This window comes from Neobacillus sp. DFD-2R, from assembly GCF_057747865.1.
Genome location: NZ_CM173228.1, coordinates 3,687,279 through 3,744,949 on the forward strand (window position 1 = coordinate 3,687,279; position 57,671 = coordinate 3,744,949).

The window sequence follows — 57,671 nt, forward strand, 5'->3', positions numbered from 1 at the left end:
ACTTGATTGATAACAGCAGAGCCGGCTACTGCAGCAATAAATAAAATGAGTTCTAAGCGATGATGTAATACTTTATAAAGGAAAACTAAAAGTAATACGCTAAGAATGATGACAAAAGGTGCAGAGCCAATAAAGGTAAAAAATTTCATCAAACTAGTTAGCATCGGAGATTCACGGCCTTGAATACTTGCTATTACGCTGCTATCAAAAGTGATAATTCTATGGTCACTGATTAACAGCGAAATAAAACTAAAACCTATTATGCATACAAGAGTTATCATGAATGCACTAAAAAGGTTCATTTTTAAATTCATAATCAAAATCCTTTCAAGCTGAAAACTTATCCACTATAAAACTTACCATAAAATCGAATCATATGACAAAAAAAACGAAAAATCATTTAGAAGACAAACTTTTTTTCAAAAAAAAGCGGTTGACTGTAAATAAAAGAGTCAGCCGCTTACTATTTATTCCATTCTATAGCTAGTTTGAATCGGTGTTTAATACGACAGATTCTTTTTTAGAAAAGACAAACCATTTTTGTCCTAAATAATTCAAAATAGTATAAAGCCCGGTTCCTACGAGTACAGAAAGATCAGTTTTCAGATTGGCATCGATAAAATTGCTACCTTTCAGCACCCCTATCACAATATTTTTTGCAAGATCATAGGAAATAAAGTAACAGCATAAGATGACTGTGATAAAGCGAACCGCACTTTTAGCCATCGAGCCTTGGCTTTTAAACGTGAAGCTTCGGTTTAAAAAGAAACTTACAATCGCACCAACGGAATTTCCCAGAAATGTGGACAGCCAATAGGAAAAGTGAACAGCATGCAAAAGAAGATACATCACCGACAACCCAACGATGGTATTGGCAATCCCGACAATAATAAAACGAACAAACGAATTTTTCATACCGACACCTACTGATGGACAGCATTCTTTTGAGGCTGTTCTTTGTATTGAAATGAATATAAATCTTTTTCAATTGCATATCTTGGACGTCTTTTTACTTCTTGATAGATTTTCCCTATATACTCTCCAATAATACCAATGCCCATTAGTTGTAGCCCGCCCACAAACCAAATGGAAATGATCAATGAGGTCCAGCCGGAGGCTGTATGCCCTAATATTTCCTCAGTAAGGGCGTATCCACCGGCAATGAGGCTGACTACTAAAGAAAGGAACCCTATCAAAGTAACCAAGCGAATCGGTGCAACACTAAAAGATGTAATTCCATCAAAAGCAAACTCAAGCATTTTCTTTAAAGGGTATTTAGATTCCCCTGCCAGCCTTTCTTTTCGGTTATAATACACTTCTGTTGAACGAAATCCTACTAAAGGAACAAGACCGCGCAAAAACAAATTTGTCTCTTTGTATTTAAATAATTCTTCAAGTGCCCGTTTACTCATTAAGCGGAAGTCAGCATGATTTGGTACTAATTTGATTCCTATTTTCCCCATAAAGCTATAAAAGCCTGAAGCAGTCGTCCTCTTAAAATATGTGTCTGTTTCCCTGCTGCCCCTTACGCCGTAGACAATATCGAAGCCTTCCCAGTATTTTTCTACAAAGGTTGGAATAACGCGGATATCATCCTGCAAATCAGCATCAATCGAGATCACACAATCGGATTGCTTTGCCGCAACTTCAAGACCTGCTATGAGAGCATTTTGATGTCCTACATTTTTAGCTAATTTTAGCCCTTTTACAAAAGAGCTTTTTTCACTTTCCATTTCGATTAAATCCCAGGTCCGATCTTTACTGCCATCGTCCACAAAAAGGATGGAACTTTCCTTCGAGATGAGTGCTTCATTCATTATATCTTTAAGTAAGTTGGATAATTGTGAAGTGGTCTCTTGTAGAACCTCTTCTTCATTAAAACATGGAACTACAATTGTTAACACAGGTCTATTCATATGGAACGACTCCTTTAACAGGTTTATTTTACTTGGTAAAGGTAAATTCTCCAGGCAGAATCTTTTTGGTCGAATGCCTTTTTAAATTCCAGACCATTTTCCTCGGCATTGATTATAGGAACTGCTGAGAAGATATATTGTCCTCCCATGCTTTTAAATACCTTTGTATTAAGTTGTAAATGGTGAATCTTTACCTTTGATGTCTTTTTAATCTCATAATTTTTACCAAGTTCTGCGACAAAAATGTAACATCGTCCGCCCCATTGATCAAAATACTTCTTCAATGTGGGACTTTTATCTAATTCTTTTGCAATGATTTTTCTAAATTCATGTTTATATGATAAGGGATAGAAATTATTATACGTATCCAATGTGTAAAACCCATTGTATTGGGCAATTGCCGGATGCAATCCAATACTTGCCACCCGATAGCTGTTTTTTGGTTTACCGATATAGTTTGCAATATCACTAAATTGCTTTGTTGCATAAAATTGTTTAAATGTGGGTGATTTTGCATCCCGATAATAAATCTCATTATTAGCAAAAACAAGTACAATAAGTTGAAGAATTAAGCAAACTTTAACGAAATTTTTCCAGCCCTTACCAATTCGCCATAGAATATAAGAGCCAACAGCAAACATCAAATAAATGATCATCGGCCTTAGAAAATGAAACCTGGCAAAATTGAATGTATTTAAAAAAGGAAATCGTTCTTTTATTGGCGCCCATCCTTTATAGAACCAAAAAGCATACCAAACAGATAGCACAAAATTCAGGATAAATAAAGAAAGATATCTTTTTTCTATCCACCCTTTCTTCCTATACTTTAATGCAAAAATGGCGATAAAGGATAGTGGGACAATGATCAGTGTATGAAGGGTCATTACATGTGTATGTCCAAAAAAGTAATTTTTAAACACTAATTTAACCGTTCCCCAAAGCCTAAGAGTAGATTCAAAAAATTCATTCCTATTTGTTGGTGCTTCAGGGAATACTAAAGAGTAAACTAATCGATACTCTATTAAAAGGAAAATGAAGGTCATTAAAGAAATGCTGCCAAAAAAAACCCAATTATATTTCTTTTTAACCAGTAAGTCTCTTAACCATAATAGTCCCATTGCGACTAAAAAGAAGAAAAATCCTAATACAAAGCTTGAATAAAGGGGAAGTAAAATGAGTGTTACCCACTCTTTCCATTTATATTTTCCTTCCCTAATATTCAAGAAAGCCCACAGTGCAAGTGGCATTCCCAAAGTACTTAACATCCCTGACGGCCAAAATGGAGTTAAGGCAAACGCTAATGAAACCCATACTCTGATTGGGTAAGCATCTTCAGATTTGACAAAGTGATTCTTTAGCAGCAAGTACATTCCTATAAAGGCAAATATTCTTGTTATTGTTTGACTTATTGAAAAGGCAAGCATGGATGGCAACAAGGTATGTAACCACTCTATCCCGCTGAATTCTGTTCCAAATGTATTTCGTGCCAGCTGGCCATTGATGATTTGCGGGATTACAGAATTTACGCTGCCAAATAATTGACCGCTATCCTTTAACACTTTATACCAAGCGATGTTTGAATCCAGATTATCGTGTACCCGAATATGAGCATTTTCCCCAAGGATAAAAAGTGGAGAAACAAAAATAACCAATAAAATGGAGGCTAACCATAAATGCCTTTTTTCATTATTCCAAGATTTCCAGATAATTTTCATTTGTACACCACTCGATATTCGTTAAATTAACTAAAAAAATTTTCCCCATAAAATTGAATGGTACCAATACATTATTGGTACCTTAAAACCTTTTTATAAGGGTGGATGATGGATTTTTTCAAAATCTGATGTAATTTTAAACCGACATTTCATCAATTCTTACACATGTATAGCTTTTCGCAGTCATTTCTTTTATTACATCATGCAGGGCGTTGATTGTATTCATTGGAGCATCTTTATCCGCTCCCAATGTATCTCCGCTATCATGCAAGAGAATGACATCACCATTTTTGATTTTATTGAGAAGTCTCTTCCTTACTTTTTCACTTCCGCCTTTACTTTTCCAGTCCTCTGCCATTACCGACCAAAGAATAATATTATAAGGTTTAATCACGAAAAAATCAAATAGATTTAATAATCCCCATGGCGGCCTGTAATAAATTGGTCTAACACCGGTAATTTCTTCTACGATAGAAGCGCTATGATCCAATTCACGTCGAATGGTCCAAGGAAACATCGTCCAATTGGATCGATGGATATAATTGTGAAGTCCGATTAAATGTCCTTCATTATGCATTCGAAGGATCAATTCAGGATTTTTTTCTGCCTTTGACCCCAAGACAAAAAAAGAAGCTTTAATATTGTGTTTCTTCAATAAATCTAAAAGTGGAGGGGTATACTTCGGATCCGGTCCATCATCAAAGGTAAAGGCAATTTTTGAAGGATCGTCACTGCGTCGAAATATCCTCTTCGTAAATACAAACGAAAGGAGATAAGGTATAATCGTATAAATTATATACAATAAAACAAGTCCTTCTATAATTTTAAACATTATTTATATCCACCTCAATAATATCCGTCCAACCTTAACAAAGGATTAACAAAACATTTACATTACTTACATACTTTGTTTCATTTTCATTGGTAAAAACTCATGGTTTTGTTCTTTCTTCGGGTCGAATGTACGAATAATTACATCAAGAGCATCAATTGATGACGTCTTGGCCTGATATTGCCTGGATCTTTGTTTCATGAAACCTAAAAGTTTTGAGTCTTTCATGACACTTTGAATTTTATTAATTAAATCACGATCATTTTCAGCCAAGACAGCTAAACCGGTTTCCAACAAATAATTTGCATTATCCTCTTCTTGTCCTGGAAGTGGATTGAAAATAAATATTGGCAGTTCCATAGCTAATGCTTCCGAAGTCGTTACCCCTCCCGGCTTTGAAATCATTAGATCGGAAATTGCCATTAATTCATGGACATTTTCGCAATATCCAAGAAGGAGAATTTCATGTTTCGAGCCCTTAAGCTCCTCCTCTAATTGTTTGTGTAATTTCTTATTCCGTCCGCAAATGATAATTAATTGCATGGATGTTGAAATGGATTCCAGGGCTCGAAAGGTCGATAATCCTTTCCCGAAAAAACCGTCTCCCCCACCCATAATTAATATCGTGAATTTTTTTGAATCAAGTCCATATTTTTTCGCTAACATCTCGCGAGAATGATGCTGCATGAATTTTCTGCGAATGGGAATTCCGGTATATTTAATTTTAAAACTCTCGATACCGAGCGCAATTAGTCGGTCGCGTACTTGTTTAGAACCCACAACGTATTGGTCAGTATATGGATGAATCCAATAAGAATGATCGGTATAATCGGTAATAATCGTAACAGCAGGGATATCAACTAACCCTTGCTCTTTCAATTGTGAGATAATTCCTGCTGCAAAGGGATAAGTACTAACAACAACCGATGGTTTCAACTCTTGTAAAATCTCAAGCAATGAGCGCATACCAAGTGAAAAAAGAGCATTTAATTTGATTGAAAAGGAGCTCTTTTCACGTGTTTTCTTATATATATAGCTATACAGCTGCGGAAACTTTTTAAGGCTTCGTTTATATACATAATTGCTAATCGGATATAGATATGGATGGATCCATTCCATAATATCTACAATAATGGGTTCTGCGTCTGGAAGAGTATAATCAACGGCTTCACTTATTGCTTTTGCCACTTGTTTATGTCCATCCCCATATGTGGCTGAAAGAATAAGAATTTTATCCTTTTCTTTAAAGTTCATACCTTCATTAACTCCTCATTTGTAGTTTTATGTTTTTGACCTTCACCTTCATTATTTGATCATAAGGCTCTGTAAAACTTGCTGTTGATTTCCGCTCCAGGCACTCGCTTTCCGCGGGCGGTCGGGAGCCTCCTCGGCGATTTGCGCCTGTGGGGTCTCCCTTGACCTGCTTTTCCCGCAGGACATTGAATAAGCTTCCGCGAATACTTACCGCACGAAGAAAATGCGATAGCATTTTCGAGGAGTCTCGCCTTCCGCTCCAATCAACATAGTGAGCAAAATCAACAATGAGCTTTAACATAGCCTATCATAAAAATGTAAATTATCCATTTCCCTTTTATTACATTGTATTCGTTTTATTCAATATTTTATTTTCTGCTATTTCATACTGTTCAATTAGATAATTTATTGGCCGATTGATAATGTTTAAACGCGGTAAAAATTTATGAGTAGCAAATGCGATCGTTACTCCAATTATCATCCCGCCAGTTACGTCTAATGGGTAATGGACCCCAGTCCATACACGTGAGAATGCAACCCCTGCGGCTAAAATTAACCAAAGCCAGCCATCACGCTTTCTCCAGATCCAAATTGTAGTTGCGATGACAAATGCTGCTGTTGCATGGTCACTTGGGAAGGATGCGTTCTTTGCATGTGAAATTAACAAATGGACATGATGGGCGACGAATGGACGGTCGCGATAAAATACCAGACCAATTACCATATTGATCAACATTGCGACACAAGCAGCTAAAACCGCTTCAACAACCATTTGTCGATTATTAGGCTTCTTATAAAACCAATAAAAAATGATGGCAGCAAAGAATAGATATTCTGCCCTTTGAGCAATTATTTCCATAAAAGAATTTAGAAAGCTGTCACTCACTGCCAAGTGATTGATTGTTTGAAATAGTGAATAATCAAAGTTAGACATCATTAACCTCCAAAAGTTTTTAGTGAATTATTTTTCGTTTTTTTCACTTTTTTTATTTTTCCATTTAAATATGAAATAGCCAATTAGTAAAATGATAGCAATAAAGATAGCAGGACTGACATATGGTTTGGCTGCTTGGTTTATTAGCTCCCACTTTGCTCCTAGGGACATTCCGAGGTATAGAAAGAGTATTGACCAAGGAATAATCGCCAGAATCGTGTATGTGGTAAATTTTAAAAATGACATTCTGGTAATTCCGGCAGGAATCGAAATTGCATGCCTGACAACAGGAATAAAACGAGCCGTAAAAATGACTCCTGTTCCATATTTATTAAACCATTGTTGGGCAACATCAATATGATGCGGACGAATCAGTATATATTTCCCGTATTTATTTAATAACGGTCTGCCGCCATAGCGACCCAACCAATAGAGAATCCATTGAGAAATAATTCCCCCGATAGTCCCAGCAATAATTGCTCCAACGAATGAAATCTTCCCTATTGAAATTAAATACCCGCCATAGGCTAACACAATTTCACTAGGGATAACCTCGACCATTAACCCTAGGGTTATCCCCAGGTAACCAAGACTTGAAAGAAATGTGAAAATCGACTGAACAAAATGTGACATCTACTATCCTACCTTAAGCGTATTTTAAAAATAGAATCTACCCTTTAAATCGGTAACCGGCACCCCAAACTGTCTCGATATATTGTGGATTGGATGGATCCATTTCAATCTTTTCTCTTATTTTTCGGATGTGGACGGTTACTGTTGAAATATCTCCTAGAGAATCTAAACCCCATAAGCGTTCAAACAACTGTTCTTTACTGAAAACATGGTTCGGATGAAGGGCAAAAAAGGTTAAAAGGTCAAACTCCTTTGCAGTAAAGGTTACTTCATGGTTGTTAACAAAAACCCGTCTTGAGCCTTTGTCTATTCGCAACCCCCGAACCATAATCCCGTCGCTTTGGGTTTCTTTCCCGATTAAACGCTGATAACGAGAAATGTGTGCTTTCACTCTTGCTACTAATTCGCTTGGGCTGAATGGTTTCACGATATAATCATCTGCACCCAGTCCCAAGCCGCGAATTTTGTCAATATCCTCTTTTTTGGCGGAGACCATTAGAATCGGGATATCTTTTTCGGTTCGAATTGCTTTGCATATTTGAAAACCATCTATTCCTGGAAGCATCAGATCAAGTAACACTAAATCTACTTCTTCCTTTAATGCTTTGTTTAAACCATCATTCCCTGATAAAGCAATTACCACCGAAAAACCTTCAATTTCTAAATAATCACGTTCAAGTTCGGCAATACTTTTATCATCTTCAATGATTAATATTCTTTTCATGATTCCTCACCTGCTTTTTTCGCAAATTAACGAGTTTTCTTTATCGTAAATAGGATGGTTGTTCCTTGACCTTTTTTGCTTTCTGCCCAAATCGTTCCATGGTGTCCTTCAATAATTCTTTTAGCAATAGACAACCCAAGTCCACTGCCGCCTTTTTCTGTTCCTCTTGCTAAATCAGCACGGTAAAAACGATCAAAAATTAACGGGAGATTTTCTTCATCAATGCCCGGGCCGTTATCCCTCATTTTAAAGAGAACATACGAATCTAATGATGATAAATGAAATGAGAGTTTTTTATTTTCTTTATCAATATATTTCAAGGAATTATCAACAATATTAGTAATAACTCGTTTCAGATGTTCACGGTCACCTGTTATCACATAATCCTCGTCATTTTCAATATTTAGGCTTATTTCAACCTTCATTTCCTCTAAATCAAAACGTAGTTCTTCGACAAAATCCTGGAGGTAATGTTCAAAATTAATCCGTTCAAAATAAAAAGGAAGACGTTGTAGATCTAATTTTGAATATAAAAAGAGTTCATCAATCATCCGGTCTAAATTGATTGATTTTGTATAAATGGTTTGAATATATCGATCCATTTTTTCAGGACTATTTGCTACACCATCGCGAATTCCTTCCACATAGCCTTTGATTGTCGTAATCGGTGTCTTTAAATCATGCGAAATATTCGCAATTAATTCCTTACGATTTTCTTCATAGGCTAATTGTGTTTCGATTGATTCTTTTAACCGTATTCGCATTTCATCAAACCCTTGAGCTAATTGACCCAATTCATCCTTGGACATTGCTTCAATAGGGATATTTAAGTTTCCTTCCTTCATTTGATTTGCAGCCTTTTGCAATTCTCTAATCGGACGGATAATACTCTTTGATACAAAATACGTCAGCAATCCATTTGTTACAATTAATATGAGAATCAAGCCAATAAATAAAATCGGGTAGGAAGAACGGACAAATTTTGCTAGGCTGCTTGCATCTGTAACAAAAAACAATGAACCCTTTGAATTATCAGGATAAAAGAAATCCAGTTTTTTTATCGAAATAAATTGATTGTGATCTCGTTCTAAAGGATCCACTTCACTGTAAAATCCAAAGGCAGGAAGGTCCTCAGCATCCAATCCTTTAACTGAGGATGAGCGATAAAGGATTTTTTTTCCTTTTCGAACTATAAGTGCAGTATTCGACTTTTTTAATTGACTGTCAAGATTTATTAAAAATGTCCGATTTGCAAACTGTCCTGGATTTTTAAGTGATTGCCTCTGCAAGTCAATAAATAATTGATCCTTCTCGGATAGATTTTGTTGGTGCTCCGAAGGCAAATAAATGTTTAGCAGTTCTTTTATATCTCCTCTATATAACAACGCCACTAAAAGGGCAGAAACAACAACGAAAACTATCGGTACTAAGACCATTGCTAGATACGATATTAAAAGTCTTAGACGAATTGACATCTTTTCACTACTTTCCATTTTCATATACTTTCCAGCTAAAACTATCGTAGCCTAAAGTAAATAACATTACACAAAAATCGACATGATTCTTCGTTCTTCCTTTAATTTCAGATCGTCTAGATCGGATACTAAATAAGAATAGACAACCAGCCTAAACATTCTCTTAATGAATTATTAATTATTTATTAAATTTTTTACGGCTCGGTTTTGGATACTTGGATTCATTATAAATAAAAAAAGGAAAAGGCATCGCCCTTCCCATAAGCAAGCTTATAGACCATATACCTCGGAATATTTTTTCTCCAGATATTCTACAAGGTATTCTGCATTTAATTCTTCACCGGTTACTTTAACAATTAATTCATTCGGTGTATAAAGCTTTCCATATTGATGAATATTTTCCTTTAACCAAGCTTGAATTAGATCAAACCTACCATTTTCGATGTGAGTAAAGAAATCAGGGATCTCCTTTTGGATGGTACGCAATATTTGAGCTGCATAAAGATTACCTAAAGAATAGGAAGGAAAATACCCAATACCGCCAAAGGACCAGTGCACATCCTGTAATACTCCTTCAGTATTAGTGTTTGGGGTTATTCCAAGATAATCTTGCATTTTCTGATTCCAAATAGCCGGAAGATCCTTCGCTTCAAAATCACCGGCAATTAACCCTTTTTCAATTTCATAACGAATCATGATGTGCAAATTATAGGTCAATTCATCCGCTTCCACGCGGATAAACGACGGTTTTACCGTATTAACAGCGCGGTAAAACTCCTCTACTGTTACATTTTCAAGCTGATTTGGAAAATATGTTTTCAAATGAGGATAAAAATAATGCCAAAATTCCTTGCTGCGGCCGACCATATTTTCTAAAAATCTTGATTGCGATTCATGAATCCCAAATGAAGCACCGCTTTGCAATACAGATTCCTCAAATTCAGGATTAACATGTTGTTCATAAATTCCATGACCTGCTTCATGAATAGTTCCAAACATCGCCGACCGGACATTATTTTCTATATATCGAGTGGTTAACCGAACATCCCCGGTATTTACCGATTGGGCAAAAGGATGTACCGTTTCATCCAATCGACCTGCTTCCATATCAAAGCCGATGATCGGTAGAATATAGCGATTAAATTCCTTTTGCTTCTCAATTTCAAATGTTTGGGTAAGAATCTCATCAGGGGTTCGTTTACCCGCTTGCTGAATTCTTTCTAAAAGATTCACACTTGCTTCTCTTAATTTTGCAAATAAGGGATCTAGTTTTTTGACCGTTAGACCCGGCTCAAATTCGTCCAACAAGGCATCATATGGATGGTCCTGATAGCCATAAATGTCAGCAAATTTCCGTTTGAAATCAACGATTTTTTCTAGATATGGAAGAAAACGCGCAAAGTCATTGTTTGCTCTTGCTTCTTCCCATGCATCATTTGCTTGTGCCGTTAAGATGGAATATTCCTGAAAAAGATCTGCAGGGATGCTTTTTGATTTTTGATAATATGCTTTATACTCCCGAACCTTCGCTTTCGTGGCAACATCCAATGCTAAATAATTTTCCGGTGATGTCAGTACTGCTAATAGGTCACCCATTTCCTGCGATACCGAAAGCTTAAACAATTCGGTACGTAATGTACCTGAAGCCTTGGCAAATACACTTCGCCCTTTTTTCGGTGCCATGACCTTTTGATCCCAATCGACTAAACCGATTACACTTGAATAATGAGTGATCTTTTTATCTAATTCTTTAAACTGTCCCAATGCCTTTTGAACGGTTGAATCCAATACTTTTTGCTCCATATTTATGTAGACCTCCTAATTCTTTTTCTATAAAGATAGTTGGTTATAAAACTACCCTATCCCATCACTTATTATAGAGTAAGAAATTCAATTATTGAAATAATTCAAAAATTTTTCGATTGACAAAATTCTCAGGAATAAAAAAAGATGTCGATATATACAGCTTTTTAAATGCTAGAACTTTTTAAGGTAAATATTTACATTTATGTAATTCCAAACGTAAAAATAAAAATAATAACTAAATTTCCAGTTTATTAAAGGGACATAATAAAAAAATAGCAATTGGTTTGGTGAAAAGGATGTGTAACGTTTGAAAAAGAAGAAAAATTCTCATTTCCCCATCCGCCTAAATTTACTTTTTTTTAGTATTTTTTTGTTATTTTCTCTGCTTATTTTAAGATTAGGCTTTGTACAGATTGTCTATGGTGAGAATTTCAAACGGGAATTAGAAAGAAAAGAAAATATTACCTTCAATAATCCTGTTCCAAGGGGGAAAATTCTCGACCGTGATTTAAAAATCATCGTGGACAATATACCGAAAAGTGCCATAACATATATGAATTCAGGGGCCAGTCAAAAAGAGATGCTGGAAACTGCTATAAAATTGGCCAAATTAATTGATAAGAAGCCTGACAACGTAACAGAAAGGGACAAGAAGGATTATTGGCTCATCAAATATCCTAAGGTAGCTGATCGCAAAATCACTGAAAAAGAAAAAGCATTATACAATACAAAAAAATTATCGGACAAGGATTTATACAGCCTAAAACTAGATCGGATCTCGAATGAAGAATTAAAACAACTAACTAATAATGACCTCGAAGTGATTGCAATCTACCGGGAATTTATTAGCGGTTATAAACACGAACCGGAAATCGTCAAGAATGACAACGTTTCACAAGAGGAATTTGCCATTGTCAGTGAAAATCTTCAGTCCCTTCCAGGTGTAGATACTACAACCGATTGGGAACGTTGGTACGCTTTTAATAAAACATTAAAGTCAGTTTTAGGTAATGTGACGAACTCTGACGAGGGGCTACCGGCAGATCATCTCAATTATTTTTTGTCAAGGGGTTACAGCCGAAACGATCGAGTTGGCAAAAGCTATCTGGAATGGCAATATGAAGACATCCTGCAAGGCAAAAAATCAAAAATCCAAAATGCCACTGATAAAACCGGCAGTGTTCTAGATACCCAAGTGATTTCAAATGGGCAAAGAGGCAAGGATCTTGTATTAAGTGTGAAAATGGATTTACAAATGGCCGTTGAAAAAATCATTGAAGAAGAGCTATGGGCTGCAAAACGATCTCCTGGAACGTCACTATTGGACCGTGCTTATGTTGTTTTAATGGATCCTCACACCGGCGAAGTATTAACTATGGCAGGAAAGCGAATAGTTCGAAACAATGAAACCGGTAAAAAGGAAATGGAAGATGATGCTCTCGGAACTTTTACCACTTCGTACAATGTTGGATCTACAGTTAAAGGAGCCACCGTACTGACCGGTTATAAAACAGGAGCCATTACTGCGGGTACGGTTTTTGATGATACAGGAATTAAAATTAAAGGAACGCCTCTAAAAAAATCTTATACGTACATGGGGAAATTAAATGAAATAAATGCGTTAAAAAAATCCTCAAATGTCTATATGTTTCATACGGCGATAAGAATTGGGAAAGGGCATTATGAATACGATCAGCCATTAAACTTTAACCAGCATGCATTTGAAACAATCAGAAATTCATTTGCCGCCTTCGGTCTCGGGACTAGAACGGGTATTGATCTCCCTAACGAACAAACAGGATTTAAAGGACAGAGCAAGCTGCCAGGATTTTTACTCGACCTTGCTATCGGGCAATACGATACCTACTCCCCTATGCAGTTAGTCCAATATGTTTCAACCATCGCAAATGGCGGTTACCGTATGCAGCCCCATTTGGTAAAAGAAATTCGTGAACCAATAAAAGAAATATCTGAGATAGGCCCCGTTTTTAAAACGATAAAGCCAACTGTCCTTAATACCATCGATGTAAAAAAAGAATGGATGCATCGGGTACATATAGGCTTCCGGAAGGTCATGCAGGAAGAGGGCGGAACGGCTTATAAGTTTTTTGGGGATGCCCCTTATTCCCCTGCAGGAAAAACAGGAACAGCCGAGGCCTTTTATGACGGACCTTATCGCAGCAAATATGGTAATGAACCTCCACCTGTTATGAATTTAAGCTTGGTTAGTTATGCACCAAGCTCGAATCCGGAAATTGCCATGGCTGTGGTCGTTCCATGGGCTTATCAAGGAAAAGAAGACAACAAAGCAAACCTTAAAATCGGACGCCGGGTTTTGGATACTTATTTTGCAATGAAAAGACACTGAATTTGTGTAATTAACACCATTAGATTGAAAAAGGGCTCACGCTGCACTATGCGGAACCCTTTTTTTGCTTAAAATAAAAAATGCCTTTTCTAATCCTCCCAGGTCTGCTCATTTTTTCTCTAACACTGATTTTACTGCCCTCTCTATTTCGGCATACCCTGTGCAACGGCATATATTCGATGAGAGCCACTCTCTTATGGTTTCATCATCGGCATCAGGATGCTGCTCAATAAGGGAATGGCAATTCATGATAAAACCAGGTGTGCAGTAGCCGCATTGAAAGGCAAAGTTTTCGACAAATGCTGTTTGAATAGGGGTACCCTTCAAGCCCTCAATAGTCGTGATTTTTTTTTCAATGGCTTCAACGGCAAGCATTAAACAGGATTTCATCGGCCTGCCATCAACATTCACGGTACAGGCACCACAGTCCCCGTTCAAACATCCCGGCTTTGCACCTGTTAAACCAAGCTTGCCTCTTAAAGCATATAAAAGTGTATCTGCCGACCTTACCGTTATCATCCGATTATCACCATTAACATTTAATTCAATTATCCGGGATTTCAAGCTTCTGTTCCCCCTTTCAAATTCCTAATATATTAAGCCGCCGCTCCATCTAATACCTCCACAACATCTAACAATAAATTCCGTAATACAAATCTTCGATAATCAGCCGATCCTTCCACATCATCTAAAATAGGACCGGGCAATTCCACAAGAGCACGGCTCACTCGTTCCGAAACAGGTATGTCCCGATTATTCAATGCCTTCTCAATGCTTTTTGACCTGAAAGGAAATGGACAAAGCCCACTAAGGGCAAGACGTATTTCATTATCTTTTTTTAGTGCAGCAACCGTGATCAATGGATAACCTGTATCCCATTGTTGGCGGCGCTTTATGCTAACAAATGGGGCTTCAAGATATTGCCTTTCCGTTGCAATTTGAATGAGAAACTCGCCTCTTTTAAGTAGAAGTTGTTCGCGAAAAATGTCATTAATCAATACTACCTTTATTCCTTCCGGCCCGATAATCACTACTTGGCTGTCTGCTAATAAAAACGGTAAAACCGTTTCCCGGTAAAAAATTTGTGCGCAAATATTTCCGCCGAGGGTAATTTTCCCACGTGATGTATGATCCGCTACTTCACTTGCTGTTTGTGTTAATAATGGGAAAAGGTTCGCTTCTTCGATTTTTGTAAGAGTTAATGTACTTCCAAGTACAAGATACTCGCCACTCATTTGCATAACCTTGCATTCGGCAATATCCTTCAAATCAATCACTGCTTCAGTATAGGCAAGATTAATCCGTCCAAGCGTGATTAATTCTGTTCCACCGGAAATAAACATCGGCTGTGTCCGTTGACGGTCCAGAGTTTGATATAGTTCCACAGCCTCCTTCAGTGTTACCGGCTTATAATAATCAAAATCAAATGGAAGCATTCCCTTTCCCCTCCTTTGTTTTCCAAATTAACTCCGGAATTAGAGGTAGATGGTGGAGCGAAACACCTGCCGCAACTGACAATGCATTTCCTAAGGCGCCAGGCATTCCCAGCAGCCCATGTTCACCTACCCCTCGAGCGCCATATGCTGCTTCAAGATCGGGTGTATGAACAAAGTCGACGAGGTATTCGGGGTTTTCACCATAATGAAGGGGTCGATAGATTCTTAGTTGCGGATTTAACACCCTTCCAAGCTCATCAAAATAAAACGTTTCTCGTCCCGCGAATGCAATTCCCATACTCATTGCCCCCATTACCTGTCCGCGTGCCGCTTTTTCATTTATAACAGTACCGATATCAACGACTGTTGCCGCCTTCACTATTCGATACGTATAATCGCGCCGGTCAAATTCAACCTCAACTCCATAGGCTGCAACTGTCCATTCCGGCCCGGGATTCCCTTCCCCTGTTTCCGGGTCCAACGGTGTTAGATGACGTAAAATAAAGTTTCCTCTGCCAATAATTTGGCCGCCAATCGCGTTCCCATTCGGATACTGATAGCCATAACAAATATCTTTAATATCAATCCCAAAGGAGGGATTATCACGTAGAAATACCCGGCTATGGGCAACGATCAGATCTCCCTTTGGAGCCCTTAATACAGTTGAGGCAATCTCCTTCAGTTGATTGATGACATCCTCTGCAGCTTCCAGTAATGCTCTTCCGGCCATATAAACTCCCCTGCTCGCTACGGTCTTCCAATGTTCCGGTGTTGTTTGGGTGTCAACATCCATCCGTACATGAATTTTATCAACATCCATCTTTAGCCGTTCAGCGAGGATTTGCGCAAGCGCAGTTTTTGTCCCTGTTCCTATTTCAATGACCCCGGACATTAAATTAATACTTCCATCGCGATTAAAAGTTAAAATCACTCCCGAGGGCGCGTTCGGGTCAATCGTCGACGTTTTCCAGCTGCAGCAAATTCCTTTCACCAGAATGTAACGTTCATTCAGTTCTTTAATTTGGCCCTCGTCCCAACGGATTAATCCTCTTAATTTCTCAATACATTTTTTTAAGTTTCCGACATTGCTATTATTTAAAAGTACCCGTGTTGGCGTGGTATGACCTGGCATGATGGCATTTCGATAGCGCAACTCCAGTGGGTCCATGGCTAATTTCTCAGCCAACAAATCCATCGTTCTTTCAATAGCAAATGACAGTTCGGAATGACTAAAACCCCTAAACGGTGAAGCATAGGGGTGATTGGTATACATGCAGTACGAATCACACCAGAGATTTTCAATATTATAGGGTCCCGTACAGTCAGTTGCCCCAGCTCTTGTCAAATCAATTGCCTTATCCGAATAAGCGCCGCCATCCCATAAATATTGAATTTCCGCTACATGGATTTTGCCGCTGCGGTCGGCACCGAATTTAATTTTGGCATCCAAACCGATATGACAGGGCGACATCAACATATCTTCTTCTCTAGTATTTAAAACCTTCACAGGTAATCCGCCAACTGCCTTTGACCCCAAATAAGCAAGAATTTCGAGTTGTACCGCTGCCTTGCCACCATATGCACCGCCAACGAGCGGCGTCTCGACAATGATTTTTCCTAGATCTTCATTAAAGTAATCGGAGATAAGCTTTTTAGCCATGAAAGGCGCTTGAGATGATGTGGTTATTTTAATTGTGCCATCCGGCAAAATCTCAGCGATTGAACATCTTGTCTCCATCGCCGCATGATCGGATGGTGCCAAAGAAAAACTTGCTTCTACAACCGTATTACTTTCAGCCCAGCCTTTTTCCATATTGCCTTTCCGGATTTTCACATGAGTAGCAATATTTGTGCCTGGAACCGGATAAACATGGGATTCTTTCTTATATTCTCCCAACCGCTCGTGCACTAACGTTGCCCCTTTTTGAAACGCCTGTGTAGGTGAGTTGACTGTTGGCAGCAATTCATATTGGACCTTGATTTTGTCTGCGGCTTTTTTGGCCTGTGCCGGTGTTTCCGCAACAACAAGGGCAACAGCTTCACCATGGTGGCGAACTTTATCCACTGCAATGGGCGGGCGGTCTCGGATCGCTTCCCCTGTCAACGGAAAATGCTCACCAGCAAGGATAGCTTTTACACCAGGCATTTTCGCTGCTTCCTTTGTGTCAATCGCTACAATTCGTGCGTGACCGTATGGACTAATGACCACTTTGCCCGATAGCATCCCCACAGACTGATGGTCATGCGTATATTTCGCTCTGCCTGTAACCTTTTCTAACGCATCTTTGCGAATAATGCTTTTCCCGATTATCTCCAAGTTCATCCCTCCCATTGGCTAAAGAGTTTTTTAGGAGAATTTCTTCCGTTTTTAATTATCCCTTCTCATTCACCTGTTTTTTTATCGTCGGATATTTACCAATTAATCTGGAACGGTCCATAAATTCTCCATGCTTTTACAAGAAGGGCTTCGCCAAACTTTGATCATTTCAGCCACGATGCTAACAGCGATTTCCTCAGGTCCTTTAGCACCAATTGATGCTCCAATTGGAGAAGAAATCCGATCTGGAATGCTTTCAATCTTAAGCAACCGTTTGGTTCTTTCCCGTGGACCTAAAACACCTATATACTTTAGCTCTTTCTGAAGCAATGACAGGAGGATTTCTTGATCTCGCTGAAAATGATGGGACATAATAACCACAAAATCATTGGCAGAAAACGGGATTTTTTCCAAAAGCTCATCTGGAAAGCCGATAATAAGCCGTTCAGCTGAAGGGAAATTCTTTTTCCGGCAAAACTCTTCACGCCAATCACACACAGTGACCGAGAATCCAATATTTGCTGCCAATGAGACAAATGGTACTGCATCGGGCCCGGCACCAAAGACAATCAAGATTGGTTTCGGTTTGATTAGTTGTTGGAAAATAGGCTGACTCGCCCTTCTTCCGTTTTTCACATTGGAATCATGTGATGGCACTTCTCCATTCCACTGCCCAAATGGTCTGCCTTCACTTGGGATAAAAAGATACTCCCCCGTATCTCCAAGTTTTTTTAATGCTAATATTTGGATATTTAATTCTAGTAACCTCTTAACTTTAAATAAATCCTCCTGAAGATTTTCTGTAACGGGCTCGAGCAAAATATCTATCGTCCCATTGCATCCCGCACCTTGCCCCCATGCTAAGTCTGTTTCTTCGCTCATATCATATTGCAGTGTTTTAACCTTCCATTTTTGAAAAACTTCCTGAGCTTGCATTGCCAGATCTGTTTCCAAGCAACCTGCACTTAACACCCCTATTCGTGCCCCATTCTCGAAAAATAGCATCGCGGACCCTTCTTTTTTATATGCTGATCCCAAAACAGCAATAATCGTTGCTAATACTTTTTTCCCCGGTTGTTCAAGACAGTCAAGAATTCGATATATATCCTCTATTCCAATCCCCACCTTAGACACAAAAATTCCTACTCTATTTATATTGATGAAGAGGCTATTCCTAGAAGGGATAATTATTTTTAACATCCAAACATATTTATATGGAAAATGAATGTTGTAAGGGGCGGTTACATGAAGTTGACAAAATTTAAAGACCCGCTGCCTATTCCTCCTTTTTTAAAGCCGAATAGGCGTACAGGGGCATACACCTATTATGAAGTTCTAATGCAGGAATCAAAGCAGTCTTTGCATAGTGAATTGCCGAATACAACCATTTGGGGATATGAAGGGATTTATCCCGGCCCCACGATTGAAGCAGAGAAGGGAGAAAGGGTTTATGTCAAGTGGATGAATGATCTGCCGGAAAGGCATCTTTTTCCGATAGACCATACCGTTCATGGTGCTGAAAAGGAAAAGCCTGATGTCAGAACCGTTGTCCATCTGCATGGCGGCCGAACGGAACCAGCCAGTGATGGCCATCCTGATGCCTGGTTCTCAAAAGGTTTTGCCAGTCGAGGACCCTTTTACGAAAAAACGATTTATGAATATCAAAATGGACAAAGTTCTCGTACGCTTTGGTACCATGACCATGCCATTGGGGTGACGCGGCTGAATATTTATGCCGGATTGGCAGGATTTTACTTTATTAGGGATTCTCATGAACGTTCCTTAAATCTTCCTTCAGGCAGGTTTGAAATTCCGTTATTGATTCAGGATCGTTCCTTCCATGAGGATGGTTCTTTGTTTTATCCGGAGCAGCCTAAGGATAATAAATCCGGAATAATCCCTTCAATCATTAGCTCCTTTTTTGGTGACAAGATTGTTGTGAATGGAAAGGTTTGGCCATATCTTGAAGTCGAACCAAGAAAATACCGTTTCCGCATGTTAAATGGTGCAAATGCCCGCTTTTTTCGGTTAACCCTGGATTCGGGGCAGCTGTTTTTTCAGATTGGGAGTGATAGTGGTTTTCTTGAACACCCTGTGGGCGTAAAATCGGTGCTGCTTGCACCTGCTGAGCGTGCAGATGTAATTATTGATTTTTCTAATCTTGGAGGAAAATCCGTCACATTAAAAAATGATGCGCCAACACATTTTCCGATTGGTGACCCTGTTGATCCTCAAACTACGGGGATTGTCATGCAGTTTCGCGTTACAAAGCCGCTTTCCAGTATTGATACGAGTGTGATTCCGGCCAATATGGGAACCATATATCGGCTCCCCGAACAATCAGCCATTCAAAATAGATATTTAGAATTAAGCGAGGAGAAGGACTCGTACGGAAGATCCTTTTTTCTCTTAGATAAAAAAAAGTGGGATGATCCGATAACAGAAAACCCACGTCTTGGCTCAACCGAGATCTGGAATTTTGTTAATACAAATAGGGATGATCATCCGATACATGTTCACCTTGTCCAATTCCAAATTCTCTTAAGACAGCCGTTTGATGTGAACCATTATAAAAAGACAAGACAAATCAAATACACCGGGCCGCCCATACATCCTGATTTTGGTGAACGCGGCTGGAAGGATACAGTTAAATGTCCCCCAGCCCATGTGACAAGAATCATTATTCCGTTTTCCCCCTTTACCGGACAGTATGTTTGGCATTGTCATATGCTTGAACATGAGGATTATGAAATGATGCGCCCTTATCGGGTACTGCCTCCAAGCTAAACTTTGTTTCTCGGAAGTTCATCCATTTTTTTCAATAAACTAATGGTTTCATGATATAAAGCGACGTGAAATTGTTGTTTCTCGAGTTCCGGTTCTAGGGAAACCAGTAATGTCTCATATGAAGGATCTAATTCCGCCGGGTTTTCTTTTGTTTGAAAAAATGGACTCAATGCTTTAAACTGCTTTGCCCAAAGTGTTTGCTGAAACGGTGTCATTGTCCCGGCCTTAGACCAAGCCATTAAGATTCCAACAATCGCAGATACGTATGTATACCCCTGTGTTAAGTAATAAATTCGTTGTTCGCATTCCTGCAGCTCTTTTTCGCTCTTTTTTGCTTTAGGGTTATATTTTAGACTATCTGTTGCATCCTGGATATAATTTTTCACTTGATGAAGTTCCTTAAGCAGCTTCTTCGTTTTCAGTTGAAGATTGTAACCTTCGTTTATTTCAAGACTAGTTTGGACCCAGTCTGAAATTTGATTGAAGGTTGTTGTTAAATGAGCACAGATCTGTTGAATGCTTTTTGAAGCCTGCTCTGTAAAATTGGGTGGCGAGATGAGCATATGAAGGAGTACAGCTATAATAGCACCAATTAAGGTATCACGAAAGCGGTCGAATGGGTATTCACCTGACTTATGACCCATGACAAACACAAGCAAAACGGTCAATGCAACCTGATGGATCGCTGTTTCATCCCGTTTGAGCCATTTTGCGATAAAACTTCCTATTAGAATTAAGACTCCAAGCGACCAACCATTTACGTTTAAATATGGAGTAAAAAGAACGACCACGGAAATGCCTATAATGGTCCCAACCATCCGGTGATAGGAGAACCGAATGGATCGATTTACGGTTGTTTGTAAGCAAAGGATAACGGAAATTGGAGCTAAATACGGATGGTGGGACCCAGCCAACTTCGCTATTTCCCATGAGAGGGCAGAGGCAATTGCCATTTTCCATATTAAAGTTGTTTTATTTTCCATTTGTTTTTCTAGTTGTTTACTTTTTTTCACTAACTACCATCCCCATGATAAAAAATCAGTACTTTCACCTAGCTTTACCACTTACAACAGGTTTATCCGAAGCGGACGAGAGAACTCCATATAACCATCTTTGACCGGACATTTAAAAGGTTGGAAAAAGCATGCTGAGTATTATTATTTCTCCGATTACAGGAAAATGGATTGATAAAAAAGGAGTGAAACAGCCTCTTATGGCAGGTTCGTTTTTATCGATGTCGGGGTAGTTGTTTTAAGGCTATTTTTCTAGGGGCGCCTTATTGGGAAATGGGCTTGCGATTTTCTTTTTCAGGATTAAAATTTCTAAAAACAGAGCGTGGGTAGAACCGCGCTCCAAAATTTTTTTATTGTTATGGGTGCCTGGGTGCCCATAACATAACGGCAACACCTACTAGGCAAATGAAAGCACCTATCCAATCATATTGGTCAGGGGTTTTTTTATCAACTCCCCAGCCCCAAAGAACCGCTAAAATAATAAATACGCCGCCATATGCAGCATATACTCTTCCGAACGATGGAAAGGTTTGTAATGTCGGGATAATCCCATAAATTATTAAGATGATGCTTCCCAGAATGCCGTACCATAAAGGCCTACCGTCACGAAGCCAAAGCCACACCAAATACCCGCCGCCAATTTCAGCAATACCGGCCAAAATAAATAATAGAATTGCGTTAAACATCATTATCACTCTTTTTATTGAAAATTATGTCCATACCACAAGGACATTTATTCAGAAATGTCCTCCTACGGTGCCTGACACCGCATTAGTTTTTTAATGTTATCTTTTGGGTCCCAACAATTGAATTTGTAGTCGGTTTTGGTTTCGTAGCCTAAACGGCTACAAAAATATGCCATTCCATTCGGCTTTTTCTTAAAGGTAATGTGCTTGCATGTTGCACAGCAATGGAAATTTTTCATTGTAATCCCCATTTCTATTTTCTTAAACTATTAAATATTCTTTCATAGATTGTTCATATTTTTTCGTTAAGATAAAAACAGGTTCAGCAACGAGCCTCACTTCCACCCCCTTTTAATATAGATTTTGTTTGTTACCCGGCATATGGCCGGGTAATTTTTTTGACTATTAGCGGATCCAACTCTCGTATTAGCAGGATCTTCTAAACTTTTCTCTCCATATATATTTCAGGATTATTGATCACTTTAAAACCGAACTGAGCATAAAGTCCATGGGCATCATTTGTACATAACAGCAGTTTCCCGACATCTTTAAGCTCAGATTGTTCTGTCACAATGCCCATCAACCATTTTGATAATCCTCTACCACGATATTCATCAAGAATAAAAACATCCATAATATAAGCAAATCTAACAAAGTCACTGGTAGCACGAACAAAACCCACCTGCCTTGCTTCCCCTCTTACCGGATTCCCTTCGTAAACTCCAAAACAGATGGATGAATGATCAATTGATTTTCGGACAGACTCTACTGAAATCCCTTTGGCCCAGTATGAATCCACACTCAGAAAATGATGAATGACATCAATATCAAGGTGCTGTTTATCAGTATTAATTGTAAAACCATCCTTCTCCCAAAAAGACATGCTTCCATCACCTTTCCTATGCATAGGTATACTATTTCTCAACCCTGTCAATAACAATAGCAAATTACGAATAAGGTAGGGTGTATTTTCATGAGGAGTATTTATTTTATTAATGAACGGATTTGCTTAAACGGTTTATCAAAAGAAGAAAGTTTTTCCATCCAAGAACAATCAATTCTAAAATATATTCAAGATCAAAATATTCAAGTCGTAAAACTTAATCCATATCAGTTAAAAGACTATTACACCATCCCACATGCACTTTTGTACGATTTAAAAAAGGCTAAAATGCAACTTGATTGTTTTCTGTTCCATTCTTTCGAGGTTATGGAGGATTTTATCTATTCCTATCCGGCAAAGTGGCTCATATTAAAAAGCTTTTTTACAGATGTAGTTTCACTTAATGATCATCCTGTTAGGAAAGTGGTCTAACTTGTTTTTGACATTTTCCGATAAACGATGACAAAATTAATCAGGAAGACAATTACTAAATAAAGACCGTATAAACCAACAGAATAAAGCTTGTTGCTGCTAAACGATGCACCAACATAGGATAATAGGAGAATATTCGGAATTTTCCCTATGGAAGATGCTGTAAAGAATGTCAACCACCTGACCTTACTTAAACCACAGATGGTATTAACAACAGGTGCCGGAATCACAGGAATTAATCGAGATGTTAAAATTGCTATAAAGGAATTTCTGTTAAAAAAACCTTCGTACTCCTGAACCTTTGGGTATCTCAATAGTTTTTCCCGGGCAAAATCCCGAAAACCATACCTGCTTAAAAAGAAAAAACCCATTGTACCGACCATCGCTCCTGCTAATGATACAACCGCCCCCTGGGTTGTACCAAATACTGCTCCAATGATTCCGGCTAAAACCGTAAACGGAATGATTGGAAAAAAAACACAGATAGCAACAAGAAGCATACTAATAAAAACTGAAATGGTTCCTCCTTCTTTAATAATGTGTAATAATACATCTTTCTGACTGAAGCCGATTGCAATGATTAATACTATAATCCCTATACTAGTTATTCTTTTAACCATGGTTCTCTCCGTCCATTACTTTTTTAGTTAGTTTGTTGTTGGAAACGAAACAGAAACTATTGAATTACTTTAAAAGAAACCAATTTAAGTATAATGCTAAAGTTTTTATTCTCAAACCTAAAAATCCAATTTTTTTAAAAAGAAAGGCCCTCTATCGTTGATAAAGGGCCTTTTCTTAAAAAGCTGTTCTTACACCTAAATAAATTGGTTTCCAGTACGTTGTTGATATGTCAGCAATTGTAACTCCTTTAGAACCGGAATGAATCATTTGGTTATTGCCTAAATAGATTCCGACATGCGATACTCCCGTTCCACTTGTATGAAAAAATACAAGATCGCCGATATTCGGGCTGGAAATAGAAGTCATTCCTGCCCATTGAGTAGCTGTTGTCCTTGGAATGGACAAACCTACTTTTGCATACACGTATTGGGCAAAGCCGCTGCAATCAAAACCAGCCGGGGTGCTTCCTCCCCATAAATACGGTGTACCTATGTATTTTTTTGCCTCAGTGATGATTGCCTGCCTTTTTGCAGCAATTGGTGCTACCAATGATAGATTCTGATTTACATAGATTGTATCACTTGTTAGATGATTCCATAGCTTTAAATTGGAAATGGAAACGTTGGTTGTTTGCGAGATTTTCCAAAGTGTATCCCCGGATTGGACGGTGTAAACAGTTCCCTGTGCACTTGCTTGTGCACCAAATGCAGAAAACAAGATACCGGCAGTTGCGACAGCTGTTAGTAGATGTTTTTTCATAAAAGAACTCCTTTATTCTCGTGGTTGTATTTTCATCATAATAGAGTCAGATGTCTGACAAAACCTCTAAAATGTGGTGGTAGTGGAATTACATCCCTCGCCTGGTAATGAAAGCCCTTTATGTAACAAACAATAGAAAAGCACCCAGCCCTTGTAATGAAAGGGAAAACTAATAATTTTTCCGAAAAATTATTGATAGATTGTAATACTGTTGTAATGTAATTGTAACAGTTTATCGTATAGTAGTTTTTACCAAGTGATTAAAAGCACTTGAATGGAATGTAGAAATATTGTAACAAACCAGCCATGCACGGTTGGCTGACAAATTTATAATAAACCTAGAGTAACAATTTTAATGGTTTTAAAAATAACAACGAATCATGGTGATGAAGATGCAAGGAATAAGTAAAGGACATCTACACGGAATGAGCCACCCTCATAGACATGGAAAAGTTATTAATTATGATGTAAACCCATTTATTGTTATTTGGGAGGTTACAAGAGCCTGTCAATTAAAATGTGTACACTGCCGGGCAGATGCACAAATCACACCTGATCCAAGGGAATTATCTCATGAGGAAGGTATTAATTTAATTGATCAAATCTATGCAATGGATAATCCGATGCTTGCCGGCGGTGACTGCATGATGAGAGAGGACCTTTTTGAGCTTGCAGACTATGCTGTAAAAAAAGGCATGCGGGTTTCAATGACACCGAGTGCAACTGCAAATGTAACAAAGGAAAGAATGGAACGTGCCAAGGAAGTGGGGCTTTCTCGTTGGGGCTTTAGTTTAGACGGTCCAATTCCGGAAATTCATGACCATTTCCGTGGAACACCCGGTTCATTTGATCTGACCCTTGAAAAAATTAAATACTTAAACGAATTAGATATGCCGCTTCAAATCAATACAGTTATTTCCCGTTATAACTTTGATCATCTTGAAGAAATGGCGAAATTGGTAGGAGAACTGAAAGCAGTCATGTGGTACATTTTCTTGCTTGTACCAACAGGTAGAGGCCAATTAGATGCTTGTATTAGCCCTGCAGATCATGAAAAGGTGTTCCGCTGGTTGTATGATCTAAGCAAAACTGCACCGTATGACATAAAAACTACCGCAGCACAGCATTATCGCCGTGTTGTCCTGCAACAGAAAACACGTGATCATTTAATTAAAAAAGGCGAAATTCGTTACGAAGATTCCATTACAACTGATTTTGCTTCCATGCATGACGGCCTAAAACGTGCTCCAAAAGGTGTGAATGATGGTAATGGCTTTGCGTTTGTTTCCCATATTGGCGATGTTATGCCAAGCGGTTTGCTTCCTATTGTCGGCGGAAACGTGCGTGATACCCCGCTGGCAGAGATATATCGTGAAGCAAAAGTTTTTAAGGATTTACGACAGCCTGACAACTATAAAGGCAAATGCGGCGTCTGTGAATATAACAAAATGTGTGGCGGTTCCCGATCACGGACCTACGCTGTTACGGGCGATTATATGGAAAGCGAACCTTTCTGCGTTTATATTCCACAATCGATGAGAAATAAAGAAACTGCGCCAAGTTTGTAAACCTCATTTGTTCTTAATTTTATGGCTATGTTAAAGCTCATTGTCGATTTTACTCCCTATGCTGATTGGAGCTTAAATCAACAGGCAAGTTTAAAAATGCCCATTCTATAAAAATGAAAGAGGCTGACTTTTCTCAGCCTCTTTTTAATGAATGAATTGATCCGATCGTTTATCAATATACAATGAACCATCCTTTTGAAGTTCAGCATAAAAAACTTCCGAAAGAGTGGTACCTGATTGGATTAACTGCTCATCTAACCAGTTTCTGTTTAAGTTTAATTGTATTAAATTATCCTCAATTACTTTTCCGTCCGCAATGAGTTGGATTGGAATCGGAGTGTGCTGTTTTTTTGCCTGTTGAATGGGAATATCCTCTTGCTTCAAGGGTTGTTTTGTATCTTTTAAAAGGACAGATAACTCACCATTTTTTTCGAAAATAGCATAATTTACATCTGTAATTGAGAAAACATCTTTTGTTCGGAGCAGCAGGTTTAGCTCATCCATATCCAGCCTCATTTTTTTCAACTCATGTTCCATAATTTTTCCTTGCTTAATAATGATGCTAGGCTGCCCATCAAGAAAAAAGCGGAACTTTCTTGATTTGATATCGATAAACCCTACAATCAAAGTTAATCCACACCATGTTATAAGACTTCCTATCCCTGTTGATAGTTTTATGTTTGAATCTACTGACACTGCACCGGCGACAGCCCCTATTGAAATCCCTGTAATATAATTAAAAAATGTCAGCTGTGAAATCTGCTTTCTTCCCATTAACCTGGTTAATAGCAATAGGACAAAAAATGCCGCTGCTGCCCTACTAAATACTTCGACAATATTCATTAAGTGTTGACACCTTCTTATTTATTAGTCTTAATCTTTTTTATGCCATGTATCTGCCTCTCTTAAACTTCTTTGCTCATAATTTCCCTTGTTAATTGTATTTTATTCCCACGGCAAAAAAACTTCGTTTTCACAGGAGAATTTACTTCATTCTTAGTTTTCCGTTTAAGTATGAAGCAAAACGGGAATCTTGTTTTTAGATATCATTTATCTATGAAAGGAAAATTTTTTATGGAGCGAATTGAGCTAAAAGAAAAAACAGTATCTACAGCCATTTTTCAATTTCTTTTTCCTTTTTTTATTAAGGATGCTTGCGACCAAAATATATTTTCCTTTTTAAAAAAGAATCATTTTACCGCTTTTCGATTAGGTCATATAGAAGATGAAACAGCCTACTACGGAAAGTATCAAGTTTCCCATCGTGACCTGGAAGCCTTTTTTCCTCCTTTAACAAATAAAATCCTTTTCCCGCTTTCCGATCAGCAAAAAGGTTTTCAAAGGTTTTCGAAAGCACTTAAACTAAATGGAATACTCACAACGGAGCATCTCCATCAGCTTTTCCTAATTCATTCTATTGATATTACTTTATGTCCTTTCCAACTCGGTTTTCTAACCATCCGTACCGAAATAACATGCTCGGAAAACCTTTCTTTTTCCCATGCACTTGAGTTTGCTGCATGTTTTCGTGAACTTGGTTCCAAAAAATCGAAACAAAAGAAGCTACAAATTGAAATGGATGGAAGAATTACCACACAATTAGAGAAATTATTGTTTGAAGATCTTGTTCCTGATTTGACTGATTTCATAGACAAGGAGCATTTGCAAGGAGCATGTTTTAAATCGATTCCATTTATTGAACAAGAAAGGATGTATGTTCAATCCCTGTTAGCTTTTAAGGAGGAAGAACCCATTGAGATTGTTGATGTTTATCGTTCAGCAAACCTATGCGGACTAACTCAAGCTGGAAAGCCATATGTAACAGCCAATAATCTTGGTTATATTCAACAATGTTTTAAGCAGCACGGCTATGACCGCTTAACACCGAATACATACTATTACGTTGAAGAGAATTGTTTTTCCTGTATAACCAATGAGCATACGGATATAAAAAATGAGTTAGCAAAGCAATTATTCGGGGAATTTTATTATTTACTCCTATTAACTCTCTTTCAAAAATTCGTGTTTTATAAAATTGCCAATGACTATTCGAAGATAAATATCGAACAGGATTCTACGGAAATTGAGAACTTGATTTATAAAATCAATTCCTTTACCTCCAATTATTTGTTTTTTATCTTTCCTGCTCAATCACAAGGCAAAGATTTTTTAAACCTATTTAGAAATTCCTTTTCGATTGACTTCTTATATAATGAAACAAAGGAAACACTTTTTAGTTTATTTAAATATGAAGAAAACACGGTAACCAAAAGAGACAGCTTTTTATTACTTATTTTGACCATGTACACAGTCATCTGCGGAATTTTTAGTATGAACTTGTTTACTGATGATTTAAAAGGGAAAATTAAATGGCACCATATGATGGCTTACAATCCATTTGAATACTTTGCCGTTTTTGTTGCATTTAGCGGATTAATTGTATCAATTATCCTCGGGATTCAGAGTTTAATCCAGGGAGTGAAAGATCGAAAAAACAAGAAAAAATGGGTTCATCAAACCGTTTTATCATCAAAAAAAAATAAAGTGTGTTTAAATTGTGCTTTCTCGTCCATTTCGTTTATATTTTATCTTATGAATGATCTGTAAATTAAGGAGAAACTATGATTCGAACGATTGCAGTAAACAAAGATTATCAAATAATAAGAGACCTCAATATTACTGAATTGGTCGGTGGAGACTATCGATGGTACTGGATTGATTTCTATCAACCTGATGAAAGCGAAATTGAATTTTTAAAAGAACCGCTCCATTTTCACCCTTTAGCGATTGAGGATTGTATCCATCATTTACAACGGCCAAAACTTGATTACTATGAAGGATATGCTTTTTTAGTTACCCAAGCTTTGAATCCAAAAACCATTACACGAGAGGAAGTTGATTTTTTCCTTAGTCGAAACTTTATTGTTACCTTCCATCATCAATCCTCAACAGAAATTGATGAAGTTTGGAAACGATTTAACCTTGCTGAAAAAGTTAATAAATGGGATCCTTCTCATGTGTTATACCATTGTATGGACAAAATGGTGGACAATTATTTTCCGCTTGTTTATCAAATCGAAGATACGTTAGATGAAATTGATACCAACTCCAAGGGTAGATCGATGGAGGCTTTGCTTAAAGATTTATTTGATACCAGGCATGATCTTTTATCATTAAGGCATACGATTACACCGATGAGAGATCTCTTGTATAGGATTCTTAATTCTCAACGACTGACAAGTCTTGAAGGAAAAATCGCCTACTTTTCAGATATATATGACCATTTACTGAAATTAACGGAAATGATTGAGGCCAACAGAGAGCTGACCACCGATATTCGTGATAGTTATATTTCCATCAATTCCAATGAGTCAAATCATGTCATGAAGGTGTTAACAGTCATCACAACCATCTTCATGCCCCTTACATTCATCGTTGGGGTTTATGGAATGAATTTTCATTATATGCCTGAGCTGACATGGAAATACGGCTATTTCGGAGCACTCTTTATCATGTTTGTCATTGCGCTGTGGATGACACTGTGGTTTAAGAAAAAGGGATGGTTTAAATAAGAAAAGCGCAAGCAGCTGTGCCGGATAATTCTCAATGTTCGAAATTTATTAAATTATATCTATGAAATAAATAAAGACTAGCACCGGCTAGTCTTTATTTATTTCCAATTTTTATATTCAACTGTTCCGCCTGTTAAATCAATTGTATTACGGTCCCCTTTATAATAGGTTTTGCCATCTTTTTCATAAAGCAGATTTTCATACGTGAAAACCTTTTGCCCACTTGGAAGTCCAATTACCACTTTACGACCTAAATTTTCCGAAGGAGCCTCAATCCTTATTGTATTTTGGTAATAATATCGAAACACAAAGAAACCAACTGTTAGCAAGATGCTTGTCAATATGAAAAAAAATGGACCCTTCCAGAAAAATTGCTTTGGTTTGTCATGATATAGTTCTAATCTGGTCATTTTTCTCCTCCCATTTGTTTGTAATTTACTGATTGTTCATTTCCCCTCACTATTTTTTAAATAGTTAGAATAATTCCATTTATGCCCAACTATTCGCAAATTATCCTTGGAACTTACTAAAATTTGATCATTAGTAAGACTATGCAGCACTATTGCAAAAGTTGACTAGGAAAGCTGTATGTTAAAACACATGGTATTTAAAATAAGATGTATAATAAAAAAAGATTAAATAGGAGAGGAGAATTCATATTGACTTACCCAAATACTGCTGAAACTTTTAAATTAATCACTGATTTAGTGTCCATTCCGAGTCCGTCAGGTAATACAAATGAAGTGATTTCCTTTGTAGAAAAATTTCTTGCCGAACTTCAAATTGAATCAAGGAGAAACCGGAAAGGCGGCTTACTCATAACTTTGAAAGGGAAAGATTATACCAGCCATAGGATGCTTACCGCACATGTAGACACATTAGGGGCAATGGTGAAGGAAATTAAAGCAAATGGCAGGCTCAAAATAGACCTAATTGGAGGTTTTAAATACAATTCTATTGAGGGTGAATATTGCCAAATTGAAACGAGCAGCGGAAAAAAATATACAGGAACGATTCTTATGCACCAAACATCCGTTCATGTTTATAAGGATGCAGGAAAAGCGGAACGAAATCAGGAGAACATGGAAATCCGCTTAGATGAAAAAGTACATAACGCAGAAGATATTAGAGCACTGGGAATTGAAGTAGGAGATTTTGTATCGTTTAACCCACGGGTTGAATTAACGCCGAGTGGATATATTAAATCCCGCCATTTAGATGACAAAGCAAGTGTTGCCATTCTCCTTCAATTAATTAAACAATTAAAAACTGAAAATATTCTTTTACCGTATACGACCCACTTTTTGATTTCAAACAACGAAGAAATCGGATATGGAGGAAACTCAAATATTACACCGGAAACAGTCGAATATTTGGCAGTAGACATGGGGGCAATCGGAGACGGACAATCAACAGACGAATATACGGTCTCCATTTGCGTAAAGGATGCAAGCGGACCCTATCATTATGAATTGAGGAAAAAATTAGTACACCTTGCTGAGGAAAATAAAATTGATTATAAATTGGATATTTATCCGTACTATGGTTCAGATGCTTCCGCTGCAATTCGCTCAGGTCACGACATAGTCCATGGTTTAATCGGCCCGGGAATTGATTCTTCCCATGCTTTTGAACGAACACATCAATCATCCATTGAAAACACTGCAAAGCTTTTATATTATTATGTACAATCAGACATCACACGTTAAAACCAGGCAGTGCCTGGTTTTTTCATAGAAAATTCTGTTGAATTTTATTCAATGGCTTAAAATATTTCTTGCCCTTGTTATATTCCTCTATTATCCTATTAAGAGAAAGAAAGCCAATAATAAAATTTAATAATTTTCTCATCAATTTTTAATGCAAAGAATGGTAAACGGCATTATGATAATTAAGTCAGTTTAACAAGGGAAACAATAAGTGTGAACAATAAGGAATCCAATACACTTAGCCACCCTTCTATATGGGTTGATTATTTTATTACTTTTTCAAGATACTTAATTTCTAATCGAAAAGTTCATAATTTAGACAAAAATATTTTGCGGGGTTAAAAACCATGATTGAAAAAATAAAGGCTTTTTATTCTAACCAAAGGGTTAAATGGCTTAGCAGATTTTTGTATTATTTGTTAATCCTCCTTTTTTTATTTTTTATGTATGGATTCAATGATGCAAGTGCAGGTACCTATATTTATAATGATTTTTAATGACGGAGGTAGCATCTTATGAAATTGATATCTGCTATTCAAGACATAGCAAATACAAAACCGGAAACTTTAGCCTATATTTCTCCGGAAAAAGAAATCACTTACGGGGAATTATGGAAACATTCAGAGCGCATCGCTTCCTATCTCTTAAACCAAAGCTTTCAAGCTAAATCACCGATTTTGGTTTACGGTCACATGGAGCCCGAGATGCTTATTTCCTTCTTAGGGTGTGTGAAGTCCGGGCATCCCTATATACCAGTAGATACGTCTATTCCGATGGAAAGAATAGCAAAAATCATCGATAGTGCTAAAACTGAATTAGTAATAAATGTGACTGATAAACCTTTATTGCTCGACAATCAAGCGATTCCTGTGATGTCACCGGATGAAATCTTACTATCTCCATCAGTCGATGTAATAGTGGACTCTTTCAACTGGGTTGACGATGATGATAATTTCTATATCATATATACGTCAGGCAGCACAGGTAATCCTAAAGGTGTGCAAATTTCTGCAAATAATTTGCAAAGCTTTGTCGATTGGATGGTTAAGGACTTTCCGATTACGGGTCAATTGCGCTTTTTAAATCAAGCTCCCTACTCATTCGATCTTTCGGTTATGGACCTTTATCCTGCCCTTGCAAGCGGTGGGAATGTTTTTGCGATTACGAAAGAAATGATTGCCCGACCAAAAATTTTATTTGAAGCATTAAAAAGCTCAAATACACAAGTGTGGACCTCTACTCCATCTTTTGTACAAATGTGTTTAATGGATCCATCATTTAATGAAGAATTGCTTCCGGAGGTTACCGTTTTCCTTTTTTGCGGTGAGATTTTACCCGTATCAATTTCCCGGCAGTTAATGGAAAGATTTCCAAAGGCATCTATTTTTAACACTTATGGTCCAACTGAAGCAACGGTGGCTATTACAATCGTTGAAGTTACTCCGGAGATAATCGATACCTATTCAAGCCTTCCTGTTGGAATGCCGAAGGAAGACACCAAACTTTTACTGGTTGATGAAGATGGAAATGAAGTGCCGGAGGGAGAAAAAGGAGAAATTATTATTGTTGGCCCCAGTGTAAGTAAAGGGTATTTAGGAGAACCGGTGCTGACGGATAAAGCCTTTTTCCAATTTAACGGACAGCAGGCTTATAGAACCGGTGATGCGGGATATATGGAGAAAGGGTTCCTCTTTTATAAAGGCAGGATTGACTTTCAAATCAAGTTACATGGCTACCGAATGGAATTAGAGGAGATTGAACATCATATTGCTAAATCGAAATATGTAAAAGCTGTTGTCGTGATTCCGATATATCAAAATGATAAAATTGAATATTTATCTGCATCCATCGTCCCAACAGAACATACATTCGAAAAAGAATATCAATTAACAAGTGCAATTAGGAATGAGCTTGGTGAGGTGCTTCCAGCTTACATGATTCCAAGAAAATTCACTTATCATGAGGAACTGCCAATGACACCAAACGGTAAGGTTGACCGAAAACAAATTAGAGATAAGGTATTGCTATGACACCATATGGTTCTTTTACGTTCTTTTTTATAATAGCCGTTTTATTAGCACCAACTGTAATCCTAGGTCTGCGAGGGAAAAGATTCCATACCTATAACATGATTGTAACGGTCATTGCGCTTGCGATTATTTTTTCGACCAAATTAAATGGGGCTATCGCCCTTATTCTTTTCACGATTTGGCAAGTCCTTTTAATTAAGGGCTATCTTGCTTATCGGAAAAAAGCAAACCAGGATTTGGTTTTTTATGTAGCAGTCATTGCATCTATCCTTCCCTTGGTTATTTCCAAGCTGTTGCCTTATTTTCATCAAATAAACTTTGTCGGATTTTTAGGAATTTCCTATTTAACCTTTAAAGGAACGCAATTAATCATGGAAACAAGGGATGGATTAATTAAACAGGATATTCCACTGGCAAGATTACTCTATTTTATCCTGTTTTTCCCGACGATTTCATCCGGTCCAATCGATCGCTATCGCCGGTTTGATAAAGATTTACAAGCTGAATTAACACCGGAACAATACAAACTATTCCTTTATGATGGGATTAATAAAATCTTTCTCGGTTTTTTATACAAATATATTATTGGCTATTCGATCAATCATTTTTTCATTGCCAATATAGGGTTTATTGCCAATAGTTATTTCGAAAATCATCTTTATTACATGTATGCCTATAGTCTATACTTATTTTTCGATTTTGCAGGATACAGTAATTTTGCGATTGGCGTTAGTTACATCATGGGAGTCAAATCACCGGAAAACTTTAACAAGCCTTTTATCAGCCGAAATATCAAAGACTTCTGGAATCGCTGGCACATGAGTCTCTCCTTCTGGTTTAGGGATTATGTATACATGCGTTTTGTATTTTGGATGACAAAGAAAAAATATATTAAAAACCGCAATATTGTTTCTAATCTTGGTTATATTTTACTATTTTTATTAATGGGACTATGGCATGGATTAGAAATTCAGTATATAATTTATGGTGTCTATCATGCTCTGTTAATGGTAGCTTACAATTCCTTTGAACGTTTTAATAAGAAACATAAATGGTGGCCGCAAAATAAATATACACATGTTGCAGCGATTATTATTACGTTCCACTTTATTTGCTTTGGGTTTTATATTTTTTCAGGACAATTTATTCATTAAAGGAGTTTAAATCACAATGGAATTTAAAAATGAAGTAATCAATTTATTAGCAGAAATTTGCCAGGATGATGTAGTAAAGGAAAATCCCGATATCGATCTATTTGATTCAGGTCTATTAGATTCTTTTGGAACAGTAGAACTACTTGTTCAAGCAGAAGAACGCTTTGGCATTACGGTTCCTATTACCGAGTTTGACCGCGATGTATGGAATACTCCAAATAATATCGCTTTACAGTTGGCTGATATGAAATGAAAAAACCTTTATTTTCGCCGATAATAATGGCCTTTGTCGTTCTTTTTATTCTGGCGATTATTCCGAATAAATGGATTGAAAGTTTTATTCCAAAAAGCAGAATCAGTCAGGCTGCAACCGAATTAAATCCATTCATGTTTCAAGGTAAATATGTACAAGAAAAAATGCTTGAAGATAGTCATTACTTACCGATGTATGGTTCGTCGGAACTAGCAAGACTTGACCGTTTTCATCCTTCCAATTATTTTCAGGTGACAAAAGCAGGATTTACACCGTTTCTTGTTGGTCGCGGCGGAACGGAATCCTTGATTCATTTTATGAATTTTTCGGAGCATATTGATTCGCTAAAAGGGAAAAAAATAGTATTTGTTTTGTCCCCTCAATGGTTTCAACCTAGAGGGACCGATGAATCACATTTTGTCCCGAATTATTCGTCTTTACAAGGTTATGATCTCGCTTTTAACAATAAGGTTAATCCGGAAGTAAAGAAACTGGCTATAAAACGGTTATTATTGTTTACACCTGTAAAAGATGATCCAATTTTATCAACACTTTATAAAGCTGAGATTTCCAGCGATGCTTGGACTAAACAAAAAGCATCCCTGGTTCGTCCTTTTGCATTTGCCTATCGAAATTTATTAGAAAAAAAGGATCTTTTTTACACTTTTGCCGGCGGTGTGCCGCGCAGCCGGGAGATTAGCCCCCAAGTAAAGCATCAATCATGGGATCAATTAGCTAAACAGGCTGATCAAGTGGGCGCTAAAAGTGCTACCAACAATCAGTTTTATGTAATCAATTCACAGTACAATAAATTTAAGAAAAAACTGCCTTCCTTAAGAAATTATCGACCTCATGCCACATATAAAAATTCCCCGGAATATCAAGATTTTCAACTGGTTCTTGATGTTCTTAAACAGTCTGGGGCTAAACCATTATTTATTTCGGTTCCAGTAAACGGAAAATTCTATGATTTTACAGGCTTTCCTAGATCTGGCCGAATGGTTTATTATAAAAAGATAAAAAACCAAATTGAATCTGAAGGCTTTCAGGTTGCTGATTTCTCTAATCATGAATATGATCCATATTTCATGAAGGATACCATCCATATTGGGTGGAAAGGCTGGGTTTACACTGATAAAGCGATAGAAGATTTTTATAAGGGAAATACAATAAAAGATGAAGTCGTTCGGGCTAAATAATCCGAACGACTTTTGTTTTATTCAAAGATTCTTTTGTTGGCTTTCCCGTCTGTTCCCTGTGATTTATTATTCTAAAGTGCTTCCCTTAAATTTTCCTTAAGTTTTTCTTAAATTCAATCTGAAGGGTTCATTCTATTATACTGTTTTGGTATGACCATAGTTTTTCTCTTGTTTTTGCGAATTTGTTAATATATAGGCAATAGATTTACATAGAAGAAACACAATAGATGTTATATAATCAATAAGGTACCATTACAGGATTCATATTCGTTGTCAATGAGGTGTGCAACTTGGCTGAAAAAGAACTTAATTTAATTGAACACATGGATGAACTAAGAAAGAGACTTATCATTACTGCAGTCGCTTTCATTGTCTTCCTTGCAGTTGGACTTATTTATGTAAAAGATATATATAACTATTTTATGGGCGGTCTTGGTTATAAACTAATGGTTTTAGGACCAAGTGATATCATCTGGATTTATTTTCATATTGCTACTATTTTTGCGGCAGCTGCGACGATTCCGGTAGCGGCGTGGCAATTATGGTTATTTGTGAAACCTGCCTTAAAGCCAATAGAACAAAAAGTAACCCTGGCCTATATTCCGGCGTTGTTTTTCCTTTTTATCGGCGGATTGGCGTTCGGATATTTTTTCATTTTTCCAAATATCATGAGGTTTCTTGTAAACCTCGGTAAGGATCTAATGACAACCTCTTTTACCGCAGATAAATATTTTAGTTTTTTAATTAATATGACCTTACCATTTGGATTCGCTTTCGAATTACCTCTTGTGATGATGTTTTTAACAACTTTAGGGATTGTTAATCCATTTAAAATTGTTAAGCTTAGAAAATATGCCTATTTACTTCTGGTGATAATTGCTTCAATGATCTCACCTCCGGAATTAATGTCCCATATTTCTGTAGCCATTCCCCTGATTCTTATTTTTGAAGTTAGTGTCTTATTATCAAAAATCGTTTATAAAAAGAAACAAAGAAACGAACAGCTTTTATATACAGAAGATGAAAATGTAAACTAAAATAAAAGGAACTCATTCAAGAGTTCCTTTTAATTTTAATTTTGGTTTCCTTTCAATATAGGACAGAAGGAAAATTAAGAATATTAACCCTGCTGCTGTTGCAATCACAAAGCCTCCGCCATGAATCAATATCGCTATAATCCAGACATAGCTCAATACATAGTGGATCTTTTTTAGGACTTTATTTTTTGAGCGCTTAAAGTAATAACCATATGCCCCAAGGCAAGCCATGATTAGAAAAGCAGCAATACCGGTTAAGGTGTTATGGTTAGAAAAATCAGTTATCAAATAGTAGCCTCCATGAATAGCGACAAGAATTAATCCACTAAATCCAAAAACGGTATGAAAGCTGTAGGATTTTTTTGCTATCGTTTTAATAAACTTCGTTGGACTTTTTAATTTTTTCTTTAATAAAAACCAAGAAAAACTTAATGCTCCTAAAAGAATGGCAATGTTACCTAGTAATTTAAAAATTCCAAGTCCCTCATCTTCATGTTTCAGCGGGCGGCTTCCGCCCGGCGGAGGACCTTGATGAGGCATAGCTGACTTCGTAAAATAAGAATAGCCTATTAACAAGATTCCAATTACGATTATTCCTATCGCCGGTAAATACTTTCTTATATTATTTTTCATTAAATATCCTCCCCGTTTGTAGCAGTCCTTTTCTTACGTTAAACTATTTCTTTAGAGTAGAATAAGAGACGAATCTTAAGTTATCCTTAACAACCGAATTATTTTAGCATTTTATTTTGTAATTTCGAAAGGAAGAGTAAACTTAGGATACTTCCAAGAACCGCCAAAGCCATGTCCCATTCAGAGTCCCATATGTCACCCTGGGTTCCAAGAAAATCCTTTGCTGATTGACCCAAAATTTCAGCTGCAATCTACTCAATGATTTCATAGCCGGCTGCTAAGGCTAAAACTACAGATAGGATTAGAAAAATAAGCAACTTAGAAGGCATTAAGTATGACTTCCGAATTAGGATTTCCCGAATTACCAAAGCGAAAAATCCTTTTGCAAAATGACCAACGCGATCATATTCATTTCTTTTTAGATTTAAATAATGTTTAATGTCAGTAAAAAGGGGCACTCTTTCGTAGGTATAGTGACCGCCAATCAACATTAGGATCATTAAAACCATTATGATAAGATAGGATAATGTAGAAAAAGCAAATTTACGATAGGAAAAAATAAGGATTAGAAGACCGATAAAAACCGGTGTGACTTCTAATATCCATGTAAATGGCTCTGCAGGTTTAATTGACGACCATATAAATACTAAAATGACAATTCCAAAGATGCTAATATGAATTTTAAAACGATTCTTTTCTACCATTCGCATTCCTCCGACTAGCAAGTTCATTATACAGTATGAAATGTTGGAACCGTTACTATTCTATCCTTCTTCCGGGATATGTAGGAATATCATTGCCGAAAAAAACTAGAACAATTTTAGAGAAAAAGTTATAATAGATGTGCCATGAAATAAACACTCATCGCTAGGAGATGAAATTATGTTTTCAAATATTGGATTTCCAGGGTTAATATTGATTCTCATTGTTGCCTTAGTGATCTTTGGTCCAAATAAACTCCCTGAAATTGGCCGGGCATTTGGCAAATCACTTCGTGAATTTAAGAAAGCAACTGAAGGTATAGCAGATGATATAAAGCAAGAAATTAAGGAAGATATCAGTGAGGCAAAACAAGAAAAAATCGACTTAAAAAAATAATTCTCCTGTAAAAAAAAAGTGCAAGATGAATTTCATTCATCTTGCACTTTTTTTAGATATTTTGTTTTGACCATTACTCCAGGCTTCCAAAGGAACCAAAAAATTCGAAATGGATGTTCTCATCCGGAATTCCCCATTGTTTTAATGCTTTATTGATCACTTTCATGAACGGCTCCGGTCCACAGAAATAGAAATCAGCCTCTTTTGTTGCTAAAATCTCTTGAAGCCACTCCAAATTAATAAATCCATCCTTGTCGTAGTTTTTCATTTCTATATCTTCTTCCAATGGCTTTTCATAAATTACGAAGGATTTCACGTTTTTATGATTCGCAGCAAGGTCATTGACATGCTTTTTAAAGGCATGCAGTTTACTATTAACCGCAGCATGAATATAGTAAACCGTTCGATCCGGATTTTCTTTAACAGTTGTATTAAGCATACACATCATTGGAGTAAGTCCGACCCCACCGCTAATCAAAACTAATGGAAGATCGGAATCCCTATTCAAATAAAAATCGCCTGCAGGTGCAGTAATCTGAATCATATCTCCTTCCTTTATATCAGAGTGTAAATAAGAAGATACAATCCCTGCAGGAATTTCTCCGTCCTTCTGATCCTCACGTTTTACACTAATACGATAATAGTCCAAACCCGGGCTGTCAGATAAACTATATTGTCTTAAATGAGTGTACTTTTCACTGCCAATATCCATTTTCACTGTAATATATTGACCTGGAATAAAATCCGCAATTTGCTTACCATCTTTGGACTTTAGGTAAAAGGATGTAATAACATCACTTTCTTTTACCTTTTTATCCACAACAAAATCTCGAAAACCTGCCCACCCGCCCGGTTTTGACTCGGTCGTTTTATACATACGGTCTTCCATTCTAATAAATACATCAGAAATTACTCCATAAGCATCTGCCCATGCATCAATGATTTCACTAGTTGCAGCATCCCCTAACACTTCTTTAATGGCGGCTAACAAATTTTCACCAACTATCGGATAGTGCTCAGGTTTAATTTGGAGACTTCGATGCTTTTCACCGATTCTCTCTAATACAGGCATAATTTGGGTGAAATCCTCAATATTGGCTGCCGCACCATACACGGCATCAGCTAATGCTTTTGGTTGGTGGCCTGTTATTTGGTGAGTCTGATTAAAGATATTTAACAATTCCGGATGTTCCTTAAACATTCGCTTATAAAAATGTTTAGTAATGGCTTCCCCATGTTCTTTCACGACTGGTAATGTGGCTTTAATGATTTCTAATTTTTTCGGATCCAGTGCTTTTACTTTTTCCAGTACCTCATGCCAGGTATTTTGGTCACTTTTAGTTACAGACATTTTTAGAGCTACCTCCTCTTCGCATTCACTTAAAAGTATTTCCTCCACTTAAAGGTACTAAAGTAGGTAAATTCTGTTATTTGTTTACACCTTTGTTAAAAATTTTAAAGGGTATTAAAAAAACGCCAATTCTGCTTGAATTGGCGTTTTTTATTTACTTTTTCATCATTTCTTTCATCATTTGGTTATGTTGTTTGTACTGGCCTAAGAGAAGATTTAAATTTTCTGCTGCTTTCTTTTTATCTCCTGAATCAACTGCTGTTTTTAAGTCATGGAAAGTTTTCCAGTGACCAAAATCTTTATCGCCATGAATCTTTTTAAAAAATTCCTCTTTCGTTAATTTGCCTTCCTCAAATAGCTTTTTTAGCTCCTGCATTTTTGCCAATTTTTGTTTTTTCCATTCCTCATGTTTTTTAGCAAATTCAGGGCTATGCCATTTTGCTTGAAGTGCCTTTTTTTCCGCCAATACTTTCGTCCACTCAACCTTTTTCTCCGGGGTGTATTGATCTACCCATGTAAGCAATTTTTGCTCTCTCTCAGCCATTTTTGCCTGCCAATCGCGATGCATATCATGATGACCTTTTCCATCATGACAATCGCAAGGAGCTTTTTCAGCATGCCCATCCTTTGGTTCCGGTGTAGTACCCGTTGCAGAAGCAAAGCCAGGTATTGATAATAACAACCCTAAGGCTAAAATCATTAATTTCATTTTCATATTCCATTTCTCCTTTCAAAATTTTACCTTGAATATTTTGTTAAACTAACTGACACGCATTTATCATGCCCGGTTTCTCAAAAAAAATTTACCAATTTGTCAAAAATTAAATTATAAAATACTTGAGAAGCAAGTCTATATGTCGTAAACTAAGAGTATAATTAATTTGTGAAATTTTTCACAAATTAGTTTAAATAAAATATTTATTGCGGTAATCCCTGGGCGGTTGGTTTTCCCCTCCCCTAACCGCCTATTGATTAGAATATCCCAAAAAAGTACAAGCCTTAATTCCCCCAATTTTAAGGCGAATGCCCTCTTCCATAATGCAAGGGGGCTTATTTTTATTAAGAGCATTTACTTTTACAGCCACTCCAGTAATTCTAGACGATTTCCAAAGGGATCCTCCAAAAAAATTCGGTTTGCCCCCGGCAGATTATCATCTTCTTTATAGGCAATATTTTTTTCTTTTAAATGTAATTTTAATTCTTCAAGATTTTCAACCACAAAAGCAGGATGTGCTTTTTTAGCTGGAGTAAACGGATCTTCTACTCCAATATGAAGTTGAAAGGTACTAAATTCAAACCATACCCCGCCTCGTTTCTTTAATTCCTCAGGCTTCTCAACTTCCGCTAACCCTAGGATTCCACTAAAAAATTCCCTTGCAGCCTCCTCGCATCCCTTTGGTGCAGCAAGTTGAATATGGTCTATTTTTCTAAAAGTAAATGTCATCTAAATCCCCCCGTTTTTTTAAAAAACTAATTATATTTTTATTTTATAAAAATTATAATTTTCAATCAAATTTAATTCTTCAAGAAAAAAAAGAGCTATTCCCTAAAAAATTTAGGAAATAGCTCAAGACATCATTTACCTATAAACATTTGCGACCAGTAATTTCCACTTTGTGTAAAACCAACACCAATATTGGTATAGTTAGGACTTAAAATGTTTCTTCGATGTCCTTCGCTGTTCATCCATGCCGTTACTACTTGCTGGGCGGTAGTTTGCCCCATTGCAATATTTTCACCGGCTGATTTATAAGTAACACCGAAGTCTCTCATCATGTCAAATGGTGAACCATATGTTGGGCTTGTATGAGAGAAATAATGTTTCGCTTGCATGTCGTTTGATTTCACCTGTGCCACTTTACTTAAAGAGGTATCTGCTTTTAATGCCGGCAGACCATTTTTTCGTCTTTCATTATTCGTTAGCTCAATCACCTGTAAAGCCATCTGACTTATCCCGGCTGTCGATGGGGCAGCGGGTGCCGAAGGTTGAGTTGCTTTTGGAACTGGTGCCGTAGCCTTTGGTACTGCCGGATTGACAGGTGCTGCCTGTTGACCGGTTAGTGGTGTGGTCGATTGCTGTGGCATTTTGGCCCCTGTCTGTCCAGTTGCCGGACCAAAGGTGTAATACCAGTAATTACCCTGCTGTACCCTCTTGCTATGAGGATACATATGACTTGGTGTTGCCGTACTGTATGAATTCGGGTCAATCGTAATAAACCCATAATTCATCGGTGTAATTTCTGATGTTGAAAAATCAAAGTCATTTGAGACATTTCTGGTGTTTACCCTGCCATTAGAAATGTTCTGATTATTCATAGAACCTAAGTGGCCTGATGTATTGTTTCTATTCGTCCCAATGTCGCCATCGTATAGACTCAAATTATCTCTCGTACCAACGTCACCTGTCGAAACATTAAGATTATTTAAACGATTAGTATCACGGTAGGAAACGTTGTTCAAGCGATTCATATCACGATAGGAAACGTTACGATAGTCCGGAGTTCTTAAATCCCCTGTGGACACATTTCTAGGTCCAGTAGCTGTATTATCAACATTGTTTTTGTTTGTGGCACATGCTGTTAACGAAGCTAACATAAGCGATGCTACAGCAATTTTTGTTTTTTTGAAGCCCATCTTGTCATACCCCCTCTTTTTTTAGAAGATACGTTTATTATCTTCTCCGTTAAAAATGAAAGTATAGATGGGAAATATCGAGAAAGATGGGTGGCAAAACTTTTTAGAACACATCTTTTTTAGTAAAAACAAAAAAGGAAACGAATAAAGCAGCAGCCCACCAAACAAATAGAACCATCAATGAAAATGACAGGGTCATTCCTTGTATAGGCGGTGCATTTCCTCTTATATAGTCGGTTAACGTCAAATTTACCATAAAAAAGTATTTTGCTGACTCCCAAGATGATACCATATTATTTAAAATTGCTCCGGATATTAAAGCCGCGAGCATAACACCCATACCTGCGGCAGTACTTCGAATCAAAACTGAAAGCATAAACGATAACGTTCCGACAACAACTGCAACAAACCAAACAAGTCCAAAATCCATTAATAAATACTGCCACAGCTTAATGAGTTTTACACCGGAAGTATTTAATCCTGTTTCCGTAACATTAAATCCTGTTAGAATCGGTGTACCCCAGCCTTTGTAGCCAAAAACAATTCCTGAAATGATGTATGAAAGGATCCCCGCAATCGCTATAATTAATGAAATTGCTAAGCAAAGAGTAATATATTTACTCAACAGAACTTTCCACCTTTTCACCGGTCTCGTTAAAAGCAGTTTTATTGAACCGAGACTGTGCTCAGATGAAACCAAATCACTTGCGATCACCATAACCATTAGAGGGATAAATAAATCAATTGAGTTTTCTAAAAATACTCTTATAAATGTTGGTGCACCGGGTTCTGACGGATTAATATCATGATCAAGGTAATATTGCTCCTGCTGCAGGGTGATTTGCAGCTGCTTTTTCCACTCTTCCTGCATTCTACTGCTGCTAAGGCGATTTTGCGTATCAATAATTTGCTGTTGTAAAATCGTTCTCCAGTCACTCGTACCTAATTTTTCTCTTTGTGTTTGTACGGTTTTATACTGCGCATATGTAAATAAGACAACGAGAACACCTATGATGATAGCAATAACAAAAAGGCGTTTTTTGGCTATTAGCTTCATCATTTCATTTTGGATCAGTTTATTCAATTGTGTCACCCCCGGTCAATTCGAGGAACAAATCTTCTAATGCGGGCAATTTGCGATTCATCTCTGTAACCGAAACACCAGCTTCCACCAGCCGTTTATTCCATTCGGCCGTTTTCGTTTCATCAAATTCCGTCAAAATGCTACCGTCCTCTTTTTCTTCAATTGCAGTAAACGAATTTAAGATTTCTTTACCCTTATCCAATGGTTGAAAATGCCAAACTACTCTTTCACGATTGGATAACAACTGATGAACCGTATCGATTCGAATGATTGTCCCTTTTGAAATAATCGCCACCCGGTCACATAGAAGCTGAATTTCGCTTAATAAATGACTTGATACAAGGACACTTAATCCCTCTTCAACTGCTAGATATCGAATAAACTGACGCATCTCACGAATTCCTGCAGGATCTAATCCATTCGTTGGTTCATCAAGGATCAGTACTTTTGGTTTTCCCAGCAAGGCCTGTGCAATCCCGAGACGCTGCCTCATCCCAAGGGAATACGTTTTTACTTTATCATGAATTCTTTCTGATAACCCGACTAGCTCCGTGACATAGCGAATCCGTTCCTCACCAATTCCTTCGAGCATACCGGCGAAATGATGCAAGTTGTCATAGCCTGTCAAATAAGGATATAATTCAGGATTTTCTACGATACAGCCCAAATTTTTCATCGCGGCCTGAAAATGATCGTAAATATTGAAACCGCAAATCTGAATCGTACCTGACGTAGGCTTAATTAAGCCTACGAGCATTCGGATGGTTGTGGTTTTCCCTGCACCATTTGGTCCGAGGAAACCGAATACTTCTCCTTCTTTTAATTCAAAGCTTAATCCCTTTATAATTTCTCGTTTCCCGATAATCTTTTTTAGGTTTTGAACAGATAAAGTTATTTTTTCCATTAATCCTTCTCCTTACCAGGTAAGCAATGAGGCAACTCGTTCCGCGATTAAATGATACCCTTTTGTATTTGGATGAAATTTGTCTGAATACAGGTAATCGTTTATCTTTAATTCAAACAAATCGAACGTTGGAACAAAGACAATTTTCGGGAATTCTGCACTAATTTCCGCACTGTCATAATTCCAGTGGCGGATCAATTTGGAAAGCTCCTTTCCCTGATTTAAATCAATAAAAGGATTATATAAGCCAATGAAAAATACGGTTGCACTACCATTTACCTGACGAATTTGTTGAAAGACGTCTTTTAAATTATCTAAGTATTTTTTCTCGATTACAGGAATGTCTCTTGTTTGAAAATCTTCTAATCCTTGGCCACCCCGAAACAAATCGTTTCCACCAATTGTTACCAGCACCATATCGGCATTTTGAATTTGCCGCCGGACTTCGCTTTGGCGCACCTGCAGACGTAATTGGTCTGAGCGTTGGCCATTAATGCCAAGATTCGTAAGTTGAACCTGACGCTTTGTTTTTGTTTTAATTTCATCAATTAAATCACCGACATACCCTTTTCCCGTCTCATCTCCCGTTCCCCTAGTTAAGGAATCACCTAAAGCAACAATCGTTAATCCTTTTTTATTTTCTACCTTTGTTGATAAAGTGGTTTTTTGCGGTATTTTTTCTGGTTTTCCTGCATAATATTCTTTCACAGTCCAACCGAGCCCTATCAACCAGAGAAGGCAAAATAGAACTGCAGTAGCAGTAATAAAGCGTATGACTTTTTTATTCAAAAACCTCATCCTTTCCATCTTTCTCTCTTTCCATTTAATCACAATTACAAATGGATTCAAACCTTCCCTGTTTACAAAATAAGGTGAGCAAAGAAAGGTTCGATAATTCTTAACATTTATTATTAAGGGAAAAAAAAGAGGCTAGTTCAATCATTGAACTAGCCCTTAACATTCCTATTATTCAGCTCGAACATGCGATTTCCTTTTTGGAGCATCCATTTTGGTTAACATACGGAATATTTCCAGTAATAGCGTTATAAGACCCAACCAAACACCGCCAAAAACATAGCCTGCTGCTACTTGGCTAGGGTCCTGGATATGGAAATAAAATCGGCTTGTACCTATAAACAAGAGAATAATTACCCAACTAAAAATTAACATTGTATGTACTCTGAGGTATTTGCTATGACGCATCAGAATAAAAAAGAAAAATCCATAAATGACAAATGCCATTAATGATTGTTCACTTGGAAAGCTGTATGGAAAACGTTCCAATATAGAAGGTTCATTTGGAGAAAGTCTGTGAAAAATGTTCCTTAACAACTCTTCATACACTTCTCCTCCCCCAACTGCGAGGAAAAGAAAGGATAGTTCAAGCAATTTATCCCTCCCTTTCCATAAAATCCAAATAAGTGTGTAAAAAATAATACCAAGAAGAAATCCTGCAGTTCCAAGGTTTAAAAAGAAATGCATCAATAAATCAACTCGGCCTTTAAATACAACTGATACCAATAGATTGGTTACTTCATCAAAATCCTGAATTTCATGTGAAAGATAATCTTGAATGAAACCAAACATCAAAATAATAAAGCACAATGTCACAAGTGAAAGAGTTCCGAGGAAGATTTCAACCCTTCCACGGGATCGGAAAATCCCGAGAATTTTTTTACCGAATTTTGTTCCTAATTGTATGATTTCATTCTTATATTTTTTCAATAGAAATACAACAATCAGCACAGTTGCAAGTATAATACTTCCAATAACTAAATATTTTTTGATGAGTTCTTGAAAAACATTCCACCTAGGTCCTAGCATTTTTCCTAATAGAATAAACGTAGAGACCCAAATTATTGACCCAATACTTGAATACAAAGAAAAAATTTTAATAGGCAATCGGGTAACACCTGAAAAATAACCGGTGATATGTCTGACTCCCGGTATGAAAAAGGCCACTATTAACAGCTTGTTCCCATATTTTTTAAACCACAATGAGGTAGAGTTCAGACGTTCCGGCCCTAAATGAAAACGCGATCCATATTTTTCAAAAAAGGGCATACCAAGCCTGAATCCAATTCCATAAGCAATTATCATCCCCAATGTACAGCCCGCAGCAGCAGAAAGGATACTGCCAACCCAACTAATGTTACCTTGAAATGACATTAATCCTGCATAACCCAATAAAGCTTCTACCGGAATTGGTATTGCCATGATCCCTAAAGTTAACGAAAGAAATAAAACTAGGTATCCGTATTCATTCATAAAAGCTGTTAAATAATGCAATGTATTTCACCTCTCTACCTCGATGCACTTTTAACGATGTTGTTAAAGACTTATTCGGTGACTTTATTACTATTTATAGGGTATATTGTCGTAGTGATATTTATCCATTTATCTTAACTATCGTAATCCTTTTAATTTTATTCAATCGTGAAGTTTTTATATATTCTTTATAAGATAGAAAAAAACCGACTCCCAGTGTGGAAATCGGTCTTTAAAGATGACCTTATGCTTCAATAGATGCTTTAGGACCAAAGAATTCAAAGTGAATTCTTTCTTCATTTATACCTAATTCTTTTAATGAACGGTGGATTGCTCTCATAAAAGGAACAGGACCACAGAAATAGAAATCGGTATCAATAGTCGAAACATTTTCTTTCAGCCATTCATCAGTAACATAGCCTTCAACGTCAAAGTTTTGATTTAAACGGTCTTCTTCAGTTGGTGAATCATAAAAGAAATAGGTATTTACGTTTTCAAGTACTGCAAGCTCTTCCACTTCTTCTCTTAACGCATGGACATTGCCATTTTGAGCCGCATGTATGAAGGTTACTTTACGTTCCGGCTGTATTTCAACAACTGTTTTTAACATACTTATCATTGGGGTTAATCCAACACCACCACTTAAAAGTACAACCGTTGTTTCTTTTTTCGTATCCAGAACAAAATCACCTGCAGGTGCACTCACTTTAAGAATGTCTCCTTCTTTCACATCATCATGCAGGTAATTGGATACCATACCGTCCGGACTTTGGGCTCCTGCTTCACGTTTAACACTAATACGGTAATAATCCTTGCCTACTGCATCGGAAAGACTGTATTGGCGAATATGTGTATATTGTTCACCTTCAATTTCCAGTTGAATACTAATATACTGACCTGGAATAAACTCAGCAATCCCTCTATTATCTACAGGTTTTAAGTAGAAGGATGTAATGACATCACTTTCGACTACCTTTCGGTCCACAATAAAGCTGCGGAATCCATCCCAACCGCCTTTTTGGTTAGCTGCATCTTTATACATTTCGGCTTCAACACCGATAAAGGCATCAGCAATTACGCCATAAGCCTGTGCCCATGCATCAATAATTTCATCAGTTGCCGCTTCGCCTAATACATCTTTAATCGCTAGTAAAAGGTGTTTTCCAACAATCGGATAATGCTCGGGTTTGATGCCAAGGCTTCTATGTTTGTGGGCAATTTGGTTTACTACCGGAAGAATAGCTTCTAAATTATCAATATACATCGCTGCAGCGTATACCGTTCCCGCAAGCGCTTTTTGCTGTCTGCCTTGTTTTTGGTTTGCGTGATTAAAAACATTCAATAATTCAGGATGGTTTCCAAACATTAATTGGTAAAAACGTGTAGTAATGGTTTCCCCGTGTTTTTCTAATACCGGTACAGTTGATTTAATAATGTCAATAGTTTTCTGATTTAACAACATAAACACTCCCTATACATTTTCAACATCTACATAGTGATTATATAAAAAAACACACATGGAGTTTGTGATTCAAATCACACTTATTTTCATTTGCAAAAATCAGAATAATTAGTTAGTTTTATTTTTAAAATCCAGGGTATTTTCCAAAAAAGACCCTCCCAAATCGGAAGAGTCCCTTAAAGATGAAATTTTTAGTAAGCTTTTGCCCAATAAACCATCTGTTTTGCATCTTTTCCGCAGCAAACGCATTGGTTCGAAAACTGTTCTTGTTCGAATGGGATACACCTTGAAGATGCCCCGGTTTCTTCCTTAATTTTTTCTTCACAAGCTAAATCTCCGCACCACATGGCTTTAATAAAGCCGGACTTCGCTTCAAGAGTTTGTTTAAATTCATCAAATGTTTTGGCTACTGATGTTCTCTCTTCTCGATGGTTTAATGCTTTCGTATATAAATTTGCTTGAATTTCATCAAGTAATTCAACAAGCTTTGATTCCAGTTGATCCATTGGAACAATTACTTTTTCCAACGTATCCCTTCTTACCAATACGACTTGTTTGTTTTCAATATCCTTTGGCCCCACTTCAAGGCGAACCGGAATACCTTTCATTTCATATTCATTAAATTTCCAGCCAGGCTTTTTATCGCTTGCATCAATATCAACACGGGCTACATTCGAAAGTGATTTTTTCAGGTCATAGGCAAAATCGAGAACGCCTTCTTTATGCTGGGCAATTGGCACAATCATTACCTGGGTTGGTGCAGCATTTGGCGGAATGACAAGTCCGCGGTCATCACCGTGGACCATGATTAAAGCACCGATTATTCTCGTAGTGAAGCCCCATGATGTTTGGTGAACATATTGAAGCTTTCCTTCCTGGTCGGTATATTGAATTCCAAACGCTTCGGCAAAGCCGGTACCAAAGTGGTGGGAAGTTCCGGACTGTAACGCTTTTCCATCATGCATCAAGCTTTCAATTGTATAGGTTAATTTGGCGCCTGCAAATTTTTCCTTTTCTGTTTTTTGTCCTTTTACAACCGGAATGGCAAGAATCTCTTCACAAATAGCAGCATACACATTGAGCATTTTAATGGTCTCTTCAAGAGCGTCTTCATCAGTTGCGTGTGCGGTATGACCCTCCTGCCATAAAAACTCTAACGTTCTTAAAAATGGACGGGTTGTTTTTTCCCAACGAACTACATTTGCCCATTGATTATATAATTTTGGAAGATCCCTATATGAGTGAATAATATTTTTATAATGCTCGCAAAACAACACTTCTGATGTAGGACGGACCACTAATCTTTCTGTCAGTTCCTCGGAACCACCGTGTGTTACCCATGCCACTTCAGGTGCAAATCCCTCAATATGATCTTTTTCTTTTTGAAGCAAGCTTTCAGGAATAAATAACGGCATATATACATTTTCATGCCCGGTTTCTTTAATGCGGCGATCTAGTTCATTTTTTATGTTATCCCAAAGGGCATACCCGTAAGGTCGAATGATCATTGAACCGCGAACACTTGAATAATCGATTAAATCTGCTTTCGTTACTACATCTGTATACCACTGGGCGAAATCCACGTCCATAGCGGTGATATCTTTTACAAATTCCTTTGCCATTTTTGACACCTCATTATTTTTTTAAATATAAAAAGGCCTTAATCCCAAAAAGGGACCAAGGCCTGGCGGTACCACCCTAAATTTAAAAGCTTATGCTTTTACACTTACCATGATAACGGAATTAATCCGCTTGTATCTTCAAAAGATCCGATACAGAACTCAGAGGCAGGTTCAAATGACCGTCTTAAGAAACCTTCCACCAGCCGGTTTCCTCTCTTGGTAAGACCACTTCATTTTACTAATCCTCATCATCGTTTCAAATGTATTTTTTAAAATTATATATTTCTCGACAATAAAAGTCAATATTATGTAATGAAGGAATTTTTATCACCAAAAGTTTTACCCTCTTTATACTCTTTTGTAAATCAGTTAAAATCAATTAAACAATAAATTGAGGTGAAAGCTATGAAAAATGAGGAAAAGAATGATTTAGCTAAAGAGGAAGATGAAAAAAGAATGTTGCTTGAACTCATTAAAATGCAAAATGAAGCATTAAAAAGACTTTATAAAAATACGATTAATAAAGAAACAGAAGATTAAAATCTCCGCTTCTTTTTTTCTCCCATTCGGACGTTCCCAACGTCTTTTTTATTGTATCCTCTTTCTCGTCAATATTCATGAAACGTTCATAAAAACAACCCAAAATTTCCAATGGCATGCAATTTTTCCATTTATAATATCTATATATTGTTTAGTATTTTTGATCACATCCTGTTCCTAAAAACACGATTAAGGAGACATGAAATGAATTTTTTATCTATTATTACAATCGCTATTGTTGTTATTATGAGCGGCTATTCCATTTACCTTGTTAACCGTGAGAAAAATAAATTAGCCTGCATGTCAGGAATGATGATTGCTATGGCCGTTGCAATGATGGCAGGTCTTCTTTTAGGATATGTAATCGGGGTAACTTCCGGTGATATGTTCCTTTCCTGCGGACTCAGTATGATTATTGGTTTTATAATCGGATTCTTAGCAGGTCAGCCAATCGGCATTATGGCGATTCTGGACGGTGCCCTAGCCGGTTTAATGAGCAGCATTATGGGAGCGATGCTCGGCGTTATGCTCCAAATTGAAAATCCAGCCATCATGCTTGGAATTTTACTGGGATTATTTATCATTATTCTTGGTCTAGTTATTATGTTTATTAAAGTTGAAACAAGCGAAAAATTCAACCTTGATACACAGACCATTTCTCCATTTGCGATTTTATCGGCCGGTATCGTCCTCGTGACATTGTTTTTATTTTTGTACAGCAGCGATATTGTAAAAATACCTGGAAATACAACTTCTGCCCAGGCACAAGTAAATCAAAATACAAGTAATCCCAGTTCCACACAAACTGAGATTGATGTTACAAAGGAAAGTGCTCCCAAAATTAAGTTGGAAGTAACCCAAACGGGATACACACCGAATGTTATTCGCGTAAAAAAAGGGGTGCCTATTCAGCTTGAAATCGAAAATCCAATTGAAAATAGTTGTTTATCCACTTTTACCATGCCGGAATTCAACATAAAGAACGTCAATCTAAAAGTAGGAATAACAAATTTATCCTTCACTCCTGACAAAACAGGTGAATACACGTTTAGCTGCGGGATGGGGATGTTTAAAGGTACGGTAATTGTTGAATAATATAATGAAATCCAATTTTTAATAATTCAGCTAAAAAAAGAGACTATTCGGTCTCTCAGATTGTCGAGAAAGGGGTATTTTCTCGGCAATTTTTTATTTTGTCAGAATCTAAATACAAAATTGATCTAGATGTTCTGTTGATTTGATGGTTACTGAATAGGTCTTACTTTTCGCTCCATCTTTATAACATCCTTCACTGAAAGGACAAACTTGACATTTTTTAATGTCAAAAAGGTACTTGATCCTAGGGTTTTTATCTTGACCCTTTCTTGCTTCAAATTTTTTTCGAATCGCCATATGTCCTGCTTTACAAACATACATTCCTGCATCTTTGTTAAATTCAAACTTATCCTCTTTTGCGCGAGTACCATGTGTAATATGCGGATGTAACTTTGAAACCAGTGTTAGCTCATGCTCTTTTGTATAGAGAATATTATTTTTCTCGGAGTAGGCTGTATCCCCAATGATCGTATCAATTTCCATTCCAGTGGCTTGGCTTTTTTCAATTAACTCCTGCATGTATTTTCCATCACTTTTTTCACCTGTTGTCACAACAGCTGCAGTTATTATCCGTTCGTCACTCATTGCGATATGTGTTTTATAGCCAAAAAAGGAGGAGTCTGCTGTTTTATGTCCTACACGTGCATCTGGATCAGCTGAAAAGTTTAGTTGTTCTGTATAATCTTCCACTACTTCTTTTAGCATATTTAATTTTTCCTTAACGGCTGGAATTGTAGCGATTTAAGGTTCTGATTCAACCACAGAAATTACTTCACGACAATAATTTAGTTCATCTGTTACTTCGTTAGAAGTTGTTTTCGGTGGAAATTTCTCTTTCATTGATTCATCAATTTGATAGACGGCTTTTCTAACATTTTTTGATTTCTCTTGTAGAAATTCCTTCGGTGCCTTTTGGTTATAACGCGCTTTTGTATGTGTGGCATCCATAATAATTGTTTTACTTTTAATGATTTCTTTTTCAAGTGCAATCTCAACTGTTTTCCCAATAAGCATATCTAATAAACCCACATCTTGGAGACGGAGCCTACGGAATTTCGTTAAAGAGCTAGGGTCAATTACAGGATCTTCCGGTGCCATGTCGAGGAAATACTTAAACGACATATCATATTTAGAACGTTCGACTACATCTACATCTGACAAATCATGAATCGATTTGAGCAATAGATATTTAAACATACGAATTGGTGACACTGCATTTCGGCCGTTATTAAGGCAATATTTCGCTTTTAATTCCTCGATAATGAAAGAAAAGTCCACTAGTTCATTGATTTGGCGAAGCATATTATCTTTTGGAACAACAAGATCATAAATAGCAATATATGGACTAAAATTGAGAGAGTCTTGATTGGAAATCATTTTGATACCACCTACATAATTTAATGTCATTATTATAAGGCAAAAAGACAGTTAAAGGTTTGATTAAATCAAACCTTTAACTGTCTAATAATAAAAAAGACCTTTTTCAGTGGCCTCCGCGAAGCGACGAGGAGGCTTCCCGGCACGCCCGCGGAAAGCGAAGTGCCTGGAGCGCCAATCAACAGACCTGTTTAATAGCCTATATATCAATAATATTATAACAAATTAACGCGGTGAATTGTTGAAGTAAATGAAAAAAATAAGAGGCTGCCGAGGGTTTTTCGACAGCCTGAGAGACCATTTGGTCTCTTTTTTTCTATTTTGACTTTGATGCTTCCGCTTTACGTTTAGTTCTTTTTCTTTCAGATTTAAGTAGAATTTTTTAACTCTTTTGTGCCCGTGGAAAAATAATTTCAATCATCGTCCCTTTACCTAAAATGCTCTCAACCTTTGTTTTCCCGTGATGCTTTTCAATAATCCATTTAGCGATCGACAAACCTAATCCCATGCCTTCAGCTTCTGTACGGGCCTTATCGCTTTGGTAAAAACGATCAAAGATTTTTGGAATATCCTGTTCAGCGATTCCAATCCCATTATCCTTTACACGAAGGATAATGGAGGAGCTTGTCTTTTGGCAGCAAAGCCATATTTTGCCGCCTTCATTCGTATATTTCATCGCATTGTCCAATAAAATGATGATGAGCTGATGGATTCTTTCCTTATCTGCCATAAATTTAACTGACTCGGGCGCATCCAAATGAATTGATTTTCCTTGGTATGAAACAATCTCCTCATAATGCTGGGTTATTTCCTTTAAAAGCTCATCTAATCGGAATGCTTGCTTTTTCATTTCTATTTGATCGGAATCCGACCTTGCCAGAGTTAGTAAATTAGCAACTAATTTCGAAAGTCGTCTTGATTCCGTTGAAATCGTGGAAACGTCATGAATCTTATCTTTTATTGTTGCCGATGGTGCCCGAAAAAGTAAATCTGTTTTTGCTTGAATGACTGCTAAAGGGGTTCTTAGCTCGTGTGAAGCATCCGAGACAAACTGCTGCTGCTTTTGCCAGGCTTTTTTAATCGGAACAAGGGACCTTCCTGCAAGGAAATACCCTGAGGCAATCGCACAAATGACGCCAATTCCACAGCCAATTGCTATGATTAATAAGAGCCTGTTCAGCAATTCTTTTTCCGAATTTACATTTCGGATGACTTGAATAGTTACTTGGCCAAAATCAGTATAAACATGTGTAGCAATATAGCGAAATGAAAAGTGTTCAACATCAACATCTTGTAAGGTATCCAGTTTTTTAGGACGAATTAGCTTTTCATTCCCTTTAAACAGTTCGGACTCTCGATTTTGCGCTGCCAATAAATTATTCTTCTTATCCCAAACTAATGTTAAAATCCGTGGGTCCCGGTGCATAAATCTAGGGCCGGTAGTAATATCTCCGGGCCCGGGATTTTGTTGCAGCTGCTGTTGCGGTTGATTTTCAAAATGATTAACGGCTTCAAGTAAGGACTGATTGACATCCTTATATAATTGATTTTCCGTATAAAAATAAATGATGCTTCCAAGAATACTTATCAAAATGATAAATACCAATGAATTCAAGACAGTAAGCCGAATATGCGTTTGCCGAAACATTAGCTGACCCCTCTATTCATCATTTAGCATGTAGCCGACACCACGAATGGTTTTGATATCCGAATGATAGCCGAACGGTTCCAGTTTTTTTCGAAGATGGTGCATAAAAACCTCAACAATCGCAATTGTTGTGTCAGAATCAAACCCCCATACACGGTCATAGATTTGTTCTTTTGTTAAAATAGCGCCCTTGTTTTGAATCATATATTCCAAGAGTTCATATTGTTTTGATGTCATCTTGACATGTTCTCCGTCTACGTTGATTTCCCGTTCTTTACCTAACAACTCGATACCTCGATATTGAATCGTTTGATTGGTGGTTAAGCTTCCACTTCTGCGGAGTAATGCACGAATCCTTGCCTTTAATTCAGCCGCTTGAAAGGGTTTGACCAAATAATCATCGCCGCCGCTGTCCAATCCCTTTACGCGATCTTCTAATGAATCTCTTGCGGTTAGAAATAGAACAGGTGTTTTAGAACCTTCCTTTCTGAGTGTCTTAAGTACTTCAAATCCATCAATTTCGGGAATCATTACATCAAGCACAATGGCATCATGAATATTTTGTAATCCTAAAAACAAAGCATCCTCACCATTTGTTGCTTGATCGACTTCAAATTCATCCGATAAAAGCTGTACAATTGACTCCAGCAAAGAAATATTATCTTCTACAACTAACAACCGCAACTACATCCGCTCCTTTTTCTAAAAAAATACAACTATTAGGTTCATATCAATATTCTCCGGCAAACAAAGCGGTCGTAATATACGATCGTAATGAAAACCCTAAAAACACTTTCTGTAAATTTATCGTTTAGCTGAATATACCATTTTTTTTTGATTCATGATGCCTAATAATTTAAAAATTAATGAATCCTTTATCAAAATAAGCCCAATTAAATAAACCGTTCCTCCAATTCCTAATTGAAGCATTGTCAGTAAAACAGGTGAGACAGTAACCACATAACCAACCATACGAGCTGAGAGAAAAATAAGCAGACCTAAAATTGAATATCTTAAAAATAATTTTCCAAAGAAGGTGAACGAGAAATACTTTCTGGCAAAAAACATTTGAATGATAGCACCAAGAGCTTCTGCCACTAATAAAGCTATTGTCGTTGCGACACTGCCCATTTCATGCACTAGGAGTAAATTGGTAATTAAACTTACGATCGCTCCGATTGTAATTGCCACCGAATATTTATTTTGCTGGTTAGAGGAAATTAAAATTTGAATTCCAAAAACATTGGCAAGCCCCACGAAAAATAGGACAGGGCTCATAATCATCAATAGTGGCGAAACCTTAAGAAATTCGCCGCCTAAAAACCAAACAACAAAATTTGGAGCAATTGCGATCAGTCCAAAGGTCATCGGAATGGTTATAAAAAGGACGAACTGCAATGTACTATCAATATATTTATGAAATTGTACCTGATTCCCTTTAGAAAACTCAGAAGCCATCCTTGGAAGTAAAACCGTTCCTAAGGAAGAAATAACTCCTAAGGCGATTCGAATGACCTTATTTGCCTGATTGTAATAACCAACTTCAATTTCACCGGAAATATTCCCTAAAACGATCCGATTCACAAGAACATACACTTGGATCATTAACTGTGGTAAAAAAAGCGCAAGAATGGGAAGAACATGTACCTTCATATCCTCTATTGTTACCTTAGTAAATGAGATTTCCTTTTTTAACGGGATCCACATAATAATTTGACCGAGAAATAAGGTTCCTCCATTGATGGCAGTGTATAATGGTAAATCGTTAGCCGTTTTTACAAAGGCAAAAATGAAGATGATTCCAGCCACTTTAACGAGCATGTTTCGAATCGCGATTCGTTTCATTTGCTCTTTCCCGATAAAGAACCATGAAATATCAATACTATATGCCAGCAGCGTTGCAGCATTAATGAGGAACAATTCTTTATGCACTGAAACTGTTCCAACAAAAAGAAAATACACGAGTAAATTTAATAAGGAAACAATCAGTTGACATGTAAAGATAGACCAGAATTCCTTCGATAATTCCTTTTGATCTGTTTTAATGGCAATTTGTTTACTTCCGTACATCGGCAAACTTAAGACGATAAATACAATAAATAATTGTACAATCGATGAAACATAGGCATCAATTCCAATTCCTTGTGCCTTTAGAATTCGTGAGACATATGGAGTCGTAATAAAAGGTGTCATCATCAACAATAGTTGATACAAAACAGTAAAAAGATAATTTGAAATTAGTTTATTCATTTTTTTCAAACCCTTTTTGCAGAATAATGGTTACATAGAACCAGTCAACTACAACATATTTGAGATATAGTGCTTCAACATTTTTAGTTTGAGTGTTTTTGGTGTTTTTTGCCCTAAAAAATCAAGATTTTTCATCATTTGTTTCCTAACATCCTTCAGAAGATTTGCTTTTACAAATCTTTTTAGAATACGATCAATGTCAGGATATCTTTCAAGAAGAATTTGTTTAGATGTATTTCTCAGCTGCTCTTTTTCCGGTCCAAAGGAGGTACCGCCAATATGGTGGATATACGCTTCCTTTGCAACAACAAGCTTAAAACCTTTTTGTCTGGCTCTCATGCACCAGTCAGTTTCCTCACCGTATCCTCTTTTAAAGACCGCTGCATCGAATAGCCCTACTGAATTTAATGCTTTCCTCTTAATATATAGACAAAAGCCGATTAAAAGCGGGGCTTCAACATAACCCTGATGGTTAGATTTAGTAAATGCTTCCGATAATTCTTCAAAAGTAAATAAATCATTAATTAGCGAATTGCTTGTTGGAGTTCCTGAAATAATCCCGTAATTACTCATAGGATTCACAGCAGCGATT

At 37.1% G+C, this 57,671-nt stretch carries 52 protein-coding genes, 3 pseudogenes and 1 other annotated feature (2 of these 56 cut by a window edge); of the genes and pseudogenes, 16 read left to right on the forward strand and 39 right to left on the reverse strand.

What is annotated here, in order from left to right:
- The 11 genes from AC3ANV_RS18440 to AC3ANV_RS18490 form a co-directional block, all read right to left on the reverse strand.
- A protein-coding gene (locus AC3ANV_RS18440) for a phosphatase PAP2 family protein (RefSeq protein ID WP_488310142.1) crosses the window boundary here: on the reverse strand, positions 1–314 show its start. 334 nt of this gene lie to the left of the window's left edge; only the first 314 of its 648 coding nucleotides appear in the window; it begins with the start codon at positions 312–314; its stop codon lies off the left edge, out of view.
- 169 nt (positions 315–483) lie between these two features.
- Positions 484–915: a GtrA family protein gene (locus AC3ANV_RS18445; protein WP_488310143.1), complete on the reverse strand. Its 432-nt coding sequence runs from the start codon at positions 913–915 to the stop codon at positions 484–486.
- 8 nt (positions 916–923) lie between these two features.
- On the reverse strand, positions 924–1,916 hold the full coding sequence (locus AC3ANV_RS18450) for a glycosyltransferase family 2 protein (protein ID WP_488310144.1): 993 nt from the start codon (positions 1,914–1,916) through the stop codon (positions 924–926).
- Positions 1,917–1,939: 23 nt separating this feature from the next.
- Positions 1,940–3,631: a DUF6044 family protein gene (locus AC3ANV_RS18455; RefSeq protein WP_488310145.1), complete on the reverse strand. Its 1,692-nt coding sequence runs from the start codon at positions 3,629–3,631 to the stop codon at positions 1,940–1,942.
- 136 nt (positions 3,632–3,767) lie between these two features.
- On the reverse strand, positions 3,768–4,463 hold the full coding sequence (locus AC3ANV_RS18460) for a polysaccharide deacetylase family protein (RefSeq protein ID WP_488310146.1): 696 nt from the start codon (positions 4,461–4,463) through the stop codon (positions 3,768–3,770).
- A gap of 66 nt (positions 4,464–4,529) precedes the next feature.
- Positions 4,530–5,717: an MGDG synthase family glycosyltransferase gene (locus AC3ANV_RS18465; RefSeq protein ID WP_488310147.1), complete on the reverse strand. Its 1,188-nt coding sequence runs from the start codon at positions 5,715–5,717 to the stop codon at positions 4,530–4,532.
- 340 nt (positions 5,718–6,057) lie between these two features.
- Positions 6,058–6,654: an undecaprenyl-diphosphatase gene (locus AC3ANV_RS18470; RefSeq protein ID WP_488310148.1), complete on the reverse strand. Its 597-nt coding sequence runs from the start codon at positions 6,652–6,654 to the stop codon at positions 6,058–6,060.
- Between the two features lie 24 nt (positions 6,655–6,678).
- A complete protein-coding gene (gene uptA / locus AC3ANV_RS18475; protein WP_488310149.1) occupies positions 6,679–7,284 on the reverse strand; it encodes an undecaprenyl phosphate transporter UptA in 606 nt (201 codons plus the stop codon).
- 37 nt (positions 7,285–7,321) lie between these two features.
- On the reverse strand, positions 7,322–8,008 hold the full coding sequence (locus AC3ANV_RS18480; RefSeq protein ID WP_488310150.1) for a response regulator transcription factor: 687 nt from the start codon (positions 8,006–8,008) through the stop codon (positions 7,322–7,324).
- Positions 8,009–8,034: 26 nt separating this feature from the next.
- A complete protein-coding gene (locus AC3ANV_RS18485) occupies positions 8,035–9,507 on the reverse strand; it encodes a sensor histidine kinase (RefSeq protein ID WP_488310151.1) in 1,473 nt (490 codons plus the stop codon).
- A 246-nt stretch (positions 9,508–9,753) separates the two neighbouring features.
- Entirely contained in the window at positions 9,754–11,286 is a 1,533-nt protein-coding gene (locus AC3ANV_RS18490; protein ID WP_488310152.1) for a carboxypeptidase M32, read from the reverse strand.
- Positions 11,287–11,596: 310 nt separating this feature from the next.
- On the opposite strand from AC3ANV_RS18490, the gene AC3ANV_RS18495 reads away from it, so the two are divergent.
- A complete protein-coding gene (locus AC3ANV_RS18495; RefSeq protein WP_488310153.1) occupies positions 11,597–13,657 on the forward strand; it encodes a peptidoglycan D,D-transpeptidase FtsI family protein in 2,061 nt (686 codons plus the stop codon).
- Between the two features lie 108 nt (positions 13,658–13,765).
- Here the strand turns inward: AC3ANV_RS18495 and AC3ANV_RS18500 are convergent, their stop codons facing one another.
- From AC3ANV_RS18500 to AC3ANV_RS18515, 4 genes are all read right to left on the reverse strand, one after another.
- A complete protein-coding gene (locus AC3ANV_RS18500; protein WP_488314270.1) occupies positions 13,766–14,176 on the reverse strand; it encodes a (2Fe-2S)-binding protein in 411 nt (136 codons plus the stop codon).
- Positions 14,177–14,253: 77 nt separating this feature from the next.
- On the reverse strand, positions 14,254–15,093 hold the full coding sequence (locus AC3ANV_RS18505) for an FAD binding domain-containing protein (protein ID WP_488310154.1): 840 nt from the start codon (positions 15,091–15,093) through the stop codon (positions 14,254–14,256).
- On the reverse strand, positions 15,080–17,410 hold the full coding sequence (locus tag AC3ANV_RS18510) for a xanthine dehydrogenase family protein molybdopterin-binding subunit (protein ID WP_488310155.1): 2,331 nt from the start codon (positions 17,408–17,410) through the stop codon (positions 15,080–15,082). The genes AC3ANV_RS18505 and AC3ANV_RS18510 overlap by 14 nt, the downstream gene beginning before the upstream one ends.
- Positions 17,411–17,512: 102 nt before the next feature.
- Positions 17,513–18,544 (reverse strand): XdhC family protein, encoded by a 1,032-nt coding sequence (locus AC3ANV_RS18515; protein WP_488310156.1) that lies wholly within the window; start codon positions 18,542–18,544, stop codon positions 17,513–17,515.
- A 111-nt stretch (positions 18,545–18,655) separates the two neighbouring features.
- On the opposite strand from AC3ANV_RS18515, the gene AC3ANV_RS18520 reads away from it, so the two are divergent.
- Positions 18,656–20,197, forward strand: coding sequence for a multicopper oxidase family protein (locus AC3ANV_RS18520; protein ID WP_488310157.1), 1,542 nt, complete (start codon positions 18,656–18,658; stop codon positions 20,195–20,197).
- On the opposite strand, the gene AC3ANV_RS18525 is transcribed toward AC3ANV_RS18520, so the two are convergent.
- The 3 genes from AC3ANV_RS18525 to AC3ANV_RS18535 all read right to left on the reverse strand — a co-directional run bounded on the left by AC3ANV_RS18525 (position 20,194) and on the right by AC3ANV_RS18535 (position 22,779).
- Positions 20,194–21,210: an FUSC family protein gene (locus AC3ANV_RS18525; protein ID WP_488310158.1), complete on the reverse strand. Its 1,017-nt coding sequence runs from the start codon at positions 21,208–21,210 to the stop codon at positions 20,194–20,196. The two genes, AC3ANV_RS18520 and AC3ANV_RS18525, sit on opposite strands and share 4 nt — an antisense overlap.
- A gap of 356 nt (positions 21,211–21,566) precedes the next feature.
- Complete coding sequence (locus AC3ANV_RS18530) at positions 21,567–21,896, reverse strand: YnfA family protein (protein ID WP_488314271.1); 330 nt, start codon at positions 21,894–21,896, stop codon at positions 21,567–21,569.
- 439 nt (positions 21,897–22,335) lie between these two features.
- Positions 22,336–22,779, reverse strand: coding sequence for a GNAT family N-acetyltransferase (locus AC3ANV_RS18535; protein WP_488310159.1), 444 nt, complete (start codon positions 22,777–22,779; stop codon positions 22,336–22,338).
- Positions 22,780–22,869: 90 nt separating this feature from the next.
- Between AC3ANV_RS18535 and AC3ANV_RS18540 the strand changes: the two genes are divergently transcribed.
- Complete coding sequence (locus AC3ANV_RS18540) at positions 22,870–23,211, forward strand: hypothetical protein (protein ID WP_488310160.1); 342 nt, start codon at positions 22,870–22,872, stop codon at positions 23,209–23,211.
- On the opposite strand, the gene AC3ANV_RS18545 is transcribed toward AC3ANV_RS18540, so the two are convergent.
- Together AC3ANV_RS18545 and AC3ANV_RS18550 are read right to left on the reverse strand one after the other, a co-directional pair.
- On the reverse strand, positions 23,208–23,831 hold the full coding sequence (locus AC3ANV_RS18545) for a TVP38/TMEM64 family protein (protein ID WP_488310161.1): 624 nt from the start codon (positions 23,829–23,831) through the stop codon (positions 23,208–23,210). The two genes, AC3ANV_RS18540 and AC3ANV_RS18545, sit on opposite strands and share 4 nt — an antisense overlap.
- Before the next feature lie 175 nt (positions 23,832–24,006).
- Positions 24,007–24,591, reverse strand: a complete 585-nt coding sequence (locus tag AC3ANV_RS18550) for a C40 family peptidase (RefSeq protein ID WP_488310162.1) — start codon at positions 24,589–24,591, stop codon at positions 24,007–24,009.
- Between the two features lie 392 nt (positions 24,592–24,983).
- Here AC3ANV_RS18550 and AC3ANV_RS18555 point away from each other — a divergent pair, with 392 nt between their 5' ends.
- Positions 24,984–26,159, forward strand: coding sequence for a TIGR04053 family radical SAM/SPASM domain-containing protein (locus tag AC3ANV_RS18555; RefSeq protein ID WP_488310163.1), 1,176 nt, complete (start codon positions 24,984–24,986; stop codon positions 26,157–26,159).
- A 144-nt stretch (positions 26,160–26,303) separates the two neighbouring features.
- Here the strand turns inward: AC3ANV_RS18555 and AC3ANV_RS18560 are convergent, their stop codons facing one another.
- Complete coding sequence (locus AC3ANV_RS18560; RefSeq protein ID WP_488310164.1) at positions 26,304–27,002, reverse strand: DUF421 domain-containing protein; 699 nt, start codon at positions 27,000–27,002, stop codon at positions 26,304–26,306.
- 231 nt (positions 27,003–27,233) lie between these two features.
- Here AC3ANV_RS18560 and AC3ANV_RS18565 point away from each other — a divergent pair, with 231 nt between their 5' ends.
- Positions 27,234–28,766 (forward strand): hypothetical protein, encoded by a 1,533-nt coding sequence (locus AC3ANV_RS18565; protein WP_488310165.1) that lies wholly within the window; start codon positions 27,234–27,236, stop codon positions 28,764–28,766.
- Positions 28,767–28,780: 14 nt separating this feature from the next.
- Positions 28,781–29,731: a magnesium/cobalt transporter CorA gene (gene corA / locus AC3ANV_RS18570; RefSeq protein ID WP_488310166.1), complete on the forward strand. Its 951-nt coding sequence runs from the start codon at positions 28,781–28,783 to the stop codon at positions 29,729–29,731.
- Between the two features lie 98 nt (positions 29,732–29,829).
- On the opposite strand, the gene AC3ANV_RS18575 is transcribed toward corA, so the two are convergent.
- Complete coding sequence (locus AC3ANV_RS18575; RefSeq protein ID WP_488310167.1) at positions 29,830–30,141, reverse strand: hypothetical protein; 312 nt, start codon at positions 30,139–30,141, stop codon at positions 29,830–29,832.
- A 249-nt stretch (positions 30,142–30,390) separates the two neighbouring features.
- Here AC3ANV_RS18575 and AC3ANV_RS18580 point away from each other — a divergent pair, with 249 nt between their 5' ends.
- From AC3ANV_RS18580 to tatC, 7 genes are all read left to right on the forward strand, one after another.
- Positions 30,391–31,440 carry a M42 family metallopeptidase gene (locus tag AC3ANV_RS18580; protein ID WP_488310168.1) on the forward strand — a complete coding sequence of 350 codons (1,050 nt, stop codon included), beginning with the start codon at positions 30,391–30,393 and terminating at the stop codon, positions 31,438–31,440.
- 347 nt (positions 31,441–31,787) lie between these two features.
- Positions 31,788–31,937: a teichoic acid D-Ala incorporation-associated protein DltX gene (gene dltX, locus AC3ANV_RS18585; RefSeq protein ID WP_488310169.1), complete on the forward strand. Its 150-nt coding sequence runs from the start codon at positions 31,788–31,790 to the stop codon at positions 31,935–31,937.
- An 18-nt stretch (positions 31,938–31,955) separates the two neighbouring features.
- Positions 31,956–33,470: a D-alanine--poly(phosphoribitol) ligase subunit DltA gene (gene dltA / locus AC3ANV_RS18590; RefSeq protein ID WP_488310170.1), complete on the forward strand. Its 1,515-nt coding sequence runs from the start codon at positions 31,956–31,958 to the stop codon at positions 33,468–33,470.
- Entirely contained in the window at positions 33,467–34,624 is a 1,158-nt protein-coding gene (gene dltB / locus AC3ANV_RS18595; RefSeq protein ID WP_488310171.1) for a D-alanyl-lipoteichoic acid biosynthesis protein DltB, read from the forward strand. The genes dltA and dltB overlap by 4 nt, the downstream gene beginning before the upstream one ends.
- Before the next feature lie 16 nt (positions 34,625–34,640).
- Positions 34,641–34,877: a D-alanine--poly(phosphoribitol) ligase subunit 2 gene (gene dltC / locus AC3ANV_RS18600; RefSeq protein WP_488310172.1), complete on the forward strand. Its 237-nt coding sequence runs from the start codon at positions 34,641–34,643 to the stop codon at positions 34,875–34,877.
- Complete coding sequence (gene dltD, locus AC3ANV_RS18605; protein WP_488310173.1) at positions 34,874–36,076, forward strand: D-alanyl-lipoteichoic acid biosynthesis protein DltD; 1,203 nt, start codon at positions 34,874–34,876, stop codon at positions 36,074–36,076. Before dltC ends, dltD begins: the two co-directional genes overlap by 4 nt.
- A gap of 290 nt (positions 36,077–36,366) precedes the next feature.
- Entirely contained in the window at positions 36,367–37,113 is a 747-nt protein-coding gene (tatC, locus tag AC3ANV_RS18610) for a twin-arginine translocase subunit TatC (protein WP_488310174.1), read from the forward strand.
- A 12-nt stretch (positions 37,114–37,125) separates the two neighbouring features.
- Here tatC and AC3ANV_RS18615 read toward each other — a convergent pair whose 3' ends face one another.
- Both AC3ANV_RS18615 and AC3ANV_RS18620 read right to left on the reverse strand, forming a co-directional pair.
- Positions 37,126–37,746 carry a hypothetical protein gene (locus tag AC3ANV_RS18615; RefSeq protein ID WP_488310175.1) on the reverse strand — a complete coding sequence of 207 codons (621 nt, stop codon included), beginning with the start codon at positions 37,744–37,746 and terminating at the stop codon, positions 37,126–37,128.
- A gap of 98 nt (positions 37,747–37,844) precedes the next feature.
- Positions 37,845–38,450 (reverse strand): annotated as a pseudogene (locus tag AC3ANV_RS18620) (DUF2238 domain-containing protein).
- 178 nt (positions 38,451–38,628) lie between these two features.
- Here AC3ANV_RS18620 and AC3ANV_RS18625 point away from each other — a divergent pair.
- The gene (locus AC3ANV_RS18625; RefSeq protein WP_307408863.1) at positions 38,629–38,844 is read left to right on the forward strand and encodes a twin-arginine translocase TatA/TatE family subunit; all 216 of its coding nucleotides are present in this window, start codon (positions 38,629–38,631) and stop codon (positions 38,842–38,844) included.
- Positions 38,845–38,917: 73 nt separating this feature from the next.
- Here the strand turns inward: AC3ANV_RS18625 and hmpA (AC3ANV_RS18630) are convergent, their stop codons facing one another.
- From hmpA (AC3ANV_RS18630) to proS, 10 genes and pseudogenes are all read right to left on the reverse strand, one after another.
- Positions 38,918–40,195 carry an NO-inducible flavohemoprotein gene (gene hmpA, locus AC3ANV_RS18630; protein WP_488310176.1) on the reverse strand — a complete coding sequence of 426 codons (1,278 nt, stop codon included), beginning with the start codon at positions 40,193–40,195 and terminating at the stop codon, positions 38,918–38,920.
- A 154-nt stretch (positions 40,196–40,349) separates the two neighbouring features.
- Entirely contained in the window at positions 40,350–40,910 is a 561-nt protein-coding gene (locus AC3ANV_RS18635; RefSeq protein WP_488310177.1) for a hypothetical protein, read from the reverse strand.
- A gap of 360 nt (positions 40,911–41,270) precedes the next feature.
- Complete coding sequence (locus tag AC3ANV_RS18640) at positions 41,271–41,639, reverse strand: VOC family protein (protein ID WP_488310178.1); 369 nt, start codon at positions 41,637–41,639, stop codon at positions 41,271–41,273.
- 131 nt (positions 41,640–41,770) lie between these two features.
- Positions 41,771–42,157, reverse strand: a pseudogene (locus AC3ANV_RS18645) (CAP domain-containing protein); the annotation flags it as partial.
- Between the two features lie 775 nt (positions 42,158–42,932).
- A complete protein-coding gene (locus AC3ANV_RS18650) occupies positions 42,933–43,913 on the reverse strand; it encodes an ABC transporter permease (RefSeq protein ID WP_488310179.1) in 981 nt (326 codons plus the stop codon).
- A complete protein-coding gene (locus AC3ANV_RS18655; RefSeq protein WP_488310180.1) occupies positions 43,906–44,817 on the reverse strand; it encodes an ABC transporter ATP-binding protein in 912 nt (303 codons plus the stop codon). Before AC3ANV_RS18655 ends, AC3ANV_RS18650 begins: the two co-directional genes overlap by 8 nt.
- A 12-nt stretch (positions 44,818–44,829) precedes the next feature.
- Positions 44,830–45,606, reverse strand: coding sequence for an SGNH/GDSL hydrolase family protein (locus AC3ANV_RS18660; protein ID WP_488310181.1), 777 nt, complete (start codon positions 45,604–45,606; stop codon positions 44,830–44,832).
- A 177-nt stretch (positions 45,607–45,783) separates the two neighbouring features.
- Complete coding sequence (locus tag AC3ANV_RS18665) at positions 45,784–47,106, reverse strand: VTT domain-containing protein (protein ID WP_488310182.1); 1,323 nt, start codon at positions 47,104–47,106, stop codon at positions 45,784–45,786.
- Between the two features lie 223 nt (positions 47,107–47,329).
- Positions 47,330–48,544, reverse strand: a complete 1,215-nt coding sequence (gene hmpA, locus AC3ANV_RS18670; protein WP_488314272.1) for an NO-inducible flavohemoprotein — start codon at positions 48,542–48,544, stop codon at positions 47,330–47,332.
- Between the two features lie 194 nt (positions 48,545–48,738).
- Positions 48,739–50,169 (reverse strand): proline--tRNA ligase, encoded by a 1,431-nt coding sequence (gene proS, locus AC3ANV_RS18675; protein ID WP_488310183.1) that lies wholly within the window; start codon positions 50,167–50,169, stop codon positions 48,739–48,741.
- A 47-nt stretch (positions 50,170–50,216) separates the two neighbouring features.
- Positions 50,217–50,430 (reverse strand) — a binding site (T-box leader).
- Between the two features lie 144 nt (positions 50,431–50,574).
- Between proS and AC3ANV_RS18680 the strand changes: the two genes are divergently transcribed.
- The gene (locus AC3ANV_RS18680) at positions 50,575–50,709 is read left to right on the forward strand and encodes a hypothetical protein (protein WP_488310184.1); all 135 of its coding nucleotides are present in this window, start codon (positions 50,575–50,577) and stop codon (positions 50,707–50,709) included.
- A gap of 204 nt (positions 50,710–50,913) precedes the next feature.
- Entirely contained in the window at positions 50,914–51,804 is an 891-nt protein-coding gene (locus AC3ANV_RS18685; RefSeq protein WP_488310185.1) for a cupredoxin domain-containing protein, read from the forward strand.
- A 120-nt stretch (positions 51,805–51,924) separates the two neighbouring features.
- Here AC3ANV_RS18685 and AC3ANV_RS18690 read toward each other — a convergent pair.
- The 5 genes and pseudogenes from AC3ANV_RS18690 to AC3ANV_RS18710 form a co-directional block, all read right to left on the reverse strand.
- Positions 51,925–53,181, reverse strand: a pseudogene (locus AC3ANV_RS18690) (IS1182 family transposase); the annotation flags it as partial.
- Positions 53,182–53,563: 382 nt separating this feature from the next.
- On the reverse strand, positions 53,564–54,829 hold the full coding sequence (locus AC3ANV_RS18695; protein WP_488310186.1) for a sensor histidine kinase: 1,266 nt from the start codon (positions 54,827–54,829) through the stop codon (positions 53,564–53,566).
- Positions 54,830–54,841: 12 nt separating this feature from the next.
- Positions 54,842–55,513: a response regulator transcription factor gene (locus tag AC3ANV_RS18700; protein ID WP_488310187.1), complete on the reverse strand. Its 672-nt coding sequence runs from the start codon at positions 55,511–55,513 to the stop codon at positions 54,842–54,844.
- A 120-nt stretch (positions 55,514–55,633) separates the two neighbouring features.
- A complete protein-coding gene (locus AC3ANV_RS18705) occupies positions 55,634–57,079 on the reverse strand; it encodes an oligosaccharide flippase family protein (RefSeq protein ID WP_488310188.1) in 1,446 nt (481 codons plus the stop codon).
- Between the two features lie 48 nt (positions 57,080–57,127).
- Positions 57,128–57,671, reverse strand: the 3' portion of a protein-coding gene (locus tag AC3ANV_RS18710; protein WP_488310189.1) for a glycosyltransferase family 2 protein. It continues 338 nt past the right edge of the window; 544 of the gene's 882 nt are visible here — the last part of the coding sequence; its start codon lies off the right edge, out of view; it ends in the stop codon at positions 57,128–57,130.

What these genes read in the sequence shown, in the direction of transcription:
- AC3ANV_RS18445 (WP_488310143.1), bottom strand. Translation starts at nt 915, where the DNA reads ATGAAAAATTCGTTTGTTCGTTTTATTATTGTCGGGATTGCCAATACC.
- AC3ANV_RS18450 (WP_488310144.1), bottom strand. Translation starts at nt 1,916, where the DNA reads ATGAATAGACCTGTGTTAACAATTGTAGTTCCATGTTTTAATGAAGAA.
- AC3ANV_RS18455 (WP_488310145.1), bottom strand. Translation starts at nt 3,631, where the DNA reads ATGAAAATTATCTGGAAATCTTGGAATAATGAAAAAAGGCATTTATGG.
- AC3ANV_RS18460 (WP_488310146.1), bottom strand. Translation starts at nt 4,463, where the DNA reads ATGTTTAAAATTATAGAAGGACTTGTTTTATTGTATATAATTTATACG.
- AC3ANV_RS18465 (WP_488310147.1), bottom strand. Translation starts at nt 5,717, where the DNA reads ATGAACTTTAAAGAAAAGGATAAAATTCTTATTCTTTCAGCCACATAT.
- AC3ANV_RS18470 (WP_488310148.1), bottom strand. Translation starts at nt 6,654, where the DNA reads ATGATGTCTAACTTTGATTATTCACTATTTCAAACAATCAATCACTTG.
- uptA (WP_488310149.1), bottom strand. Translation starts at nt 7,284, where the DNA reads ATGTCACATTTTGTTCAGTCGATTTTCACATTTCTTTCAAGTCTTGGT.
- AC3ANV_RS18480 (WP_488310150.1), bottom strand. Translation starts at nt 8,008, where the DNA reads ATGAAAAGAATATTAATCATTGAAGATGATAAAAGTATTGCCGAACTT.
- AC3ANV_RS18485 (WP_488310151.1), bottom strand. Translation starts at nt 9,507, where the DNA reads ATGAAAATGGAAAGTAGTGAAAAGATGTCAATTCGTCTAAGACTTTTA.
- AC3ANV_RS18490 (WP_488310152.1), bottom strand. Translation starts at nt 11,286, where the DNA reads ATGGAGCAAAAAGTATTGGATTCAACCGTTCAAAAGGCATTGGGACAG.
- AC3ANV_RS18500 (WP_488314270.1), bottom strand. Translation starts at nt 14,176, where the DNA reads ATGATAACGGTAAGGTCGGCAGATACACTTTTATATGCTTTAAGAGGC.
- AC3ANV_RS18505 (WP_488310154.1), bottom strand. Translation starts at nt 15,093, where the DNA reads ATGCTTCCATTTGATTTTGATTATTATAAGCCGGTAACACTGAAGGAG.
- AC3ANV_RS18520 (WP_488310157.1), top strand. Translation starts at nt 18,656, where the DNA reads ATGAAGTTGACAAAATTTAAAGACCCGCTGCCTATTCCTCCTTTTTTA.
- AC3ANV_RS18530 (WP_488314271.1), bottom strand. Translation starts at nt 21,896, where the DNA reads ATGTTTAACGCAATTCTATTATTTATTTTGGCCGGTATTGCTGAAATT.
- AC3ANV_RS18535 (WP_488310159.1), bottom strand. Translation starts at nt 22,779, where the DNA reads ATGTCTTTTTGGGAGAAGGATGGTTTTACAATTAATACTGATAAACAG.
- AC3ANV_RS18540 (WP_488310160.1), top strand. Translation starts at nt 22,870, where the DNA reads ATGAGGAGTATTTATTTTATTAATGAACGGATTTGCTTAAACGGTTTA.
- AC3ANV_RS18545 (WP_488310161.1), bottom strand. Translation starts at nt 23,831, where the DNA reads ATGGTTAAAAGAATAACTAGTATAGGGATTATAGTATTAATCATTGCA.
- AC3ANV_RS18550 (WP_488310162.1), bottom strand. Translation starts at nt 24,591, where the DNA reads ATGAAAAAACATCTACTAACAGCTGTCGCAACTGCCGGTATCTTGTTT.
- AC3ANV_RS18555 (WP_488310163.1), top strand. Translation starts at nt 24,984, where the DNA reads ATGCAAGGAATAAGTAAAGGACATCTACACGGAATGAGCCACCCTCAT.
- AC3ANV_RS18560 (WP_488310164.1), bottom strand. Translation starts at nt 27,002, where the DNA reads ATGAATATTGTCGAAGTATTTAGTAGGGCAGCAGCGGCATTTTTTGTC.
- AC3ANV_RS18565 (WP_488310165.1), top strand. Translation starts at nt 27,234, where the DNA reads ATGGAGCGAATTGAGCTAAAAGAAAAAACAGTATCTACAGCCATTTTT.
- corA (WP_488310166.1), top strand. Translation starts at nt 28,781, where the DNA reads ATGATTCGAACGATTGCAGTAAACAAAGATTATCAAATAATAAGAGAC.
- AC3ANV_RS18575 (WP_488310167.1), bottom strand. Translation starts at nt 30,141, where the DNA reads ATGACCAGATTAGAACTATATCATGACAAACCAAAGCAATTTTTCTGG.
- dltX (WP_488310169.1), top strand. Translation starts at nt 31,788, where the DNA reads ATGATTGAAAAAATAAAGGCTTTTTATTCTAACCAAAGGGTTAAATGG.
- dltA (WP_488310170.1), top strand. Translation starts at nt 31,956, where the DNA reads ATGAAATTGATATCTGCTATTCAAGACATAGCAAATACAAAACCGGAA.
- dltB (WP_488310171.1), top strand. Translation starts at nt 33,467, where the DNA reads ATGACACCATATGGTTCTTTTACGTTCTTTTTTATAATAGCCGTTTTA.
- dltC (WP_488310172.1), top strand. Translation starts at nt 34,641, where the DNA reads ATGGAATTTAAAAATGAAGTAATCAATTTATTAGCAGAAATTTGCCAG.
- dltD (WP_488310173.1), top strand. Translation starts at nt 34,874, where the DNA reads ATGAAAAAACCTTTATTTTCGCCGATAATAATGGCCTTTGTCGTTCTT.
- AC3ANV_RS18615 (WP_488310175.1), bottom strand. Translation starts at nt 37,746, where the DNA reads ATGAAAAATAATATAAGAAAGTATTTACCGGCGATAGGAATAATCGTA.
- AC3ANV_RS18625 (WP_307408863.1), top strand. Translation starts at nt 38,629, where the DNA reads ATGTTTTCAAATATTGGATTTCCAGGGTTAATATTGATTCTCATTGTT.
- hmpA (WP_488310176.1), bottom strand. Translation starts at nt 40,195, where the DNA reads ATGTCTGTAACTAAAAGTGACCAAAATACCTGGCATGAGGTACTGGAA.
- AC3ANV_RS18635 (WP_488310177.1), bottom strand. Translation starts at nt 40,910, where the DNA reads ATGAAAATGAAATTAATGATTTTAGCCTTAGGGTTGTTATTATCAATA.
- AC3ANV_RS18640 (WP_488310178.1), bottom strand. Translation starts at nt 41,639, where the DNA reads ATGACATTTACTTTTAGAAAAATAGACCATATTCAACTTGCTGCACCA.
- AC3ANV_RS18655 (WP_488310180.1), bottom strand. Translation starts at nt 44,817, where the DNA reads ATGGAAAAAATAACTTTATCTGTTCAAAACCTAAAAAAGATTATCGGG.
- proS (WP_488310183.1), bottom strand. Translation starts at nt 50,169, where the DNA reads ATGGCAAAGGAATTTGTAAAAGATATCACCGCTATGGACGTGGATTTC.
- AC3ANV_RS18680 (WP_488310184.1), top strand. Translation starts at nt 50,575, where the DNA reads ATGAAAAATGAGGAAAAGAATGATTTAGCTAAAGAGGAAGATGAAAAA.
- AC3ANV_RS18685 (WP_488310185.1), top strand. Translation starts at nt 50,914, where the DNA reads ATGAATTTTTTATCTATTATTACAATCGCTATTGTTGTTATTATGAGC.
- AC3ANV_RS18695 (WP_488310186.1), bottom strand. Translation starts at nt 54,829, where the DNA reads ATGTTTCGGCAAACGCATATTCGGCTTACTGTCTTGAATTCATTGGTA.
- AC3ANV_RS18705 (WP_488310188.1), bottom strand. Translation starts at nt 57,079, where the DNA reads ATGAATAAACTAATTTCAAATTATCTTTTTACTGTTTTGTATCAACTA.